Origin of the sequence: Sphingobium sp. IP1 (assembly GCF_002708645.1) — a bacterium.
GTDB lineage: Bacteria > Pseudomonadota > Alphaproteobacteria > Sphingomonadales > Sphingomonadaceae > Sphingobium > Sphingobium yanoikuyae.
In genome coordinates this window covers 1-56,176 of the sequence record NZ_NOIW01000005.1, presented here as the reverse complement: position 1 = coordinate 56,176, position 56,176 = coordinate 1, and the positions used below count along the sequence as shown (strand labels likewise).

At 66.0% G+C, this 56,176-nt stretch carries 53 protein-coding genes and 1 pseudogene (1 of these 54 cut by a window edge); 31 read left to right on the top strand and 23 right to left on the bottom strand.

The annotated features are described in order from the left end of the window. From CG471_RS02760 to CG471_RS02745, 4 genes are all read left to right on the top strand, one after another. On the top strand, positions 1–1,114 hold the 3' portion of the coding sequence (locus CG471_RS02760) for an RsmB/NOP family class I SAM-dependent RNA methyltransferase (protein ID WP_099230469.1). It extends 197 nt beyond the left edge of the window; 1,114 of the gene's 1,311 nt are visible here — the last part of the coding sequence; its start codon lies beyond the left edge, outside the window; it ends in the stop codon at positions 1,112–1,114. A 51-nt stretch (positions 1,115–1,165) separates the two neighbouring features. Beyond that, positions 1,166–1,651 (top strand): hypothetical protein, encoded by a 486-nt coding sequence (locus CG471_RS02755; protein ID WP_004208871.1) that lies wholly within the window; start codon positions 1,166–1,168, stop codon positions 1,649–1,651. Positions 1,652–1,723: 72 nt separating this feature from the next. Further along, the gene (gene rpe, locus CG471_RS02750; RefSeq protein WP_004208872.1) at positions 1,724–2,386 is read left to right on the top strand and encodes a ribulose-phosphate 3-epimerase; all 663 of its coding nucleotides are present in this window, start codon (positions 1,724–1,726) and stop codon (positions 2,384–2,386) included. Continuing rightward, complete coding sequence (locus CG471_RS02745; RefSeq protein WP_004208873.1) at positions 2,383–4,149, top strand: heparinase II/III family protein; 1,767 nt, start codon at positions 2,383–2,385, stop codon at positions 4,147–4,149. Before rpe ends, CG471_RS02745 begins: the two co-directional genes overlap by 4 nt. Positions 4,150–4,319: 170 nt before the next feature. Here the strand turns inward: CG471_RS02745 and CG471_RS02740 are convergent, their stop codons facing one another. Then, on the bottom strand, positions 4,320–6,266 hold the full coding sequence (locus CG471_RS02740) for a S9 family peptidase (protein WP_099230467.1): 1,947 nt from the start codon (positions 6,264–6,266) through the stop codon (positions 4,320–4,322). Between the two features lie 159 nt (positions 6,267–6,425). Here CG471_RS02740 and purH point away from each other — a divergent pair, with 159 nt between their 5' ends. The 5 genes from purH to CG471_RS02715 all read left to right on the top strand — a co-directional run bounded on the left by purH (position 6,426) and on the right by CG471_RS02715 (position 12,495). After that, positions 6,426–8,018, top strand: a complete 1,593-nt coding sequence (purH, locus tag CG471_RS02735; RefSeq protein WP_099230465.1) for a bifunctional phosphoribosylaminoimidazolecarboxamide formyltransferase/IMP cyclohydrolase — start codon at positions 6,426–6,428, stop codon at positions 8,016–8,018. Positions 8,019–8,245: 227 nt separating this feature from the next. Next, entirely contained in the window at positions 8,246–8,578 is a 333-nt protein-coding gene (locus CG471_RS02730; RefSeq protein WP_099230462.1) for a UrcA family protein, read from the top strand. Between the two features lie 180 nt (positions 8,579–8,758). After that, on the top strand, positions 8,759–10,282 hold the full coding sequence (locus CG471_RS02725; protein ID WP_099230460.1) for an NAD(P)/FAD-dependent oxidoreductase: 1,524 nt from the start codon (positions 8,759–8,761) through the stop codon (positions 10,280–10,282). A 4-nt stretch (positions 10,283–10,286) separates the two neighbouring features. After that, positions 10,287–10,709, top strand: a complete 423-nt coding sequence (locus tag CG471_RS02720; protein WP_257211401.1) for a GtrA family protein — start codon at positions 10,287–10,289, stop codon at positions 10,707–10,709. After that, the gene (locus tag CG471_RS02715; RefSeq protein ID WP_180275601.1) at positions 10,687–12,495 is read left to right on the top strand and encodes a hypothetical protein; all 1,809 of its coding nucleotides are present in this window, start codon (positions 10,687–10,689) and stop codon (positions 12,493–12,495) included. The genes CG471_RS02720 and CG471_RS02715 overlap by 23 nt, the downstream gene beginning before the upstream one ends. Here CG471_RS02715 and msrB read toward each other — a convergent pair. Genes msrB through CG471_RS02700 form a run of 3 tightly spaced genes read right to left on the bottom strand, consistent with a single transcriptional unit; the run spans position 12,482 to position 15,129 of the window. Further along, on the bottom strand, positions 12,482–12,958 hold the full coding sequence (msrB, locus tag CG471_RS02710) for a peptide-methionine (R)-S-oxide reductase MsrB (RefSeq protein WP_099230457.1): 477 nt from the start codon (positions 12,956–12,958) through the stop codon (positions 12,482–12,484). The two genes, CG471_RS02715 and msrB, sit on opposite strands and share 14 nt — an antisense overlap. A gap of 18 nt (positions 12,959–12,976) precedes the next feature. Further along, positions 12,977–14,167 carry an ABC transporter permease gene (locus tag CG471_RS02705; RefSeq protein ID WP_099230456.1) on the bottom strand — a complete coding sequence of 397 codons (1,191 nt, stop codon included), beginning with the start codon at positions 14,165–14,167 and terminating at the stop codon, positions 12,977–12,979. Then, the gene (locus tag CG471_RS02700) at positions 14,164–15,129 is read right to left on the bottom strand and encodes an ABC transporter ATP-binding protein (RefSeq protein ID WP_037510108.1); all 966 of its coding nucleotides are present in this window, start codon (positions 15,127–15,129) and stop codon (positions 14,164–14,166) included. The genes CG471_RS02705 and CG471_RS02700 overlap by 4 nt, the downstream gene beginning before the upstream one ends. Positions 15,130–15,151: 22 nt before the next feature. Between CG471_RS02700 and queG the strand changes: the two genes are divergently transcribed. Further along, complete coding sequence (queG, locus tag CG471_RS02695) at positions 15,152–16,210, top strand: tRNA epoxyqueuosine(34) reductase QueG (RefSeq protein ID WP_069336392.1); 1,059 nt, start codon at positions 15,152–15,154, stop codon at positions 16,208–16,210. Here the strand turns inward: queG and CG471_RS02690 are convergent. Both CG471_RS02690 and CG471_RS02685 read right to left on the bottom strand, forming a co-directional pair. Continuing rightward, entirely contained in the window at positions 16,191–16,559 is a 369-nt protein-coding gene (locus CG471_RS02690; protein WP_004208885.1) for a hypothetical protein, read from the bottom strand. The genes queG and CG471_RS02690 overlap by 20 nt on opposite strands. Next, entirely contained in the window at positions 16,559–17,233 is a 675-nt protein-coding gene (locus CG471_RS02685; protein WP_099230455.1) for an EI24 domain-containing protein, read from the bottom strand. The genes CG471_RS02690 and CG471_RS02685 overlap by 1 nt, the downstream gene beginning before the upstream one ends. Positions 17,234–17,352: 119 nt before the next feature. Between CG471_RS02685 and CG471_RS02680 the strand changes: the two genes are divergently transcribed. Then, positions 17,353–18,351 carry an adenosine kinase gene (locus CG471_RS02680; RefSeq protein WP_099230454.1) on the top strand — a complete coding sequence of 333 codons (999 nt, stop codon included), beginning with the start codon at positions 17,353–17,355 and terminating at the stop codon, positions 18,349–18,351. A 65-nt stretch (positions 18,352–18,416) separates the two neighbouring features. Here the strand turns inward: CG471_RS02680 and CG471_RS02675 are convergent, their stop codons facing one another. From CG471_RS02675 to tsaD, 3 genes are read right to left on the bottom strand one after another with little or no spacing between them, the layout of a single operon-like run. Further along, complete coding sequence (locus tag CG471_RS02675; protein ID WP_017502654.1) at positions 18,417–19,949, bottom strand: lipopolysaccharide biosynthesis protein; 1,533 nt, start codon at positions 19,947–19,949, stop codon at positions 18,417–18,419. Positions 19,950–19,982: 33 nt separating this feature from the next. Further along, on the bottom strand, positions 19,983–20,954 hold the full coding sequence (locus CG471_RS02670; RefSeq protein WP_099230453.1) for an NAD(P)H-dependent glycerol-3-phosphate dehydrogenase: 972 nt from the start codon (positions 20,952–20,954) through the stop codon (positions 19,983–19,985). Then, complete coding sequence (gene tsaD / locus CG471_RS02665; protein WP_099230452.1) at positions 20,951–21,985, bottom strand: tRNA (adenosine(37)-N6)-threonylcarbamoyltransferase complex transferase subunit TsaD; 1,035 nt, start codon at positions 21,983–21,985, stop codon at positions 20,951–20,953. The genes CG471_RS02670 and tsaD overlap by 4 nt, the downstream gene beginning before the upstream one ends. A 44-nt stretch (positions 21,986–22,029) precedes the next feature. Here tsaD and hemC point away from each other — a divergent pair, with 44 nt between their 5' ends. From hemC to CG471_RS02645, 4 genes are all read left to right on the top strand, one after another. Next, positions 22,030–22,956 carry a hydroxymethylbilane synthase gene (hemC, locus tag CG471_RS02660; protein ID WP_099230451.1) on the top strand — a complete coding sequence of 309 codons (927 nt, stop codon included), beginning with the start codon at positions 22,030–22,032 and terminating at the stop codon, positions 22,954–22,956. Further along, positions 22,953–23,612, top strand: a complete 660-nt coding sequence (locus CG471_RS02655; RefSeq protein ID WP_099230450.1) for a uroporphyrinogen-III synthase — start codon at positions 22,953–22,955, stop codon at positions 23,610–23,612. Before hemC ends, CG471_RS02655 begins: the two co-directional genes overlap by 4 nt. Before the next feature lie 28 nt (positions 23,613–23,640). Next, positions 23,641–24,513, top strand: coding sequence for a hypothetical protein (locus CG471_RS02650; protein WP_037522086.1), 873 nt, complete (start codon positions 23,641–23,643; stop codon positions 24,511–24,513). Positions 24,514–24,624: 111 nt separating this feature from the next. Beyond that, positions 24,625–25,374, top strand: a complete 750-nt coding sequence (locus CG471_RS02645; RefSeq protein ID WP_099230449.1) for a triacylglycerol lipase — start codon at positions 24,625–24,627, stop codon at positions 25,372–25,374. Between the two features lie 4 nt (positions 25,375–25,378). Here the strand turns inward: CG471_RS02645 and CG471_RS02640 are convergent, their stop codons facing one another. The 3 genes from CG471_RS02640 to CG471_RS02630 all read right to left on the bottom strand — a co-directional run bounded on the left by CG471_RS02640 (position 25,379) and on the right by CG471_RS02630 (position 28,991). Continuing rightward, on the bottom strand, positions 25,379–25,828 hold the full coding sequence (locus CG471_RS02640) for a hypothetical protein (RefSeq protein ID WP_097384747.1): 450 nt from the start codon (positions 25,826–25,828) through the stop codon (positions 25,379–25,381). Between the two features lie 44 nt (positions 25,829–25,872). Further along, the gene (gene gltX / locus CG471_RS02635) at positions 25,873–27,207 is read right to left on the bottom strand and encodes a glutamate--tRNA ligase (RefSeq protein ID WP_099230447.1); all 1,335 of its coding nucleotides are present in this window, start codon (positions 27,205–27,207) and stop codon (positions 25,873–25,875) included. A 122-nt stretch (positions 27,208–27,329) separates the two neighbouring features. Beyond that, positions 27,330–28,991, bottom strand: coding sequence for an NAD+ synthase (locus tag CG471_RS02630; protein WP_099230445.1), 1,662 nt, complete (start codon positions 28,989–28,991; stop codon positions 27,330–27,332). Between the two features lie 222 nt (positions 28,992–29,213). Here CG471_RS02630 and CG471_RS02625 point away from each other — a divergent pair, with 222 nt between their 5' ends. Then, the gene (locus CG471_RS02625; RefSeq protein ID WP_099230442.1) at positions 29,214–30,149 is read left to right on the top strand and encodes a ribose-phosphate pyrophosphokinase; all 936 of its coding nucleotides are present in this window, start codon (positions 29,214–29,216) and stop codon (positions 30,147–30,149) included. A gap of 91 nt (positions 30,150–30,240) precedes the next feature. Here CG471_RS02625 and CG471_RS02620 read toward each other — a convergent pair whose 3' ends face one another. Both CG471_RS02620 and CG471_RS02615 read right to left on the bottom strand, forming a co-directional pair. Next, complete coding sequence (locus CG471_RS02620; RefSeq protein WP_099230440.1) at positions 30,241–30,477, bottom strand: hypothetical protein; 237 nt, start codon at positions 30,475–30,477, stop codon at positions 30,241–30,243. Between the two features lie 49 nt (positions 30,478–30,526). Beyond that, positions 30,527–30,967: a VOC family protein gene (locus tag CG471_RS02615; RefSeq protein ID WP_004208902.1), complete on the bottom strand. Its 441-nt coding sequence runs from the start codon at positions 30,965–30,967 to the stop codon at positions 30,527–30,529. A gap of 74 nt (positions 30,968–31,041) precedes the next feature. On the opposite strand from CG471_RS02615, the gene CG471_RS02610 reads away from it, so the two are divergent. Beyond that, the gene (locus CG471_RS02610; RefSeq protein WP_099230438.1) at positions 31,042–31,869 is read left to right on the top strand and encodes an inositol monophosphatase family protein; all 828 of its coding nucleotides are present in this window, start codon (positions 31,042–31,044) and stop codon (positions 31,867–31,869) included. A gap of 851 nt (positions 31,870–32,720) precedes the next feature. Here the strand turns inward: CG471_RS02610 and infC are convergent. From infC to thrS, 3 genes are all read right to left on the bottom strand, one after another. Further along, positions 32,721–33,254 carry a translation initiation factor IF-3 gene (gene infC, locus CG471_RS02605; protein WP_029547879.1) on the bottom strand — a complete coding sequence of 178 codons (534 nt, stop codon included), beginning with the start codon at positions 33,252–33,254 and terminating at the stop codon, positions 32,721–32,723. A 322-nt stretch (positions 33,255–33,576) separates the two neighbouring features. Beyond that, the gene (locus tag CG471_RS02600) at positions 33,577–35,061 is read right to left on the bottom strand and encodes a peroxidase (protein ID WP_099230436.1); all 1,485 of its coding nucleotides are present in this window, start codon (positions 35,059–35,061) and stop codon (positions 33,577–33,579) included. A gap of 100 nt (positions 35,062–35,161) precedes the next feature. Continuing rightward, positions 35,162–37,144, bottom strand: a complete 1,983-nt coding sequence (thrS, locus tag CG471_RS02595; protein WP_099230434.1) for a threonine--tRNA ligase — start codon at positions 37,142–37,144, stop codon at positions 35,162–35,164. A 170-nt stretch (positions 37,145–37,314) separates the two neighbouring features. Between thrS and CG471_RS02590 the strand changes: the two genes are divergently transcribed. The 3 genes from CG471_RS02590 to CG471_RS02580 all read left to right on the top strand — a co-directional run bounded on the left by CG471_RS02590 (position 37,315) and on the right by CG471_RS02580 (position 38,622). Then, positions 37,315–37,752, top strand: coding sequence for a biopolymer transporter ExbD (locus CG471_RS02590; RefSeq protein ID WP_099230432.1), 438 nt, complete (start codon positions 37,315–37,317; stop codon positions 37,750–37,752). A gap of 94 nt (positions 37,753–37,846) precedes the next feature. Next, positions 37,847–38,434: a hypothetical protein gene (locus CG471_RS02585; protein WP_099230430.1), complete on the top strand. Its 588-nt coding sequence runs from the start codon at positions 37,847–37,849 to the stop codon at positions 38,432–38,434. Beyond that, positions 38,431–38,622, top strand: coding sequence for a helix-turn-helix transcriptional regulator (locus CG471_RS02580; RefSeq protein ID WP_004208912.1), 192 nt, complete (start codon positions 38,431–38,433; stop codon positions 38,620–38,622). Before CG471_RS02585 ends, CG471_RS02580 begins: the two co-directional genes overlap by 4 nt. 99 nt (positions 38,623–38,721) lie before the next feature. Here the strand turns inward: CG471_RS02580 and CG471_RS02575 are convergent, their stop codons facing one another. From CG471_RS02575 to CG471_RS02565, 3 genes are all read right to left on the bottom strand, one after another. Continuing rightward, positions 38,722–39,258 (bottom strand): O-acetyl-ADP-ribose deacetylase, encoded by a 537-nt coding sequence (locus CG471_RS02575; RefSeq protein WP_099230428.1) that lies wholly within the window; start codon positions 39,256–39,258, stop codon positions 38,722–38,724. 4 nt (positions 39,259–39,262) lie between these two features. Then, the gene (locus CG471_RS02570) at positions 39,263–39,676 is read right to left on the bottom strand and encodes a glyoxalase/bleomycin resistance/extradiol dioxygenase family protein (protein ID WP_099230426.1); all 414 of its coding nucleotides are present in this window, start codon (positions 39,674–39,676) and stop codon (positions 39,263–39,265) included. Between the two features lie 69 nt (positions 39,677–39,745). Beyond that, complete coding sequence (locus tag CG471_RS02565) at positions 39,746–41,908, bottom strand: AsmA family protein (protein WP_099230424.1); 2,163 nt, start codon at positions 41,906–41,908, stop codon at positions 39,746–39,748. A 159-nt stretch (positions 41,909–42,067) separates the two neighbouring features. On the opposite strand from CG471_RS02565, the gene rpmI reads away from it, so the two are divergent. The 7 genes from rpmI to CG471_RS02530 all read left to right on the top strand — a co-directional run bounded on the left by rpmI (position 42,068) and on the right by CG471_RS02530 (position 48,121). Then, entirely contained in the window at positions 42,068–42,271 is a 204-nt protein-coding gene (gene rpmI, locus CG471_RS02560; protein WP_004208916.1) for a 50S ribosomal protein L35, read from the top strand. Between the two features lie 13 nt (positions 42,272–42,284). Then, complete coding sequence (gene rplT / locus CG471_RS02555; protein WP_004208917.1) at positions 42,285–42,647, top strand: 50S ribosomal protein L20; 363 nt, start codon at positions 42,285–42,287, stop codon at positions 42,645–42,647. Positions 42,648–42,836: 189 nt separating this feature from the next. Beyond that, positions 42,837–43,457 (top strand): LysE family translocator, encoded by a 621-nt coding sequence (locus CG471_RS02550; protein WP_004208918.1) that lies wholly within the window; start codon positions 42,837–42,839, stop codon positions 43,455–43,457. Positions 43,458–43,509: 52 nt separating this feature from the next. Beyond that, on the top strand, positions 43,510–43,827 hold the full coding sequence (locus CG471_RS02545) for a GIY-YIG nuclease family protein (RefSeq protein ID WP_099230422.1): 318 nt from the start codon (positions 43,510–43,512) through the stop codon (positions 43,825–43,827). 66 nt (positions 43,828–43,893) lie between these two features. Continuing rightward, on the top strand, positions 43,894–44,985 hold the full coding sequence (gene pheS, locus CG471_RS02540; protein ID WP_004208920.1) for a phenylalanine--tRNA ligase subunit alpha: 1,092 nt from the start codon (positions 43,894–43,896) through the stop codon (positions 44,983–44,985). Further along, complete coding sequence (gene pheT / locus CG471_RS02535) at positions 44,982–47,399, top strand: phenylalanine--tRNA ligase subunit beta (protein WP_099230420.1); 2,418 nt, start codon at positions 44,982–44,984, stop codon at positions 47,397–47,399. The genes pheS and pheT overlap by 4 nt, the downstream gene beginning before the upstream one ends. Before the next feature lie 17 nt (positions 47,400–47,416). Further along, positions 47,417–48,121 (top strand): DUF4386 domain-containing protein, encoded by a 705-nt coding sequence (locus tag CG471_RS02530; protein ID WP_099230418.1) that lies wholly within the window; start codon positions 47,417–47,419, stop codon positions 48,119–48,121. On the opposite strand, the gene CG471_RS02525 is transcribed toward CG471_RS02530, so the two are convergent. Beyond that, positions 48,111–48,605 (bottom strand): hypothetical protein, encoded by a 495-nt coding sequence (locus tag CG471_RS02525; RefSeq protein ID WP_004208924.1) that lies wholly within the window; start codon positions 48,603–48,605, stop codon positions 48,111–48,113. The two genes, CG471_RS02530 and CG471_RS02525, sit on opposite strands and share 11 nt — an antisense overlap. A 197-nt stretch (positions 48,606–48,802) precedes the next feature. On the opposite strand from CG471_RS02525, the gene CG471_RS02520 reads away from it, so the two are divergent. Beyond that, positions 48,803–49,696: an aldose 1-epimerase family protein gene (locus CG471_RS02520; RefSeq protein ID WP_099230521.1), complete on the top strand. Its 894-nt coding sequence runs from the start codon at positions 48,803–48,805 to the stop codon at positions 49,694–49,696. Positions 49,697–49,740: 44 nt separating this feature from the next. Continuing rightward, positions 49,741–51,318 carry a peptide chain release factor 3 gene (locus CG471_RS02515; RefSeq protein WP_099230416.1) on the top strand — a complete coding sequence of 526 codons (1,578 nt, stop codon included), beginning with the start codon at positions 49,741–49,743 and terminating at the stop codon, positions 51,316–51,318. A 44-nt stretch (positions 51,319–51,362) separates the two neighbouring features. Here CG471_RS02515 and CG471_RS02510 read toward each other — a convergent pair whose 3' ends face one another. Continuing rightward, entirely contained in the window at positions 51,363–52,610 is a 1,248-nt protein-coding gene (locus CG471_RS02510) for an MFS transporter (RefSeq protein ID WP_099230414.1), read from the bottom strand. 103 nt (positions 52,611–52,713) lie between these two features. Beyond that, a complete protein-coding gene (locus tag CG471_RS02505) occupies positions 52,714–55,071 on the bottom strand; it encodes a TonB-dependent receptor (RefSeq protein ID WP_099230412.1) in 2,358 nt (785 codons plus the stop codon). A 174-nt stretch (positions 55,072–55,245) separates the two neighbouring features. On the opposite strand from CG471_RS02505, the gene CG471_RS02500 reads away from it, so the two are divergent. Continuing rightward, positions 55,246–55,872: a TetR/AcrR family transcriptional regulator gene (locus tag CG471_RS02500; protein ID WP_063976518.1), complete on the top strand. Its 627-nt coding sequence runs from the start codon at positions 55,246–55,248 to the stop codon at positions 55,870–55,872. A gap of 102 nt (positions 55,873–55,974) precedes the next feature. Continuing rightward, positions 55,975–56,176: pseudogene (locus CG471_RS02495) on the top strand (acid phosphatase); the annotation flags it as partial.

Genomic DNA, 56,176 nt, shown 5'->3' with positions numbered 1-56,176 from the left:
GACGCTGCGCCATTTGCCCGATCTCGACGCGCTGATCGACGGCGCAACCAAGCAGCCGCTGCCCGACGATGCCAAGGCCCGGATGGTGCTGCGCATCGCGCTGATCCAGGTGCTGGCGCTGGGCACCGCGCCCCATGCGGCGATCGCCACCGCACTGCCGCTGGTCGATGGCGGGCCGCGCAAGCTGGTCCATGGCGTGTTCGGCACCGTGACCCGCGCCGAGCCGAGCCTGCCCGTGCCGCCCACCCTGCCTGCCGACGTCGCCGAACGCTGGACCGGGCAATGGGGCGAGGCGATGCCGCTGGCCGCCGCCCATGCCTATGCCGTGCGCCCGCCGGTCGACATCAGCCTGCGCGATACGGCCGAGACCGGCAAATGGGTCGAGGCGCTGGGCGGCACCAGCTTTGCGCCCGGCCATGTCCGCCTGCCCGAGGGGGCGGTCGTGCCCGACCTGCCCGGTTTTGCCGAAGGCGCCTGGTGGGTGCAGGATCTGGCCGCCTCCTGCCCGGCCCGACTGCTCGGTGCGGGCGAAGGCCGGACCGTGCTGGACCTGTGCGCCGCGCCGGGCGGCAAGACGATGCAGTTGGCGGCCGCCGGCTGGACCGTGACCGCGGTCGACCAGTCGAAAAAGCGGCTGGAGCGGCTGAGCGAGAATCTGGTGCGTACCGGCCTGTCGGCCGATGTGGTGCAGGCGGATCTGCGGCAATGGGCGCCGGACGCGCCGGTCGATGCGCTGCTGCTCGACGCGCCCTGCACCGCCACCGGCATCTATCGCCGTCATCCCGACGTGCTGCACCGCATCGGCCCGCGCCAGATCGCGGAACTGGCCGAACTGCAGGGCGAACTGCTGGCCCGCGTCGCTGACTGGGTGAAGCCGGGCGGGACGCTGATCTACGCCACCTGCTCGCTGGAGCAAGCCGAGGGCGAGGCGCAGATGACCCATTTCCTGGCGGCGCGTCCCGATTTCCAGGTCCGGCCCGCGCAGGCTGGCGAACTGCCCACAGGCATGGCGCCCAGCGCCGACGGCTGGCTGCGCACCCTGCCCGACACGCTGGCGGAGCAGGGCGGCACGGACGGCTTTTTCGTTGCAAGGATCGTGCGCATCGGGAACTAAGGCTTAACCATGAGGGGCTTAAGGTGAGGCCCTTCGCTGGAAAGGCCCGCCTTGCGTCCGACCGAACCCCTGCCCCTGCATCATAGCTGGCCGCTCTACGACCTGCGCGAGCATCTCGCGCCGGTGGTGCTGGACCAGGATATTGCGGGGAATGAGGCGGCGCTGGCCGATCGGGGGCTGGGCCTGTGGCATTGCAATCTGGCCGACAACAGCATCAGCTGGACCCAGGGCGTCTATGACATATTCGGGCTGGAGCCGGGCAGCATCGTGCCCCGGCCATTGTCGGTGTCGCTCTATGCCCATGACAGCCGCGAGGCGATGGAGCGGTTGCGCGCCTATGCCATCCGCCACCAGCGCGGCTTCACCCTGGACGTCGATATCCGCCGCCCGGACGGCAGCGATTGCGCAATGCGGCTGATCGCCGCGCCGGTGCTGCTGGACGGCGAAACGGTGGCGCTGCACGGGGTCAAGCAATGGCTGCCCAAGGATGTCGGTGCGCCGGTCAGACTGGAACCCACGACCTTCTTCATCCCCTGATGCGACTCATCGCCGCGCCGCGCAAATCATGCGTTGCCCTCGCCCCAAGGGAGGGCTAATGCGAGCGGTCAAATGACCCATCCCATTCTCATCTCTCCGTCCATCCTGTCCGCCGATTTCGCACGGCTGGGCGAGGAAGTCCGCGCCATCGACGAAGCCGGTTGCGACTGGATCCATATCGACGTGATGGACGGCCATTTCGTGCCTAACATCACCATTGGTCCGGCCGTGGTGAAGGCGCTGCGCCCGCATACGAAGAAGCCGTTCGACGTGCATCTGATGATCTCGCCGGTGGACCAGTATCTCGACGCCTTTGCCCAGGCCGGCGCCGACATCATCACCGTCCATCCCGAGGCCGGCCCGCACATCCACCGCACCGTGCAGCATATCAAGTCGCTGGGCGTGCAGGCAGGCGTGGTGCTGAACCCCGGCACCCCGGCCAAGATGCTGGACTATCTGATCGACGATATCGACCTGATCCTGGTGATGAGCGTCAATCCCGGTTTCGGCGGCCAGAGCTTCATCGAGAATCAACTGCGCAAGATCGAGGCGTGCCGCAAGATGATCGAGAAGAGCGGCCGTGACATCCGCCTGCAGGTGGATGGCGGCATCGACATCAACACCGCGCCCAAGGCGATCGCGGCCGGCGCCGACGTGCTGGTCGCCGGCACCGCAACCTTCCGTGGCGGCCCGGCCGCCTATGCCGACAATATCAGGACGCTGCGGGGCGGGTGACGAACCAGCGGCGCCAGTCCTCCCCTGTCGCGGTCGACGCCGGTCATGAACCGGCCGACGACGGCATCGAACAGGGCAAGCGGCTCATCCGCGTCGCGGATGACAAGGGCCTGTCGCTGGCCGAGCGGATCGCCAATCATTTCTATCGGCTGAGCTGGAAGACGCCGCTGCACAGCCGGCGGCTGAAGGGCAAATATCCGCTCAAGCTGCTGGCGGTGCCGGACGATGTCGTGCCCGGCGACCCGCGCGCCGGCCAGGCGATCCGCGCCGGCTATTTCCTGTTCCGGGGCCAGAAGCTGGCGATCGACACGGTCGATTTCGGCAAATTGGCGGTCGGCCCGGCCTTCACCGACTATCTGCACAGTTTCCGCTGGCTGCGCGACCTGTCGACCGCCGCGACGCGCGAGCAGGGCGCGCCGGTGGCCGAGGCGCTGATGCGCAAATGGCTGGCGGCCCATGCCGAAACGCCGAGCGACCCGGCCTGGCGCGCCGACAATGCGGCCTGGCGCTTGCTGTTCTGGACCGCCCATGCGCCGCTGATCCTGTCGTCGAGCGACCTGGTCTATCGGTCGCTGGTGCTCAACTGCATCGCCCGCACCGCGCGCCATTTGGACCAGAGCGCGGACAAGGCCGCGCCAGGCCTGCCGCGCCTGGTCGCCTGGGGCGGGATCGTCGCGGCGTCGATGCTGATGCCCGGCGGCAATCCGCGCAAGCTGTTCGGCGAAGCCGGCCTGAAGCGCGCGATCGACAGCGCCTTCCATGCCGATGGCGGCATCATTTCCCGGTCGCCGCTGGCGCAGCTGGAAGGCGTGATGCTGCTGGCGATGGTGGTCGCGGTCTATGAGGTGCGACGCGAACAGGTGCCCGGCTTCCTGATCGACGGGCTGAGCCGCGCGGTGCCGGCCTTGCTGGGCCTGACCCATGGCGATGGGGGTCTGGGCAACTGGCAGGGCGCGGGCGCGGTCGACCCCGACATGGTCGAGGCGCTGGTGCAGGCCAGCCGGGTGCGGACCCGGCCGCTGCGCCAGGCGCGCGACTGGGGCTATCAGCGGATCAGCGCAGGCAATACGGTGGTGCAGATCGATGCGGCGCCGCCGCCGGTCGCGCGTCTGGCCGCCGCCGGCTGCGCCTCCACCGGCGCGATCGAGATCAGCGACGGGCGGCTGCGGCTGGTGATCAATTGCGGCGGCGCGGCGCTGGAAGGCGCCTATATCCCCCGCGACCTGGCCCAGGCGCTGCGCTCCACCGCGGCGCACAGCACGCTGGTGCTGGACGACAGCAATTCGACCGCGCTGATGCCCGACGGCACGCTGGGCAAGGGCGTGACCGAGGTCGAGCTGAACCGACAGGAGCTGGACAATGGCAGCCGGGTGGAGCTGAGCCATGACGGCTATGTCCGCCGCATGGGCTATGTCCACCGCCGCCTGCTGATGATGAGCGGCGACGGCAAGGAAGTGCGCGGCGAGGATATGCTGACCCCGGCGACGCGCGGCAAGAAGCCGGTCAAGCGGCCGGTGCAGCTGCGCTTTCATCTGGCGCCCGGCGTCGAACCGACCCTGACCGCCGACAGCCAGGGCGCGCTGCTGCGGATCGAGCTGGGCGCGCTGTGGCAGTTCCGGACCGGGGCCGGCGTGCTGAGCGTCGAGGACAGCCTGTGGGTCGATGGCGACGGCCGCCCCCACCCCACAAGACAGCTGGTGGTGACGAGCGAGGCGCTGCCGGGCGGCTCCAGTATCGGCTGGCTGTTCAAGCGGGTCGGCTGACCCGCATCGCACCGGCGCAATGTTGCACCATCGTGACAATGTCCGTTTTTTCCTATGAACAGCCCGGACAAGAGCGCATGCAAGAGGGGCGACCCGAGGCCCGTTTGCTACCAATCAACGACCTCGCTCTCAGGCCCGGCCACTTTCAGCGGCCGGGCCGCTAGAGCCTTTCACCGGACAGGCGACGGCTTGAGATAAGTGTCGAACCAGGCGACGGTGCGGGTCAGCGAGTCGAGCTGATTCTCCTTCTTCTGGAAGCCATGGCCCTCGGCCGGGTAGAAGATCGTTTCCACCACATTGCCCTTGGCCTTGAGGATGTCATGCACCTCCTGCGCCTGGCCGCGCGGCACGCGAATGTCGTTCTCGCCCTGGATGGTGAGCAGGGGCGCCTTCGCCGCGCGGATATAGGTGAGCGGCGAGGCCGCGTCATAGACCTGCGGATCGCTCTCCGGCGTGCCGAGCAGGCTGCGCTGATAAGCCTTCAGCTCCTCATCCTGGTCGCGATACATGGTGCGCCAGTTGATGATGCCGAACCACTGGACGGCGGCGGCGAACTCGTCCGGCGCCCGGCCGATCGCCATCAGGGTCATGAAACCGCCATAGCTGCCGCCGAAGATGCCGACCCGCTTGGCATCGACATAGCCGCTATCGACCAGGAAATGCTTGGCCGCGACCGTGTCCTTGAGGTCGGCACCGCCCAGATCCTTGACATTGCCGTCCTGGAACGCCTTGCCATAGCCGGTCGAGCCACGGAAATTGGGCTGGATCACGACATTGCCGCGGCTGGCAAAGGCGGTGGCGTAGCGGCTGTAGCCGTCCTGCGCCTGACCGGTGGGGCCGCCATGGGGCAGCACGATGGCGGGGTTGCTGCCGTTGCGCTTCAGATTGGCGGGCATGGTCACGATCGCGCTGATCAGCGTGCCGTCGAAGCTCTTGTAGGTGACGACATCCGACTTGGGCAGCGCGGCGGGCTGAAGGCTGGCGATGGCGAGTTGCGTCGCGGGACGCGCAGTGCCGGCCGCGAGGTCATAAAGATAGAGATTGGCCGGCGAGTCGGCGCCCGAATGATTGAGCATCAGCATGGTGCCATCGGGTGAGCGCGGCTCGCTGCCGACCAGATAATTGACGCCTGGCGGGATGGCGAGCGGGGTTTCGGCGCCACTCGCGAGGTCGAAGCGATAGAGGGTGCTGCGCGCGTCGGCGTTGATGCGGAAGATGAGCGCCCTGCCGTCGCGGGTGAAGCTGGCCGGCACCTGTTCCCAGGGCGTGGATTTGAGCCAGCGCCATTTGCCGGTGGCGGCTTCGAGCAGGCCGCCATGAATCTGGCCGCTGCCTTCATCGGTGGAGACGGCGATCCATTGGCCGTCCGCACTCGCATCGGTCGCGGCATAGACGGTGTCGGCCTTGCCGAGCAATTTCGCCGCCTTGCCGCTGGCGACGTCGATGCGCCAGATTTCGCTGACCTTGGAATCGATCCGCATGCGGTTGGCGATCAGCGCCTTGCCATCCGCGATCCAGGCGACCGGTGACCAGCTGAACTGCGGGTCGGCCTCCTGCGTCAGGTCGCGCACCCTGCCCGCCCCGTCCATCACCGCGACATTGGACTGGCCCTGGGTCTTGAGCTTGGTGACGAGCGCGACCAGCCCGCCGCTCGGCCCCACCAGCAGGTCGCTTTCGCGCCGGTCGGGGGTGTTGGTGAGATTCTCGACCACGCCGCCGTTCACCGGCACGCGATAGATGTCGCTATATTCATTGCCGCCGACATCCTGCTGGAACAGCAGGTAGCGGCCGTCGGCCGAAGCGGCGAGGCCGGTCTGGGCATCGTCTGACTGCGTCAGTTGCACCGGCCAGCTGCCGGCGGTGTCGGTGCGCCAGATATTGGTGCGGCCAGTAAGGTTGGTGGCGACGAAAATCTGTTTGCCGTCGGCGCTCCACGCCGCGCTCGACAGGCTGCGCGAGGCGCCGATGTCGGCGAGCGGCACGGCGCGGGCGTCGGGATTGATCGGCGAGGTCAGGCTCTTGGGATCGGTAACTGCCCGTTCCGGCGTCGGAATTTGCGCCAGCGCCGGGAAGGCGACGAGCAAGGGCAAGGCGGTGGCGGCGAGCAGATAGCGCATGTCAGATCCCCCAACTGTTATGCAATCACAATACAGTAGCGGCAAAAGCCCGCAAGATCGGGAAATTCCCTGCGCTTGAGGACTGTATTTTTGCGCCGCGCGCGACTAGAGGGCTGCGGCAAGCCTGAAGCGGCATCCCGAACAGCAGGAAGCATCCCCATGACCACCGACGTCACCATCAAGCGCGCCCTCCTTTCCGTATCGGACAAGACCGGCCTCATCGAACTGGGCCAGGCACTGGGCCAGCATGGCGTCGAACTGGTGTCGACCGGCGGCACCGCCAAGGCGCTGCGCGAGGCGGGCCTGGCCGTGAAGGATATTTCCGAGCTGACCGGCTTCCCCGAAATGATGGACGGCCGCGTCAAGACGCTGCACCCCAAGGTCCATGGCGGCCTGCTGGCGGTGCGGGGCAACCCCGAGCATGTCGCGTCGATGGACGAGCATGCAATCGGCGCGATCGACCTGGTGATCGTCAACCTCTATCCCTTTGCCGCGACCGTGGCCAAGGGCGCCGACCGCGAAGAGATCATCGAGAATATCGACATTGGTGGCCCGTCGATGGTCCGTTCCGCCGCGAAGAATCATGAGAGCGTGGCGATCGTCACCGATCCGGCCGACTATGCCCGCCTGATCGCCGAAATGGCGGAGAAGGGCGGCGCCACCAGCTATGATTTCCGCCGGATGCTGGCGGCCAAGGCCTATGCCGCCACCGCCGCCTATGATTCGATGATCGCCAGCTGGTTCGCCTTCGCCGACCAGGGCGTCGCCTTCCCCGAAAGCCTGTCGCTGTCGAGCAAGCTGAGCACCACGCTGCGCTATGGCGAGAATCCGCACCAGTCGGCCGCGCTCTATTTGCCCAACGGCCCGACCGCGAACGGCATCGCCCAGGCCAGGCAGATCCAGGGCAAGGAACTGAGCTACAACAACTATAACGACGCCGATGCGGCGCTGGAGCTGGTCAGCGAATTCCGCGACGGCCCGCCGACCGTCGTCATCGTGAAGCACGCCAATCCGTGTGGCGTCGCCACCGGCGAGACGCTGATCGAAGCCTATGAAGCCGCGCTCGCCTGCGACAGCGTATCGGCATTCGGCGGCATCATCGCCGTCAACCGCCCGCTCGACGGCCCGACCGCCGAGGCGATCAGCGGCATCTTCACCGAAGTCGTCGCCGCGCCCGACGCCGATGACGAAGCCAAGGCGATCTTTGCCAAGAAGAAGAATCTGCGCCTGCTGCTGACCGGCGAACTGCCCGATCCGGCCCGCCCCGGCCTGATGGTCAAGAGCATCGCCGGCGGCCTGCTGGTCCAGAGCCGCGACAATGGCAAGGTTGACCTGGACGCGCTGAAGGTCGTGACCAAGCGGGCGCCGACCGAGCAGGAGTTGAAGGATTGCCTGTTTGCCTGGACCGTGGCCAAGCATGTGAAGTCGAACGCGATCGTCTATGCCAAGGGCGGCAGCACCGCCGGCGTCGGCGCGGGTCAGATGAACCGTCTGGAATCGGCCCGCATCGCCGCCTGGAAGGCGAAGGACGCGGCCGAGAAGGCCGGCTGGAGCGAACCGCGCACCATCGGTTCGGCGGTCGCCTCCGACGCCTTCTTCCCCTTCGCCGACGGCCTGCTGGCGGCAGTGGAAGCCGGCGCGACGGCGGTGATCCAGCCGGGCGGCTCGATCCGTGACGAGGAAGTCATTGCCGCAGCAGATGAAGCGGGCCTGGCGATGGTCTTCACCGGCATGCGCCATTTCCGCCATTAAGGCTTGTTTCCCAACGCGCTAGATGGCGCGTCGGGACAATATCTCGATCAGGTTTATGCGGGTGCGAAACGATCCTGTTCGCACCCGCAAAATCGCAGAAAACTGCCATTTTTTGGCAATTGGCCTCTTTTCAATGTCACCGGGCAATCCTATTTAGGATGACGACCCCGCACCCATGTCAGGCGTTGGGCACGACATAAAAAAAGCATGTTCGACAGGAGAATAGGATGACCAAGAAGACGCTGGTGGCGATGGCCGCCACCCTGGCCCTTGCGCTGCCTGGCATGGCTATCGCCGGCAACAGCAGCAACGAAGTCGTCGTTGACGGCACCACCGGCCTCACCACCCGCACCATCGCCGTATCGGTCGCTGACCTGAACCTGGCCAGCAACAATGGCCTGCGCCGCGCCGATTATCGCATCAGCCGCGCGGCCAAGGAAGTGTGCGGCTGGGTCAATGGATCGATCCTGCCGGCGACCCCCGACTATCGCGACTGTGTCGGTAGCGCCCTGGACGGCGCACGCAGCGACCTCAACGTGCTGGCGCAGCGCCAGGGCTGATCTTCACCCATCCCGCAAGGGAAGCCTTCCCCGTCACGGGGACTGCAGGGGGCCGTTCCGCACATGCGGGGCGGCCCTTTCCTGTCGGCGGCTCATTCATGCTTACCGGCGATTAACCACTCCTTAGAGGATTTCCTTCACTCAGCGTGACACGAAGGACCATCCAGGGGACAAAATCGCATGTCGCGGATTGATCAGAACGTAGACGTTGCCATCATCGGTGCAGGACCCGCAGGCTTGACTGCCGCCTATCTACTGACAAAGCAGGGACTTAGCGTAACCGTGATCGAAAAGGATCCGGTCTATGTCGGCGGCATCAGCCGCACGGTCGAGCTGGATGGCTTCCGATTCGACATTGGCGGACATCGTTTCTTTTCCAAGTCTCAACAGGTTGTAGATCTGTGGAACGAAATCCTGCCGGACGACTTCATCCAGCGCCCGCGCATGAGCCGCATCTATTATGAGGGGAAATTCTACTCCTATCCCCTTCGCGCGTTCGAGGCGCTGTGGAATCTGGGTGTGTGGCGTTCGACTTTGTGCATGGCGAGTTTCGCCAAGGCCAGGCTGTTCCCGAACCGCAATGTCCGCTCCTTCCAGGACTGGACCGTCAACGCGTTCGGCCACAAGCTGTTCTCGATCTTCTTCAAGACCTATACCGAGAAGGTCTGGGGCATGCCGTGCGACGAGATGTCGGCCGACTGGGCGGCGCAGCGGATCAAGGGCCTGTCGCTCTGGGGCGCAGTGACGGACGGCCTCAAGCGCTCGCTCGGCCTCAACAAGAAGCCCAATGACGGCATGGCGACCAAGACGCTGCTCGAAACCTTCCGCTATCCGCGCCTTGGCCCCGGCATGATGTGGGAAGCCGCACGCGATCGGGTGATCGAGGGCGGCAACCGCGTGCTGATGGGCCACAGTTTCAAGCGTCTCGAAGAAGATCAGGCGACCGGACGCTGGCGTCTGGTGACCGAAGGACCGGACGGTGATGTGGTCATCAATGCCGCCCATGTCATCAGTTCCGCGCCGATGCGCGAACTGGCGGGCCGCATCCATCCGCTTCCCGCGACGCTGCCGGAGGCCATGGACCTCAAATATCGCGACTTCCTGACCGTCGCACTGATGGTGAAGGGCGAAGACATCTTCCCCGACAACTGGATCTACATCCATGATTCGAAGGTGCAGGTCGGCCGCATCCAGAATTTCCGCAGCTGGTCGCCGGAAATGGTTCCGGATCCCAGCCTGGCTTGCGTGGGCCTTGAATATTTCTGCTTCGAGGGGGATGGCCTGTGGGCATCCGCCGATGCCGACCTGATCGCGCTCGCCACCAAGGAAATGGCGACGCTGGGCCTGTGCGATCCCAAGGATGTGGTCGGCGGCGCGGTGGTGCGGCAGGAAAAGGCCTATCCGGTCTATGACGACGCCTACGCTGCCAATGTGCTGGCGATGCGCACCGAATTGGAAGAGCGCTATCCTACGCTCCACATGGTCGGCCGCAACGGCATGCACCGCTACAATAATCAGGACCACGCGATGATGACGGCGATGCTGACGGTGCGCAACATCATCGCCGGCGCGCGCGTTCATGACGTGTGGCAGGTCAATGAAGATGCCGAATATCATGAGGCGGGCGATGAAGGACAGGATGCCGATACCCAGGCCGCTCTGTCCAGCGTCCGCGCCGTGCCGGCACGGCTGAAGGCCGCCTGAGCCGATGCCAGGGCGAGCGGTCGCGATGGCGGGGCGGTTGGGACAACTGGCCGCCCGCCTGATGCTGGCGCGCTATCTGATCGTCAGCATCGTATCGCTTTGGGCTGACACCGCCTTGTTCCTGGCGCTGTCCCACTGGGTCATGCCGGCCAGCTGGGCCGCCTTTGTCGGCTATGCCGCGGGCATGGTGGTGCATTGGGTGTTGTCTGTGCGCTTCGTGTTCACAGACAGCGATCGACGCCCCAGCCATGTCCAGCGCGCCAGCTTCGTGCTCAGCGGGCTGATCGGCCTCGCCATCACCGTTGGCCTGGTTTCCGCGCTGGGAGCCATTGGCACGCCGCTTCTGCTGGCCAAGGGGGCCGTCGTCCTGGTGAGCTTCACCGCCGTCTATCTGGTGCGCAAATATGTCGTCTTCGCTCGCCGCTGACCCTGCCTTTCCCTTGCGCAAGCCCGGCCTGGCTACGCCGGGTTCCTGGCTGACACTGGCCGCCCTATGGGCGCTCTGCGCCGCAGTGATGCTGTTCCAGTTCCGCGCAGAAATCGCGCAGATGATGTTCATGGACACCGACGACGCGATGCGCCTGCAGCAGGTGCGCGACTGGATCGGCGGACAGAGCTGGTTCGACGTCAGCCAGCATCGCATCAATCCGCCAATCGGCGGGCCGATGCACTGGTCGCGACTGGTCGACCTGCCGATCGCGACGATCATCCTGCTGGCGCGGCCGTTGATCGGCCAGCATGCCGCCGAAATCCTGGCCTGCGCCACCGTCCCGCTGCTGACACTGGCGGCCCTGGTCGCTGCCCTGTTCCGCGCGGCCCGACTGATGACGACGGAGCGGCTGGCCCTATTGTCCGTGGCGCTGCTGCTGGTGACCCCGACCATCCTGATCCAGTTCACCCCGACCCGCATCGACCATCATGGCTGGCAGATTCTGATGGCGACGATCGCGCTGGGCGGCGCGCTCGATCCACGCCGGGTGCGAGGCGGCGCGCTGGCCGGACTGGCGCTCGCCATCTGGCTGCAGATTTCGACCGAAGGCCTGCCTTATGCCGCCCTGTTTGGTGGCTTGTTCGTCCTGCGTCATGCAATCGACATGACGGAAAGCCCACGCCTGACCTCTTTCGCTGCGATGCTGGGGATGGCCGCACTGGGCCTGCTGGTTGCCACCCATGGCGGTGGCGCGCTGGCACAGACCCAGTGCGATGCGCTGTCCGCTGTCTATGCGTGGCCGCTGGCGCTGTTCGCGCTCATCATCGTGGCTGGTTCCCGGCTATCGCAGGGCCGCACCTTCCTGCGCCGCCTGCTCATACCGGCGATCGGCGGGATGGCCGCGCTGGCTGCGTCATTGTGGATCGGTGCGGACTGCCTGACCGCCGGCCCATTTCACGAACTGACGCCGCTGGCCTATCAGCAATGGTATATGCGGGTGATGGAGGGCCGGCCGGTCTGGGAACAGACTCTGCCGCTGGCGGGCGTGAGTCTGTTGCCGGCGCTGGTGGGCCTTGCGGCCACCATTGCCGCTGCGTGGAATGCGCGCGACGGGCAGAGCCGGACCAACTGGTTGGTCATCGCGATCCTGCTATTTGGCGCAACCGGCGTCGCTGCGCTGGTATTACGCGCAATGAGCGTCGCCCATGTCTTCGCCCTGCCTGGCATTGCCTGGCTGCTTGCCACGCTGTTCCAGCGCATTCAAAAATTGGACGCGGCGGCGGCGCGTGTGCTGTTGTCGGTGCTGCTCGCGCTGCTGACGCCGGTCGGGACGGCATCAGCATGGGCCAGCCTGGCCGAAACAGCAGATCCGACGCTGCCGATCAAAAAGGAAAACTGCCGCACGCCGTCCGCGCTGGCACCGCTCGACGCGCTGCCACCATCCCTGCTGTTCGCTCCGCTCGACATCGGACCAGACATTCTGGTCCACACCCATCATTCGGTGATAGGCACCGGCCATCATCGCAACGTCATCGGCATCAATGCCGTAACCCACGCCTTCCTCGCATCCCCAGACGCCGCCCGCGCCGATGTGATGGCGGCGAAGGCGGGTCATGGCGCGGACTATCTGGTGATGTGCGCGCGGATGAACGAAATGCTGCTCTACGCCCAGAGCGCACCGAACGGGCTGGCAGCGCAGTTGTCGCGGGGAAGGATACCCGACTGGTTGCAGCCGCTGCCCACCAAGGGGCCGCTGCGCATCTACAAGGTCAAACGGGACTGAAGGCCAGGGCCACGCCGTTCATGCAGTAGCGCAGGCCCGTGGGCTTTGGCCCGTCGTCGAACACATGGCCCAGATGACCGCCGCAGCGGGCGCAATGGACTTCGGTCCGGGACACGCCGAGGCTGAAGTCGCGCGTCGTGCCGATGGCGCGGGGCAAGGGCGCATAGAAGCTGGGCCAGCCGGTGCCACTGTCGAACTTGGTCTTCGAACTGAACAGATTCTGCGCGCAGCCGGCACAGGTGAAGGTGCCGGCGCGATGTTCGCGGTTGAGCGGGCTGCTGTCGGGAAATTCGGTCGCGCCCTGGCGCAGCACCTTATAGGCCCAGGGGCTGAGCCTGCTGCGCCATTGGGCATCAGTCAGGCGATAGGGATAGGCGGCTTCCGCCGCGTCGGGGCGGAATTGCCACAGGGCCAGTGCAGAGGCGCCGGTCGCGACGCCATAGAGAAAATGCCGCCGGTTCATTATCCCTCCCTAGCCTGTTCAGCCTGTCGAGCTCCTGAACAACTGCTTCCACCAGCGGCCACCCGATTTGAGCACATGGCGGCGGAACAGCAGCACGCCGATGCGGATGATGAGGGCCACCCAGATGCCCTGCCACAGGATCGCCACCAGATGCGGCCAGAGCGCCGCATCCTGCGCCGCCCGCGCGATCATCGCGAAGGGGGACGAGAAGGGAAAGACCACCGACGCCACTTCCAGCGGCGATCCCATATGGTCGACCGTGTAGGAGACGAAGAAGAAGATCATCATCTGGCCCATGGTGATCGGCATGTTGAGCGTCTGCACCTCGCGCACGGTCGCCGCCTGCGCGCCGATGCCCAGGAACAGCGAGCCGAGCAAAGTATAGGCCATGGCGAAATAGAGGATGCCGAGCGCGATGAAGGCAGGCCAGCCCACCGCCGGATCGGGCAGGACCGTGCCGGGCGCCTTCAACGCCATGAAGATGGTGAAGGCGGTGGCGCCCCAGAAGGCGATGCCGACGAAGCTCATCCCCAGCATGGCGATCAGCTTGCCGAGGAAGATGGCGTCCACCGGTACGGCGGCGGCCAATATCTCAATGATCTTGTTCGTCTTTTCCTCGACCAGATTGGACAGAATCATGCCCGCCAGCAAAATGGTGAGGAAGAAGATGACGATCTGGCCGGTGCGGCCGATCAGCAGGCGAGCCTGCGACTGGGCACCGAGACTGGTCGCCACTTCCTGCCGCTCGACCTTGACCATGTGCAGCACCTTTTCAGCCTGCGCCGCGCTGGCGATCAGGCTGAGATCGCCCTGCAACCGGTCCAGATCCTCCGGCTTGCCGGTCAGGACCGGGCGGGAGACCGTGCCCGACAGGATGGCGACGACGTCGGAATCCGGCCGGGCCAGCTGGGTGCGCGGCGGGGTACCGAGCGGCACGGCGTGGAGGCGCGGCAGCGCCTGCGGCCCCATGCGTTCGGTCAGGCGCGCATGCGCCCGTTCGAGCGCGCCGACATCGGCCGGCGCCATGGCAATGCCCACGACCGGGCGCAGGTCGGTGCTGGAAATCTTCTGGGTGAAACCGGCGAAGACCATGCCGATGACGATCGGCACCAAAGGCCCGATCAGGAACAGGATGAAGGTGCGTGACAGGACGACGGCGGTGAAATCCCGCCGGGCGATCACGCTGGCTGCGCGCAGCAATTCCTTCATGCCCCGGCCTCCTGCGTGGCGTCATCGCGCATCTGGCGCGCAGCAGCCTCCCCCGCGATCGCGACGAAGGCATCATGCAGGCCCGGCCGTTCGATCGACAGGCTTTCGATGCCGGCCTGACCGTCGAGCAGGGCGCGCAGCAGCGGTTCGATGCCGTCATCGGGCAGCGCGAAATGCCAGGCGCCATCCTGTGCCAGCGTGTCGGTCGGCAAGGCGCGGCGCCAGGCACCGTCGCTCAGCCGCGTGCGCAATGTCACCTGGGGCGGCAGCCGATCGCGCGCGTCACTGACCGATCCTTCGAACCGGATGCGGCCGCCAGCGACGATGGCGATGCGTTCGCACAATCGCTCGGCATGGGCGATGACATGGGTGGAAAAGAGGATGGTGACACCCTTGCGCGCCTGATCGCGGATCAGCGCCTCCAGCTTTTCCTGATTCATCGCATCGAGGCCGGAGAAGGGCTCGTCGAGGACGATGAGACGCGGTTCATGGACAATGGTGCCGAACAATTGCACCGTCTGGGCCATGCCCTTGGAGAGCTGGCGGATCGGCTTTTCGACCGAGGCGCCCATGCCATAATCCTGGAGCATGGCCCGCGCCCGTTCGCGCCCGACATGGAGCGGCAGGCCGCGCAGCGCGCCCATGAAGGCGATCGCCTCATAGGCCTTCATCGACGGGTAGAGGCCGCGCTCCTCGGGCAGATAGCCGACCTGCTTGGCCATGCGCAGCGGCGCGCCATCGCCCAGCAGGGTGCGATGGCCCTCGTCAGGGTCGATGATGCCGAGCAGGGTGCGCAGCAAGGTGGTCTTGCCCGCGCCGTTCGGCCCCAAAATGCCATAGATGGTGCCGGCAGGCACGGCGATGTCGACGCCATCCACCGCGCGAAAATCGCCGAACGCCTTGACAAGAGCATGGCCTTCGACGGCATAGGGGGCGGCAGGAGCCGGAGTGTCACCGATCATCCGCCCCTGATAATCCCGGACCATGCCAGTGCAAAACGAAACATTGGAGCAGCGCCTGAAAGCGCAGGCCGCGCAGTTGGGCTTTGCCGCCTGTGCGATCGCGCGCGCCGACGCCGCGCCGCGCACGGCCGAGCGGCTGCGCCAATGGCTGGAGGCCGGCCATCATGGCGACATGCTGTGGATGGAGGAGCGGGCCGAGCAGCGCGGATCGCCCACGGGCCTGTGGCCGCAGGCGCGGAGCGTCATCATGCTGGGGATGAGCTATGCCCCCGGCCGTGATCCTCTGGCGCTGGCCGAGGTCGGCGATCGGGGCCGCATTTCCGTCTATGCGCAGGGCCGCGACTATCATGATGTGGTCAAGAAGGCGCTGAAGGCGCTGGCCCGCTGGCTGGTCGATCAGCAGCCGACCGCGCTCAAGGTGTTCGTCGATACCGCACCCGTGATGGAAAAGCCGCTGGCGCAGGGCGCAGGGCTGGGCTGGCAGGGCAAGCACAGCAATCTGGTGAGCCGCCAGCATGGCAGCTGGCTGTTCCTGGGCGCCATCTATACCGAGATCGCGCTGGAGCCCGATGCGCCGGAGGTGGACCATTGCGGCAGTTGCACCGCCTGCCTGTCATCCTGCCCGACCGACGCCTTTCCCGCGCCCTATATCGTCGATGCGCGGCGCTGCATCTCGTACCTGACGATCGAGCATAAGGGGCCGATCCCGGAGGAGTTCCGGGCACGGATGGGCAACCGCATCTATGGCTGCGACGATTGCCTGGCGGCCTGCCCCTGGAACAAGTTCGCGCAGGGGGCAGCGGCCAACCGGGCCTTTATCGGCCGGGCCGAGCTGGCGGCGCCGGCGCTGGGCGATCTGCTGGACCTCGACGATGCGGGGTTTCGCGAGATTTTCTCCGGATCGCCGATCAAGCGGATCGGGCGCGACCGGATGGTGCGCAATGCGGCGATCGCGGCAGGCAATAGCGGCGACCTGGGGCTGGTCGACCGGCTGCGGCCGCTGACCTCCGATCCCGATCCGGTGGTGGCGGAAGCGGCCGAATGGGCGCTAGGCCAGTTGCTCAGCGCTGCTGGAGCGTAGCCGCACAGGAGGCGTGATCGACATCGGTGCCGGCGGGCGTGCGGGCATCGACATGGGTCACCACCGGCTCCTTCCCCTTGCCGGGCGAATAGAGATAGGCGTCGAGCACGCAGCGACCGTTGGCAAATTGCAGCTTGCGCACGGTCGTTTCGCGAATGTCGAGGCGCGGCGTGCCGAACATCTGGGTCAGGCGCTTGGCGTCCATGCCCATCAGCGGTCCGGTCTTGGTGAAGGCGCTGGCCGGCGGGCCGGCGGGCGGCGGGGTGTAGCTGGTGGCAGGCGGCACAACGCCGCCACAGGCCGCGAGCGGCAGCGACAGGAGCGCGGCGAGCGCGAAACGGGGCGACATCAGACCGGCTTCCTCTTGGACCCTAGCAACATGTGGACCGCCATAGCCGCGCTCCAGATCGGCGCAAGCAGGTTGACCAGGGGAATGAGGAAGAGAAGCGCCGAAACGAGGCCCATGAGCCACCGGTTGCCACGGCCGATCGGCGGCAGGCCGGGATGGCGCGGCTCGACCATGTCGGCAAGGTCGCGGCCGAGCAGATAGGCGTTCACCGCCAGGAACAGCCCGATCGTGCCGATCCCCGTTACCAGCAGCAGCACATAGCCGGGCAGCGCCAGCAGGTTCCAGCCGAGCGTACGGCCGACCGATCGCAGCGCATAATGGAGGCTGCGCGCATAGCCGACCGGCCGGCCCACAGCCTGTGGATAAATATCGCGCTCCACCGCTTCGATCACATCATCGGCGAACAGGCCCATGACCAGCATGGCGATGGTGCGGAACAGCAGCCAACTGGCCGCGATCATGGCAAGGCCGGTCGCTGCCGCCTCCGCCATGCCGCCCCAGCCATCCCCCTCGCCCCAGCCGAAATGCAGGCGCATGGCGTGAAAGGCCGCCCATAGCCCGACGCCCAACAAAGCGAAGAGCAACAGGGTCAGCGCCAGCGTCTTGACCAGCAGCCGGCGCGCGGCGGCATGGAAGATCAGGGGGAAGGCGCGCAGCGCCGCGGTGATGATCATGGCCCGATATCCTGCGCCCCGGCGGCTCCGTCAATCAGCAGCGTTGCGTGGCGGGGCGCGGCCCGGTAGAGACGGCCCAATTTACCGCTATTTTCCCATCATCTTTCACAGGAGCCCGCGTGACTTCTTCCCCCACGCTTGACGTTGTCGCGATCGGCAATGCCATTGTCGACGTTCTGGCCCGCAGCGACGACGCCTTTCTGGCGCAGCATGCGCTGACCAAGGGCGGCATGCAGCTGATCGACGCCGAAATGGCCGAGACCCTTTATGCCGACATGCCCCAGGCCAAGGAAATCAGCGGCGGTTCGGCCGCCAACACGCTGGCCGGCCTCGCCGCGCTGGGCGCCAAGTGCGGCTTCATCGGCCAGGTCAATGACGACCAGCTGGGCGCGGTCTTCGCCCATGACGTGCGCGCGCTGGGCATCAAGTTCGACACGCCCGTGATGCAGGGCGACATCCCGACCGCCCGCTGCCTGATCCTGGTGACGCCGGATGCGCAGCGCACCATGAACACCTTCCTGGGCGCCTCGCAGTTCTTGCCCGAAGCGGCGCTGGACCTGGAACTGATCCAGTCGGCCCGCATCCTGTATCTGGAAGGCTATCTGTGGGATCCCGAGCAGCCGCGTGCCGCGATGCGCGCCGCGATCGACGCCGCCCGCAATGCCGGTCGCAAGGTCGCCTTCACCCTGTCCGACAATTTCGTGATCGACCGCCATCGCGCCGACTTCATCGACCTGATCGAACAGGGGCTGATCGACATCCTCTTCTCGAACGAGGGCGAGATCCAGTCGCTGGCGCAGGTCGATGATTTCGACAAGGCGCTGGCCCGCTTCGCCGACAAGGTGCCGGTGCTGGTGTCGACCCGCAGCGAAAAGGGCGCGGTCGCCATCGTCGATGGCGTGCGTCACGAGGCGCCGGCTGCGCCCGTCAGCCAGATCATCGACACCACCGGTGCGGGCGACCTGTTCGCCGCCGGCTATCTGGCCGCGCATCTGGAAGAGCGTAGCGTCGAGGATTGCCTGGCGCTGGGCGCTGCGGCGGCCGCCGAAGTCATTTCGCACTGGGGCGCGCGTCCCGAGGAAGATCTGACCCTGATCCGCGCCAAGCTGTTCGCCTGATCGCGACAGACACTGACAAAAAAGCCCGCCTCTCCGGTCGAGAGGCGGGCTTTTTATTGGGTGGATCAGGCCGGGGCCTTCTGCTTGCGGAACAGGGCGCGGTCGTCCGGGCCGAAGCCCCAGCGCCAGATGACGAAGCCATAGGCGCCCAGGATCGCCCAGACGCCGACCGCCAGCTCGACCCATTCAAAGCGCGCCGGCAGGGCGACAAACGCCGCACCAACGATGCAGGCGACGCCCGAGGCGCTGAGCAGGGGCCAGCGCCAGGCATTGACGCGGGCGTGAAGCAGGCTGGAGAGCAGGCGCGCCTTGACGAAGGCGCCGGCGCCGAGCGCGATGCACAGGCCCAGAGCGGGCGCGGCGGCCAGTTCCTGCGGCGTGAGGCCGAACCGCTTGCCGAGCAGGATCAGGCCGAAGCTGAGCGCCGCCTGCAGCGCGATCATGCTGAGCGAGATCATCAGGTTGCGATGGCGGGCGATATAGACCAGCGCGGATTCGCTGACCACGGCGGTCGCGGCGACCACTTCGGCCAGCAGCAGGAAGGCGAGCGCGCCGGTGCCGCCGACGAAATGCGGACCAACCAGGCCCATGACGGCCTCGCCCGGAATGCCGAGCGCCAGCGCGATGCCGGCCTGCGCCGCGATGATCCAGAAGCCGACCTGGCTGACCTGGCGCGCGATCGCCGCCAGATTGCCCTCGGCAAGGTTGCGGGTGATGACCGGGCCAAGGATCGGGTCGAAGCTGGTCTTCAATTTCTGCGGCAGCGAGGCGACCTGCTGCGCGACATAGTAGATGCCGACAATCGCCGGGCTGACGAACAGGCCCAGGATCGCCATGTCGAGCCGGCGCGAGCCCCATTCGACGCCGTCCGCGGCCGCGAGCGGCAGGTTGCGGCGGGCAAGCCGCCAGAGCCGTCCGGCATCGGGACGCCAGCCATGCGGCCGGCCATAATGGCGCCACATCGGGATGATCGAGGCGATCATCGCCGCCACCATCGACACGACATAGGAGAGGATCAGGCCGTCGCGCAGCGAATAATAAGCGAAACCGAAGGCGCCGATGCTGATCGCCCAGGGTTCGATGATCGAGCGCGCGCGGACCGTGGCGCCGATGTCGAAGCGATAGGCGCAGGCGGCAAGCGCAACGTCGGAGGTGGCAACCGCGATGACGATCAGCGCCAGCAACCGGTCGAGCCCGTTGATGCCGCTATTGGGGAACATCGCCTGGGGGAAGGCGATCAACAGGCCGGCCCCCAGCAGCGATGCGATCAGCGTCACCACCATCGCGTCGGTCACGACATGGCTGTGCGGCCGTTCGGTCTGGGCGAGCGCACCGGCAAGGCCCCGCTTCAACCCGAGCGTCGCGATCTGGGCGACGAACTCCACCACCAGCACGGCATAGGCGAAGCGTCCCAACGCGTCAGCGCCATACCAGCGGCCGGCGATGAACAGGAAAGGGAGGCGCGCAGCCAGGCGCAGCAGGAAGCCGAAGACATTGGTCCGTCCGCCCTTGGCCAGGGCGGCGATGTCATCCTTCTGTTCGGCAGGGGTCGCCTGCGCGGTCACAGGACCCTGGTCCCCCTCGATTGTCATGCTCATGTCTATAGGCGATCTATTGTGTCGCGGCGATGCTTATTCGGGTCGCAGCGGGCGCGCCAGCAGCGCGCCGATGACCTGTGCCAGCGGTGCGGCGTCGCCGAGCAGGGCACAGACGGCTTCCACCACTGGCATTTCGACGCCCGCCGCGCGGGCCGCAGCGCGCAGCACCGGCGCGGTGTGCGCCCCTTCGGCCACGGTGCGACGGTTGGAGAGGAGGTCGGCCGCGCTCTGCCCCTCGCCCAGCCCCTTGCCGAGCGAGAAGTTGCGCGAATTGGTGGAGGAACAGGTGAGGACAAGGTCACCCAAGCCCGACAGGCCGCCCAGCGTTTCGGCACGGGCGCCGCGCGCCAGGCCGAAGCGGGTCATTTCGGCAAAACCCCGGCTGATCAGCGATGCGCGCGCATTGAGGCCAAGGCCGGCACCTTCCGACACGCCGCAGGCGATGGCGAGCACATTCTTGACCGCGCCGCCGATTTCCGCGCCGACGACATCGTCCGACAAATAGGGGCGGAAGGTTGGGCGGGCGATGCGCGCCGCCAGCTTTTCGGCCAGCGCCGGATCGGCGCAGGCGAAGGTGACGGCAGTCGGCAGCCCCTTGGCGACTTCATGGGCGAAGGTGGGGCCAGAGAGGACGGCGATCGGCGAGCTTGGCTGCGCCTGCGCCGCAACTTCCGACATCAACAGGCCGGTGCCCGCCTCTATCCCCTTGGAACAGAGAACCAGCGGCACGCCGGCCGGCGCCTGCGCGACGACGCTGCGCAGATGCTGGGCCGGGCTGACCACCAGGATCAGGTCGCGATCAGCCAGGTCCGACAGGACGCCGGTCGCCCGGATCGAGGGCGAAAGCGGCAGGCCGGGCAGATAGAGCGGATTTTCATGGGCGCCGTTGATCGCATCGACCACATCGGCTTCCAGCGCCCAGAGGCGCACATCCTGCCCGTCGGCCGCCAGCAACTGCGCCAGCGCGGTGCCCCAGGCGCCTGCTCCGATGACTCCCGCCTTCATGCCTTCACTCCTGCTCCACGCGCCTTTTCCGCCGTCGGATCGAGCGGCCAGCGCGGCCGGGCGGGGATGGTGAGATCGTCGGTCATGCCGGCCGCATAGCGCTCCGCGCCGGCCCAGGCGATCATCGCCGCATTGTCGGTGCAGAGCCACAAGGGCGGCGCGACGAAGGGCAGGCCATGGTCCCCGGCCAGAGCAGTGAGCGCACCGCGCACCGACTGGTTGGCGGCGACGCCGCCAGCCACGACCAGCGCGGTCACGCCTTCACTGGCGGCGAGCGCGCGGCGAGTGCGATCGAGCAGGCAGTCGATCACCGCCTGCTGGAAGCTCGCGGCGATATCCTCGACCGCATATTGGCCCGACTGGGCGGCGCGCATCACCGCGCTCTTGAGGCCGGCGAAGGAGAAATGGGGTTCGTCAGTGCCGACCAGCGGGCGCGGCAGCGGCACGGCGCGGGGATTGCCCTGCGCCGCCGCCTTTTCCACCGCCGGGCCGCCGGGGAAGCCGAGGCCGAGCAGCTTGGCGGTCTTGTCGAAGGCTTCGCCTGCGGCATCGTCGATCGTGGTGGCAAGGCGGCGATACTGGCCGACGCCCTCCACCCTGAGCAGCTGGCAATGGCCGCCCGACACCAGCAGCAGCAGATAGGGGAATTGGAGATTCTGGTCGGCGAGGCGCGGCGAGAGCGCATGCCCCTCCAGATGGTTGACTGCGACCAGTGGCTTGCCGGCGGCATGGGCGAGCGCCTTGCCGGTGACGAGGCCGACCATCACGCCGCCGATCAGGCCGGGGCCGGCGGTGGCGGCGATGACATCGACATCGGCCAAAGTCATCTTTGCGTCGGCCAGGGCCGCTTCGACCAGCGGGGCCAAAGCCTCGACATGGGCGCGGGCCGCGATTTCGGGCACGACGCCGCCATAGGGGCGGTGCGCGTCTTCCTGCGTGGCGAGGCGATGGGCCAATATCTGCCCGTCGGCCGTCACCAGCGCCGCCGCGGTTTCGTCGCAGCTTGATTCCAGGCCGAGGATAATGGTCATTGCCGCTTCCATCTAGTGCCCGTGGCCATTAGAGCAAGCCGCTTATGAAAAGACCCGAACGACCGTTGCGCCTTGGCACCAGGGGATCGCCGCTTGCGCTGGCCCAGGCCCATATGACCGCGCAGGCGCTGCGCGACGCCCATGGCTGGGACCAGGACGCCATCACCACCGTCATCGTCCAGACCAGCGGCGACCGGATTCAGGACCGGGCGCTGGCTGAAATCGGCGGAAAAGCCTTGTGGACCAAGGAGCTGGACCGGGCGCTGGCGGAGGGCGAGATCGATTGCGCCGTCCATAGCATGAAGGATGTCGAGACCATCCGGCCCGATGCGATCCGGATCGCCGCGATGCTGCCGCGCGCCGATGTGCGCGACCGGCTGGTCGGCGTGGAAAATTTTGCCGCGCTGCCGCCGCAACCGATCGTCGGCACCAGTTCGCCGCGCCGTGCCGCGCAGGTGAAGCGGCTGCGCCCCGATGCGCAGATCATCCTGTTCCGCGGCAATGTCGCCACGCGGCTGGCCAAGCTGGAGGCGGGCGAGGCCCATGCGACGTTGCTCGCGGCTGCCGGGCTCGACCGGCTGGGGCAGGCAGACATTGGCGCCACGGTCGAGATCGACACCATGTTGCCGGCGCCGTCGCAGGGGGCGGTCGGCATCGAGACGCTGGCCGGCAATGACGCCATGCTGGGCTGGCTGGCGGCGATCAACCATCGCGACACATTCGATTGCGTGATGGCCGAGCGCGCGGTGCTGCGGGGTCTGGGCGGCACATGCCATTCGCCGATCGCCGCGCTGGCGCTGCTGGAAGGCGGTCAGATTCATCTGCGCGCCGAGATCATCAGCCCGGAAGGGGATGAGACGGTTCGGGACGAGGCGCGGCTGGCGCGCGGCGATTTCGACGCGGCCGAGGCGATCGGCCGGGGCCTGCTGGAACGGGCGAGCCCGGCGCTGCGCAGCCTGTTCGAGGGGTGAGACCACTCATCATCCTGCGGCCCGCGCCCGGCGCCGGCAGGACGGCGGACAAGGCGATGGCCATGGGGCTGGCGGTGCGGCTGTGCCCGCTGTTCGCGGCCGAGGCGCTGGCCTGGACACCGCCGCCCGCCGGGGATTTTGACGCGCTGCTGGTGACGAGCGCGCAGACGGTGCGATTCGGCGGGGCCGCGCTTCGGGCCTATCGCACCTTGCCGACCTATGCCGTGGGCGCGGCGACCGCCGGGGCGCTGCGGACGGCGGGATTTGCCGATCCGGTCGCCGGGGATGGCGATGCCAGCGCGATCGCGGCGCGGATCGCGGCCGACGGGCACCGAGCGCTGTTGCATCTGTCGGGCGAGGCGGTGGCGCCAATGGACGCCGGACCGCTGCGGGTGACGCGCGTCCCGGTCTATCGGATGATGCCCCTGGCCTGCGATCCGCTGGAGCTGAGCGGCGGCGTGCTGCTGGTTCATTCTGCGGCGGCCGGCGCCCGGCTGGCGGAGATATTAGCCGAAAATCAGCGCGCAACGAGCGACGTCGTGGCGATAAGTCCGGCCGCGCTTGCCGCCTGCGGCAGCGGATGGGGCAGCGCGCAGGCCGCCGACGCACCCAATGATGCGGCGGTACTGGCCCTCGCCCGTCGATTGTGCGAATGAAACCGCGGTCGCAAACGAGAGAGACTTGATGAACGAGCAGGAGAGTGTGGAAATTCAGCAGGAAACGCCGCCGCCCGCGCGCCGACGCACATCCTGGCTGACGCCCGTGCTGCTGCTGTTCGCGTTTCTGATCGGCATCGGCGTCACCATCTGGGCGATGCCGCAAATCGAACGGCGCTGGGGCCAGGACGAGGCGGCGGCGCCCGCCCTGCCTGCGCCGCTGCTGGGCAGCAACGCCATCCCGTCGGGCCGTCCGCTGACGGCGGATGCCGCGCAGATGCTCGACGCCCGCGTGATCCAGCTGGAGGAGCGGCTCAACCGCATCACTGTCGAGGCGCAGGCCGCGTCGGGCAATGCCGCGCGCGCCGAAGGGCTGCTGGTCGCCTTTGCCGCCCGCCGCGCGCTCGATACCGGCGCCCCGCTCGGCTATGTCGAGGGGCAGTTGCGGCTGCGCTTCGGCCAGGCCCAGCCCCGCGCCGTTGCCACCATCATCAACGCCGCGCGCGAGCCGGTAACGCTGGCCGACCTGCGCGCCGGCCTTGTCGATGTCGCCGATCGCGTCACGTCGCCGCCGGCCGATGCCAGCTGGTGGGACAGTTTCGAGCATGAGGCGCGCGAACTGATCATCATCCGCAAATCCTCCACCCCCTCGCCCCGCCCGCAAATGGCGATGCAGCGAGCGCTGCGCTATATCGACGCCAGCCGCGTCGGCGCCGCACTGGCCGAGGTGGAGCGCATGCCCGATCGCGCTGCGGCCGATCGCTGGATGCAATATGCCCGCCGCTATCTGGAGGCGCGCCGGGCGCTCGACCTGATCGAGACAGCCGCCATATTGGAGCCGCGCCAGCTGCGCACGACCGAGGGCGCCAGCGTCGCCCAAACATCGCCCCTCGCCCCCTGACCCGCTTTTCCTGAGACATACCGTTCATCGCTTGCGATGAAACCCATGGACTCACCCTGCGTTTGTCACGAGAATGTCACCTTTTCCGCCCGGTTCAGGACAGAGTCTCTCGTGCCACCCTATGCCGATGCCATTGCCAGCTTCTGGAAGGGCCGCCTTGCCAGCGGTCCGCGCGCATCCGCGCGCCCGTCGCTGTCGCATCTGCTGGGCAATGCGTCGGTGCCGTTCGACATCAACCGCACCAAGGCGCAGGCAGAGACGCTGAGCCGCGCGATTCGCGGTGACGGACGGCATATATTGCTGGTGCCGGGGCTGATGGCATCGGAACATCGGATGGAGCCGCTGCGCGCGATCCTGAACGCGGCGGGCTATCAGGCGCATGGCTGGGACATGGGCCGCAATTTCGGCCCGCGCGCCGATACGCTGGAGAAGATCGACGCCCGCGTCGATGCGATCCGCCGGACAAGCGGCAAGCCGGTGACTTTGGTCGGCTGGAGCCTGGGCGGCCTTTATGCCCGCGAATATGCCAAGTTCGCGCGGTCCAAGGTTGGCGGCGTGGTGACGATGGGCACGCCCTTTTCCGGCGACCCGCGCGCCAACCATGCCTGGCGCCTCTATCAACTGGTGTCGGGCTTCCCGGTCGACACCCCGCCCTTCCCCTGCACTCGCGAGGAGAAGCCGCCGGTGCCGACCGTGGCGCTCTGGTCGCCGCGCGACGGCGTGATCCTGCCCGAATGCGCCCGAGGCCGCGCCGGCGAGCGCGACCGCGCGATCGAGGTCGATTGCACCCATATGGGCTTCGCCGCCGCGCCGGAGGGGATTTTGGCTGTCGGCAAGGCGCTGGAGATGATGGCCGCCTGAGCGGTCAGTAACGGACTGGTTCGCCCTCCACCGTCAGCAGGCTGGGATCGGTCAGCCGCACATGGGTTTGGTAATAATATTTTTCGGTCGGCCGGCCATCCGCCAGAAAATGAATTTTCACCCGCTTCGCTTCGCCACGGACCGCGATGGTCTTGCCCGTCAGATATTGATCGAGTTCCGCGCCGAAACGCTGTGCCAGTGCGTCGGCCATGGCGCCGGGAATGGCGATCGTCAGGTTGCGGGGATCGCGATAATCCTGTTGAGAATTAAGATAGAACCAGCCACCCTGGCGCCCGGTGGCGCGGACGGGCAGCTCGAACACCCCCTTCACCCCATCGGGGGCGACAGCCGCGGCATTCATCACCGCCTGTTCGGGAAAGATATTATAGGAAGCAGACGGCGCTGCGGCTCCCATGAGCAGCAGGCCGGACGACAGGATGAGAGCATAACGCATCAGGCTGGCCTCCAGAATGATCCGGTCCGACCAGCCTAACCCGATCAACCGGCCACCGCCAGCCTCTTCAACGCCTCGTCCCGGCCGATCAGCGGTAGGAGCTGGCCCATGTCGGGGCCGTGGTCCAGGCCGGTGAGGGCGCGGCGCAGGGGGTGGAACAGGGTCTTGCCCTTGCGGCCGGTTTCTTCCTTGAGCGCGCCGGTCAGCGTGCGCCAGATGTCGGCATCGAAGGGGACGGCGGACAGGCAGCGATGGGCGGCGGCGAGGAAATCGCGGTCCTCTTCCGCCACTTCCGGCGCGGCGATCGGGCCGGTGACGATCTGCCACCAGTCGGCGGCGCCCGCCACCGTTTCCAGATTGGGGCGGATCGCGGCCCAGGCGGCGGCATCCATGCCGGCGGGCAGGCGGTCGGCGACCGCCTCATAGGGCAGTTGATGGACGATCTTCTGGTTGAGGCTGGCCAGTTCGGCTTCATCGAAGCGCGCGGGGGCGCGGCCGAAATGGGCGAAGTCGAACGTCTCGATCAGCGGCGCACGGTCCGCAAAGGGCTCGATCGGCTGCGAGCTGCCGAGGCGGGCGAGCAGCGACGCGATCGCAGCGGGCTCCAGCCCGATCTCGCGGAAATGGGCGACGCCGAGCGAGCCGAGGCGCTTGGACAGCTTGCCCTCGCTGCTGGTCAGCAGCGCCTCATGCGCGAACTGGGGCAGCGCCGCGCCGAGCGCGGTGAACATCTGGATCTGGGTCGCGGTGTTGGAGACATGATCCTCGCCGCGCAGCACATGGGTAACGCCCATGTCGACATCGTCGATGACCGAGGGGAGCATGTAGAGCCAGCTACCGTCGGCGCGGCGGATCACCGGGTCAGACAGCAATTTGGGGTCGAAGCGCTGCTCGCCACGAATGAGGTCGGTCCAGATGATCGGCTGCTCATGGTCGAGCTTGAAGCGCCAGTGTGGCGTGCGCCCTTCGGCTTCATAGGCGGCGATCTGGTCCGGGGTCAGCGACAGGGCGGCGCGGTCATAGACCGGCGGCAGGCCGCGGCCGAGCAGGATCTTGCGGCGCAGCTCCAGTTCCTGGCTGGTTTCATAGGCGGGATAGACATGGCCCGAAGCCTTCAATGCCGCGAACCGCGCCTCATAGAGGGCGAAGCGCTCCGACTGTTTTTCCTCGCCATCCCAGTCGAGGCCGAGCCACTTCAGATCAGCCTTGATCGATTCCGCATATTCGGGGCGCGAACGCTCCAGATCGGTGTCGTCGAGGCGCAGCAGGAAGCGGCCACCGGACTTGCGCGCCCACAGCCAGTTGTGGAGTGCGGCGCGGATATTGCCGACATGGAGATGGCCGGTCGGCGACGGGGCGAAGCGGGTGATGACGGTCATAAATCCAACCCGTTCGTGCTGAGTGGGGCTGAGCCTGCCGAAGCCCCGTATCGAAGCATCCTTCGATACGCCATTTCGACTTCGCTCAATGGCTACTCAGGACGAACGGCCTTTTCCATTGATTACACGCTGCGGAAGGCGTTGGTGATCGGGTAGCGGCGGTCGCGGCCGAAATTGCGGATGCCCAGCTTCACGCCGGGCGGCGACTGGCGGCGCTTATATTCGGCGATGTAGAGCAGATGCTCGATCCGGGTGACGACCGCCTTGTCGAAACCGCGCTCGACCAGCTGGGCCACCGACAATTCCTCTTCGACCAGGCCATAGAGGATCGGGTCCAGCACCTCATAGGGCGGCAGGCTGTCCTCATCCTTCTGATTGTCGCGCAGTTCGGCGCTGGGCGGCTTGGTGATGACGCGTTCGGGCATCACCGGGCCAGTCGGGCCGAAGCCTTCGCCGAGCGAGGGCATATGGTCGTTGCGCCAGCGGCAGAGGTCGAACACCGTCGTCTTGTAGGCGTCCTTCAGCACCGAATAGCCGCCCGCCATGTCACCATAGATGGTGGCATAGCCGACCGACATCTCGCTCTTGTTGCCGGTGGTCAGCAGCATATGGCCGAACTTGTTGGAGAGCGCCATCAGGGTGAGGCCGCGAATGCGCGACTGGATATTCTCTTCGGTCAGGTCGCGTGCCTTGCCCTCGAACACCGGGGCCAGCATCGTGTCGAAGGCGGCAACCGCCGGCTCGATCGGGATAGTGTCATAGCGAACGCCGAGCAGACGGGCGCATTCGACTGCGTCATCCAGGCTTTCCTGACTGGTGAAGCGCGAGGGCATCATCACGCACCAGACCCGGTCGGCGCCCAGCGCGTCGACCGCGACGGCGGCGGACAAAGCAGAGTCGATGCCGCCCGACAGGCCGAGGACGACACCGGGGAAGCGGTTACGGTTCACATAATCGCGCAGGCCCAGCACCATCGCATTATAGATGTCGGCCGGGCGCGGATCGAGTTCATGACGCTCGCCGGGCAGGCAGACCCACTGGCCATCCCATTTCTCCCACTGGGTCAGCACCAGCTTTTCCTCCCAGTCGGGCAGTTGCTGGGCGATGGAGAGGTCGCCGTTCATGACGAAGGAGGCGCCGTCGAACACCAGTTCGTCCTGGCCGCCGACGCGGTTCAGATAGACGAGCGGCAGGCCGGTTTCGCGCACGCGGGTGCCGGCGACGACGTTCAGGCGGCGATCATCCTTGTCGACCTCGAACGGGCTGCCATTGGGGCTGATCAAGATTTCCGCGCCCTCGGCCCGCAAATGGGCCGTGACGAAGGGGAACCAGATATCCTCGCAGATCGGCACGCCGATCTTCACGCCGCGAAACGTGATCGGCGCGGGCAGCGGGCCGGGGGCGAACAGGCGCTTTTCGTCGAAGGTGCCGTAATTGGGCAGTTCGCGCTTCTGGCGGATCGCGGTGACGGCGCCATTCTCGATCAGGGCGACGACGTTGAACAGCACGCCCTGCGACGCGACGACGGTGCCGACCAGCATCGCCGGGCCGCCATCGGCGCTTTCCTGCGCCAGCCGGTCGAGATGATAATTGGCCTGGTCGAGCAGCGCGGGCTTGAGCACCAGATCCTCGGGCGGATAGCCGATCAACTGCAGTTCGGGATAGACGATCAGGTCCGCGCCCTTGGCGCGTGCGCGCCATTCCAGCATGGCGTCGGCATTGGCCCGAGGGTCGCCCATGGTCTGGGTCATCTGGGCGAGCGCGATCACGAGTTTGTCGGTCATGTCACGCGCCCTAGAGCATTTTGCCTATTTGCGAAAATGCTCTGTTTTCCGATGCCGCATTTTCGAACCGAACACCCGCTTCGCGCATGTTCTGAAAATGCGGGGTCCATTTTGTCGCAGGGCGCAAAAGCGCCTTTCCACATGGGACATGCGCCGCTAAAGGGGCCGCGTTTCGCGCATCGTCATCAATTCGTCACGCCAATTAGCCTGGGGATTTTCGCCATGAAACTCATGACCGGCAATTCGAACAAGCCGCTCGCGGCCGCCATCGCCGACTATATCGAAATCCCCCTGACCGAGGCCAGCGTCCGCCGCTTTGCCGACGAAGAAGTTTTCGTGGAAATTCATGAGAATGTCCGCGGCGAAGACGTGTTCGTGATCCAGTCGACGGCCTATCCGACCAACGACAATCTGATGGAATTGCTGATCATGATCGATGCGCTCAAGCGCGCGTCGGCCAAGCGAATCACTGCCGTCGTCCCCTATTTCGGCTATGCCCGCCAGGACCGTAAGCCCGGGCCACGAACCCCGATCAGCGCCAAGCTGGTCGCCAACCTGATCACCACCGCCGGCGCCGACCGCGTCCTGTCGGTCGATCTCCACGCCGGCCAGATCCAGGGCTTCTTCGACATCCCGACCGACAATCTGTTCGGTGCGCCAGTGATGTCGGCCGATATCCAGGCCCGCTTCGGCGACAAGAATATCATGGTCGTGTCGCCCGACGTCGGCGGCGTGGTGCGGGCCCGTGCGCTCGCCAAGCGGCTCGACAACGCCCCGCTCGCCATCGTCGACAAGCGCCGTGAGCGCGCCGGCGAGTCGGAAGTGATGAACATCATCGGCGACGTGAAGGGCCGTTTCTGCATCCTGATCGACGATATCGTCGATTCGGCCGGCACGCTGTGCAACGCCGCCGCCGCGCTGAAGGCGCAGGGCGCCGAGGAAGTCGTCGCCTATGTCAGCCATGGCGTGCTGTCGGGCGGCGCGGTCGCCCGCGTCGAGGCGTCGGAACTGCTGGAGCTGGTCATCACCGACTCGATCCAGGGCACCGAAGCGGTGAACGAGGCCAAGCGCATCCGCCACCTGCCGATCGCCCCGCTGCTGGGCGAAGCGATCAAGCGCATCGCCGACGAAAGCTCCGTTTCCAGCCTGTTCGACTGAGCGCGCATGGGCTGACCGGTCGTCAGCCCGTTTGATGATGTCATGATATCGCCGGTCGAGCGTCGCTCGGCCGGCGTTGTCGTATCTGACGTCAGTGCGTCGGGAACAGGATGATCGGTAGGGCGAAGACCAGCGCCAGGCCGGAGACGATGCGCTGGCCGCGCGATACGCCCAGCGGCAGTTCGCGCCACACCATCGGGCAGGCGAGCAGGGCGAAGACGACGAGGATGTTGGAGATCGCCACCGATCCGCCGATCGGCACGTCCTGCCGCAGCGCGAGGCCCGCGAACAGGCAGATGAAGCTCAAGATCCAGCCAACCAGCGCCATGACGGCCCCCTTTCTTCCGGGAGGCTAGAACGGCACGGTTTCCAAAAGCTTAATCACCGTCTTCGGGGATAGGCTCCCAGGGATCATAGCTGCCGAAGCTCCACACATTCCCCTCAGGATCGAGCGCGGTATAGCCGCGCCCCGGATAGCCCGGATTGTCATGCGGTTCGTCCACCACGACCGCGCCTTCGTTGCGGGCATGGAGGCAATGCGCATCGACATCGGGCACGACCATATAGACGCAGGCGGTGATGCCGCCGAGGTCCCGCACCGTCGACCAGGTGTAGAGCGACTCGCCCTCCATATCCTTGACGCTGCCCAGCATCACCATGCCCTCGCCCAGGACAAGCTGGGCATGGTGGATGATGCTGTTGTCGAGATCGTCGGGATAGACGGCGTGTCGCTCGAAGCCGAAGGCGGCGCACAGGAAATCGATGGCGGCCGGCGCGTCGGCATAGCGCAGGCACGGGATGACGGGTGAACCGGGCATCTTTCCTCTCTCCTTCGGTGAATCGGGCAGCTCCTGTCTAGCCTATCGCGCCCCGACCGGCTAGGCGATGGGGCATGACGACCCGCGATGACCTGGCCCTTGCCAACCGCCTTGCCGACGCCGCCGGCGCCGCCATCCGCCCCTTTTTCCGCGCGCGCTACGATCTGGAGATCAAGGCCGACAAGTCGCCGGTGACGGAGGCCGACCGCGCCGCCGAAGCCGCGATCCGCGCGATCCTGGAAAAGGAACGGCCGAACGACGGCATCATCGGCGAGGAATATGGATCGATCCGCACCGATGCCGAACGGGTGTGGATTCTCGATCCGATCGACGGCACGCGCAGCTTCATCGCCGGGCGGCCGATCTTCGGCACGCTGATCGCGCTGACGCAGGCGGGCTGGCCGACGATCGGCATCATCGACCAGCCGATCGCGCAGGAACGCTGGGCCGGGATGAGCGGCCAGCCCACCACCTTCAACGGCAAGCCGGTGCGCACCCGCGCCTGCAAGGCGCTGGAGGGCGCCGGCATCGCCACCACCAGCCCGCATCTGTTCGCGGAAGGCGACGTGCCCCATTATATGGCGCTGGTCGGCGCCGTGTCGGGCGGATCGCCGCGCCAGGGGCCGGTCTATGGCGGCGACTGCTATAATTATGGCCTGCTGGCGTCGGGCTTCCTCGACATCGTCATCGAATCCGGGCTGCAAAGCTATGACTTCGCCGCGTTGGTGCCGGTGGTCGAGGGCGCGGGCGGCCTGATGTGCGACTGGAATGGCGAACCGCTGACCGCCGACAGCGAAGGCCATGTGCTGGCGCTGGGCGATCCGGCGCGGCTGGAGGATGTGCTGGAGGCGATCCATGGCGCGGGCGATGGGCATGACCATGGGCATCATCACGATCATTGAGGGTGGAGGTGGATGGTCTAAAACCCGCCATTTTTGTCGTTGTTTAGGAGGACGGCGCTTGCCGATCACGGACATTGCGCCCTTCTGGAACAAAGGCCGCTAACGAATTGGGGAAGCTACGAAGTGAAGTGGTCGGACCTGACCACGACGCCAGATAGCGATGCGATAACGACATTGCGGCCGAAGTGGCACTGGCTTCTTGGTACTAAATGGGCGGGGAGGTGCAGTGGCTTAACACGGGCACTGGTGAGATCATTCCCGTCGCTAACGATCGAAGCGAATTTCAACACAAGCTTGGCGGCGATGACGCAAATGACTGGTAATGCCAGAGTTGGTGGCAGCCCTTCACGATGCCGGCAATTAGCTGACCGAAGGCCAGTGCTTCACCTACGCAATACCCCCGTTTTTGCAGAAGGAAAATATGACGTCGGCAATTTTGCGGCGGTGCCGATGAAGGAGCATTTTGGATTATCTAGCGACCTGCACCGTCACATGGCCAGCCTGCCGGAAGGCGCAACCCCTTCGGTTGCAAATGGAGCCATGACGCCCGCTTTTTTTGTAGCGCTCGCCGCAAGCGGAATGTCGACAAACCACCCACCCCGGCCATTTGGCGGGCGCTGAATTTACCCGTGCGGTCTGGGACCAATAAACGGCCTATCAGTGGCAGCTTTATATAGGCTGCGTTGAAACGAGGTGCGTGACTCGTTTCGAGGGTTATGGACAGCCATCATGGTCGCCACATCGCCATTCGAATGGCGATCGCCTCCAAGCACATTGCCCCAAATGCGTTCGGGCAGAGCCTGTTGCCAGACCCCGCCCGATACGCATGTTCTTCGATGTCGCGGCCCCGCTTATTTCGGCGACAGCACCATCAGCATCTGGCGGCCTTCCATGCGCGGATAGGCTTCGACCTTGGCGATCTCGGCGACATTTTCCGCCACGCGCTGCAGCAGGTTCATGCCCAGCTGCTGGTGGCTGAGTTCGCGGCCGCGAAAGCGCAGGGTGATCTTCACCTTGTCGCCGTCGCCGATGAAATCATGGACCTTCTTCATCTTCGTATCATAATCATGATCGTCGATGTTCGGACGCATCTTGATCTCTTTGAGTTCCTGCGTCTTCTGGGTCTTGCGGGCGATATTCGCCTTCTTCTGGGCTTCGTACTTGAACTTGCCGATGTCCAGGAACTTGCAGACTGGCGGATCGGCGTTCGGCGACACTTCGACCAGGTCCAGGCCAACGTCGGCGGCCTGTTCGATCGCCTCCTGCGTAAACATCACGCCCAGATTCTCGCCTTCGTCGTCGATCACCCGCACCTTGGGTACGGTGATGAACTCATTATACCGGGGACCGGACTTCGGCGGCGGCGCCAGCGGGCGGCGCATCATTGGGGGACGTATAGCGGCTTCTCCTGTGACTGTGACAACAAACGGCTCTTCGCGGCCCTTTAGCGCAAAGCCGAAAAGGGCGGCAAGCCCGTCGTAACGGAATCACCAGCCCATGTGGCATTGCTGCCGCACCCACTATATCGGGTGAATGCGGTTTTTTGCAAGGGGCTGAGAGTCCGTTTGAGAAAGCCGGCTCCCGCCCGCGTGCGCGCCTAACCACCCGACAGGATGACATTGTATCGGGTGGTTGGACGGGGGGCGCGGGTCGGAACCATATTGGAAAACGCCCTTTCGCGATTTTCCCAACAGGCTCTGGGCGCCGTCACAACGCGCGCAGCATGCTCTTGGCCGGCGCGAAGAAATATTCGCCGCCCTTGTGGACGACAAATTCGGCCAGACCGGCCGGCGTCGTGCCGGCGGTTGCGTCGTTCCAGCCATTGGGCACGGCCAGCACTACATCCGCTTCGCCGCCGCGCTGGCCGATGATCGGGTCGCGGCCGACCGGATCGCCGGGCGATCCATTGATGCGGGCGACGAAGGGCGGCGAATTGGCCCAGCTTTTCTGGGTGAACTCGAACTGCGCCTCGATGCTGCTCTGGAACGCCATGAACATGAGGCCCACGCCCCCTTCCGGCTGGTCGCTGGGGTCGGTCACCTGATTGCGCGTGCCATAGGGCATGCCGCGCCGGGCCATGATGACGCGGCGTTCGCCGTCATCCAATTCGCGGATGCGATCGAAATCGGCTGCGCTCTGCGGGTTCGGCACCAATGTCCGGCCGACATCGCCGCGCGGATTGGTCTTGCGGATATGGGCGAAGAAGGGACAGCGGGCGCCGGCGCTGTCGGCGGCATAGCTGAAATTGTTCGGCACCGGATGGTCGAGCCCTTCCGTGCCCTGCAGCGTGACCGGCGTGCCATCCTCGAACCGGCCGACCAGGAAGGCGCCGGCCAGTTCGCCGATCCCCAGTTGCTCACCCAGTTCCTTTTCCCGCGCCTTGAAGGCCTTCACCTGTTGCTCCAGCTTGCGGAAGACGAAATAGCTGCCGAAGGCGGTGCCGGTGTCGGGCGATCCCGGATAGGGCACCAGCACCTGCGACAGGGGGAAGGCGGCATTCCACTGGTCGATGCCGCCACCGGCCGCCTCGCGATCGACCAGTTCCTGCAGCAGCAGCGGCTGGCTGCGCCCGTCGACATAGCCGAAATGCTCGATCCCCTCGGCCTCGCCCGCGCTGTTGCTGCGGAAGATCGCCCGGCCGCTCTCGGCGGTGATCAGGCTGACGGCACTGCCCAATCCGCTCATGATCATATCGGCCAGATCCTGCGCCGCCTGTGACGTCCACTGGTCCGGCCCGTCGGGATCGGCGCCGATCAGGATCATCGCGTCGATGCGGTCCTGATAGGCGGCTTCCAGCTCCGGGGCGGCGGGATCGTTGAGAATGGCGCTGCGGGCGAGCATGCCGCTGGCAAAGGCGCCGTCGACCGGGCCTTCGGGCATGCGGTCGGCGATGCCCAGTCGCGCATAGCCGGAGGAGGAGAGGAGCAGGCCGACAAAGGGGCCGCCCGACTGGCCAGTGTTGCGATAGGCACGGGCCGCTTCCAGCTGGGTGAGGGCGGATGTCACCTGCGGTTCCAGCGCGCGGAGTGCCGCGCGCGCGGCGGCGGCATCCGCGCCGAAGCGCAGCATCAGGTGCAAGGTCGCCTTGCGCCCATGACCATCGAGGATATTGCCCTGCAGATCTTCCAGCAGGGCGGTTTCATCGGCGTCGGCACTGGTCCAGCGCAGCGGTTCGGACAGGTTGATCGGCATTGCGGCTCTCCCCCCGGTCAGGTGATGCCGCCATGCTATCAGGGGCGGGTCAGGCCCGGTGGGGAGATGGCTCCATAACGGTGCCATCTCCCCATGTCGTTCAGGCCAGATCGGGCGCCAGTGCGTCCTTCGCCAGCCGGGCGATCAACTCGCTCACCGACAGCATGGTCTGGCCATCCTTGCCCAGTTCGCGCAGCGCCACCGTGCCTTCTTCCGCCTCGCGGCGGCCGACGACCAGCAGGTTGGGCACCTTGCCCAGCGAATGCTCGCGCACCTTGTAGTTGATCTTCTCGTTGCGCACGTCGGCCTCGGCGCGGATGCCGGCGGCGCGCAGCTTCTCGACCACGTCCAGCGCATAATTGTCCGCATCCGACACGATCGTCGCGACCACCGCCTGCACCGGCGCCAGCCACAGCGGGAACTTGCCGGCATAATGTTCGATCAGGATGCCGATGAACCGCTCATAGCTGCCGAAGATCGCGCGGTGCAGCATCACCGGCCGGTGGCGCTCGCCATCCTCGGCGATGTAGCTGGCGTCCAGTCGCTCGGGCAGCACCCGGTCCGACTGGATCGTGCCGACCTGCCAGGTGCGGCCGATCGCGTCAGTCAGGTGCCATTCCAGCTTGGGCGCATAGAAGGCGCCTTCGCCGGGCAGTTCTTCCCAGCCATATTCGGGCGTGTTGAGGCCAGCGGCGGCAACCGCGTTGCGCAGTTCCTCTTCCGCCTTGTCCCACATTTCCTCGGTGCCGAAGCGCTTTTCCGGGCGCAGCGCCAGCTTGATCGAGTAGGTGAAGCCGAAATCCCGGTAGATCCGGTCGGCCAGCGCGCAGAAGGCGCGCACTTCCTCGACGATCTGGTCCTCGCGGCAGAAAATATGGGCGTCGTCCTGGGTGAACTGGCGCACCCGCATCAGGCCGTGCAGCGCGCCATGCGGCTCGTTGCGGTGGCAGCAGCCATTTTCATAGAAACGCAGCGGCAGGTCGCGATAGCTCTTGATCCCCTGCTTGAAGATCAGGATGTGCGCCGGGCAGTTCATCGGCTTGAGCGCCATCCAGTCGACATCGTCCGACACCAGCGGGCCTTCGTCCGCCACATTCGGCACTTCGTCGGGGATGACGAACATATTCTCGCGATATTTGCCCCAATGGCCGGACTGCTCCCACTGGCGCGCGTCCATCACCTGCGGCGTCTTGACCTCGCGATAGCCGGCATCGTCGATCGCACGGCGCATATAGGCTTCCAGCTCGCGCCAGATCAGATAGCCCTTGGGGTGCCAGAAGACGCTGCCATGGGCTTCCTGCTGCAGGTGGAACAGGTCCATCTCCGCGCCCAGCTTGCGATGGTCGCGCTTGCCCGCTTCTTCCAGCCGCGTCAGATGCTCGTTGAGCTGCTTCTTGTTGAGCCAGCCGGTGCCATAGATGCGGCTCAGCATCGCATTCTTCTGGTCGCCGCGCCAGTAAGCGCCCGACACGCGGGTCAGCTTGAAGGCGGCCGGGTCCAGCTTGCCGGTCGAGGCCAGATGCGGGCCGCGGCACATGTCGTACCAGCCGTCGCCGCTATGATAGACGGTCAGTTCCTCGCCCTGCGGCAGTTCGGCGGCCCATTGCGCCTTGAACGTCTCGCCGGCGGCTTCCCACTGGGCGATCAGCGTGTCGCGGGCGATCACTTCGCGGCGCAGCGGCTTGTTGGCGGCGATGATCTTGCGCATCTCCGCCTCGATCGCGGGCAGGTCTTCCTCGGTAAAGGGGCGATCCTTGGGCGCGAAGTCATAATAGAAGCCGTCGTCGGTCGCCGGGCCGAAGGTGATCTGCGTGCCGGGGAACAGTGCCTGCACCGCTTCGGCCAGCACATGGGCGAAATCGTGGCGCGCCAGTTCCAGCGCGTCGGCCTCGTCCTTCGCCGTTACCAGCGCCAGCTGCGAATCCTGTTCCAGCGGGCGCATGATGTCGCGCAGCTCGCCGTCGACCTTCGCGGCGATCGCCGCCTTGGCCAGGCCCGGCCCGATCGCCGCTGCAATGTCCGCCGGAGTAGTGCCGGGCGCGACTTCACGCACGGAACCATCGGGCAGGGTGATCTTGAGCATGGCGGACACGGGAGGTCTTTCTGTGAAATGTTCAGGTTGCGCGGCCCAAAAAGCCGCGCCTTCCCCATAAATGGGCGGTCTGCCCTGTCAATAGAAGCCCTCTTGCCAAGAGTCACCCACGGGCGCATGTCTTATGTGCTGATATATCATTATCAGCACAGGAGGGACTTATGGCTTTGAGCTTTGCAAAATCCCGTGGCGCACAGGATGAAGCGCCGATGGGCGAGATGAACACGACGCCGCTGATCGACGTCATGCTCGTGCTGCTGATCATGTTCATCATCACCATCCCGATCCAGACCCACAGCGTGGGCATCAACCTGCCCCAGGCGCCGGTCGATACCAGCCTGCCCCAACCCGATCCGATCAAGAACAAGGTGACGATCGACGCATCGGGCGTGGTCCGCTGGAACGGCAATGCGGTCGATGCCCTGACACTGCGCCGCTATCTCGCCCAGACGCTCGCCATGCCGGTTGAACCGGAACTGCAATTCCAGCCGGATGCCGCCGCCCGCTATCTGGTGGTCGACCAGACGCTGGCCGACATCCGCCGTTCCGGCGTCACCAAGCTCGGCTTTGTCGGCAATGAGCGCTATGGCCAGTTCTGACAAGCATGCACGATAAAATGTAAAGGTTCATTGACTCATTGCTTCCTGCTTCTGTAAAGGACGCTTGACCCTTTCAGAGCAGGAGGCACGAGTCATGATCGCCCCGGAACCCATCCACCCCTTTCCCTGGCGCATCTGCGCGGCCGCCGCGCTGTTCACAGTGCTGATGGTGGCCGCGGCCGTCGCCGCCAATATCTTCACCATCAGCGGCAACGGCAAATTGCCGCTGATGGTGCCGGGCCTGCTGGCACTAGGCTGGCTGATCTGGGAAGCGATGCGGCTGGCGCGCGGCGCGCCGGGATCGGCGATTGCCCGCTATATCGGCCGGGTCGTGCCGCTGATGATCGCCAATATCGTCACCGTGGTCGCGGCCATCACCATCCAGCGCGAATGGCATCCGGCGGGCGTATGGGCCGTGCTCGTCGCCTTGCTGCCGGCACCGCCGCTGATCGGCTTCATCTGGGCGATGGGCCGGCTGCTGGTGGAGGAGGCCGACGAATATCTGCGCATGGTCCATGCCCGGCGCGCGCTGATCGCCGCCGGTTTCATGCTGGTGATCACCACCGTCTGGGGCCTGCTCGAAGGATCGGGCCTTGCCCCCCATGCGCCTGCCTATGCCGCCTTCATCCTGTGGAATCTGGGGCTGTTGCTGGCGCCGATCCTGCCCGGCGGCCGCGCATGAAGAACCGGCTCAAAATCTTGCGGGCGGAACGCGACTGGAACCAGAGCGATCTCGCCGCCCAGCTCGGCATTTCGCGCCAGAGCGTCAACGCGATCGAGACGGGCAAATATGACCCCTCGCTCCCGCTCGCCTTCCGCATCGCCGACCTGTTCGGCCTGAAGATCGAGGATATCTTCCTGCGCGACTGAGGCTGGGGCGCAGGCGTCATGCAGATGCCATGGCGCCCATCCCGCGCCTTATGGCCGGCAGCAATCAGAAGCGTAGAGAGGGAATGATAGCCAAACACTCTAATCCACCGCGACAGCATCCCTGACGGCCGCGTCGTAGAGCGCGCGATTCTCTTCGTCGAAGCAGACGAAGAGGATATGGTCGAAGGTGTCGGGATCGCGGCGCAGCGCTTCCGCCACGGCGCGGGCGGCGACCTTGGCGGCTTGCGCCCTGGGATAGCCATAGACGCCGGTCGAGATCGCCGGGAAGGCGACCGCGCGCAGGCCGTGGTGGCGGGCGAGCGACAGGCTGTGGCTGTAGCAGCTGGCGAGCAGGTCGCGCTCGCCCTGATTGCCGCCCTGCCAGACCGGGCCGACGGCGTGGATGACGTAGCGGGCCGGCAACCGGTAGCCGCGCGTGATCCGTGCCTCCCCGGTCGGGCAGCAGCCGATGCCCCGACATTCCTCCAGCAATTCCGGCCCGGCGGCGCGATGGATCGCGCCATCCACGCCGCCGCCGCCGAGCAGGCTGTTATTGGCGGCGTTGACGATCGCGTCGACCGCGCAACGGGTGATGTCGCCCGTCACCACGTCCCAGCGCGTCGTCCCGACCATCATCGCGTCAATTCCTGATCGGCCCGCCGATCGACCAGACATGGCCGAAGGGATCGGTGAGCTGGCCATAGCGGGCGCCCCAGAACTGGTTGTCGATCGGGAAGCGGATTGCCGCGCCGGCGGCCACCGCCCGGTCCCACCAGCGATCGGCATCGTCCACTTCCAGATGCAGCGTGACCGCCGCCGGCTTTTCCGCCGGGGCGCCGCCACACATTTCGGGAAAATGATCGTTCAGCATCAGCCCGCCATCATTGACCGTCAGATGGGCGTGCATGATGCGCGTGCCATCCTCTTCCAGATGGCGGCTCTGTTCGGTGGCGCCGAAGGCAGCGGTGTAGAAGGCGATGGCGTCGGCGGCCTTGCCGTTGGCGATGGTCAGATGGGGCGTGACCCCTGGCAGGACGAACGGCGTGTCGCTCATGATCCTCTCCTTCGCGTCGACTCATGGGTCGAGTCGGCCAGAGCGCAGGATAGGCCCGGCGCGTGTCGTTCAGAAGATGCCGAGGAACTTCTTGTCCTGCGCCTTCTTCTCGGCCTTGCTGCCCTTGCCCGCTTCATCCTTTGCGGTGGTGCCGCGGCCGACATCGTCGCGCGGCTTGCCGCCACGGGTGCGCTGGGCGGCAGCATCGGCGCCGGCCAGCACCGGACCACAGGCCGCTGCCTTGGCATCGCCGATATCGACAAAGGCCAGTGTCGCGGCGATCGGCGTGGCGACAATGCCCAGCGCCGCCGCCGCGCCGCCGCGCGCGATCAGGTCCGGGCTGATGACATTGATCGACGGCCGGGCGAAATAGCCGCCAATGCCGACCGGCGACTGGCCGGACAGAAGGCTGATCTTCTTGCCGTCGGCGCGGAAGGCGAGGTCGAGGCTTTCATTTTTGAACGAGAAGCCGCCCCGGCCGATCATCACATTCTTGCGCGTGTCGATCAGGATCGGGTCGGCCGCCGCCACGCCGTCGCGCACGGTGAAGGCAATGAGGCCGCAATTGATCTGCACAGGGTCCTTGAGCTTCTGCTCGAACATCTTGGTGACGAAGGTGCCGACATCGATTTCGGAGAGCTGGACGTTGCGCGCCCACATGCTGCCCGCCGGCAGGATGACGGCAATGCGACCATTGGCGGTGGCGAGCGAGTCATGGACGGTATCGCCCAGACCCGTCATCTGCATCCGCCCCTTGACCATGCCGGTCGTGCCCGATTGCTCGACGCCCCATCGGGCGAGCAGCGTGCCCATCGGCGTGGGCGCCAGGCGGACGTCATAGCTCGTGCGCACCGGCTGGTTGCGGGCGTTGATCTCTATGTCCGACGCAACATGGCCGCCCGCCATGTCGAAGGTCAAAGGCGAGAGCGTCAGCAGGCTATGGTCGAGCTTCAGCGTCATAGCGGCATTGGCGATCGGCACGTTGGGCGCGCGGATGGTCTTCACGCTGTAGCGGACATTGGCGTCGAAATTGCGGATCGCCTCGATCCGCAGCGGTGCGTCGGGCAGCAGGCGCGGCGTGCCCTGCACGGTCGTGATCGCGCCCGCCCCGCCCTGCGCATCCAGCCGTTGCGGATCATAGCCGATGAAGGGGCCGACATCGATGATGTCGAGCCGCTGCGTCGCCAGATCAGCGTCAAGCAGCAGGCGGTTGTTCGGCAACGACACGGTGAAGCGGCCGGCAAGGTCGGACTCGCCGAACCGGCCCTTCAAATGCGTGAAGCGCCACTCCTCGCCCGTCTTGGTCAGGGCCGCGGTGAAGCGATACTGGCGGGGGCGGGGAATGGCGACGCCCAGGAAATCGAACAAATGGCTGAGATTGGGGCCCAGCGCACCGCCGCGCGGATCCCGCCCCCCCAGCGCGGCCGCGCGGGCCGGCGGGCCGGCGACCTCCAGCATGGTCGCACCCGCCTGCGCCCGCAGCGCCAGCCTGTTCTTGCCGCCGGTGACGGTGGCATTGGGCGACAGCAGACCGCCCTTCAGGGTGAAGGGCTTGCCGCGCATCGTGCCGGTGCCGGACAGGCGGACGTCGCTGGCAAAGCGGGTATCCTGCGCCTTCACCGTCTCGAAGCCGATATCGGTCGACAGCATCAGCACCGGATCGCGATAGCGCATCGTCGTGCCGGCGAGCAGCGCGCGGCGGACAAGCGGCAGGGTCATCGGCTCGCCCTTCCGGTCGGGGTCGCCCAGCGTCCATGTATTATGCTGCCGGTCGCGCGACCATTCGAAGTCGACCGCGGCATTGCGCAATTCCAGCCAGCGCACACGATATTTGCTGCCGAAGAGAAGGCTGAGCGGGGAAATGCGCGTGTCGATCAGGTCGGCGCGAAACAGGTCGGGCCGACTGGCCCAGGGCAGGTTGGCGATCCGCATCCCCTCCGCCCGGAACTTGATACTGATCGGCGCGAAATAGAGCTGGAAGTCGCCGCCGACCTGCACCTGCCGTTCCAGCCGTGCGGACAGGATGCGCTCGAACGGCCCTTTCAAGAACCGCCCCTTGGTGATGAACAGAATCAGCCACAGGGCGAAGAGGATGCCGATGATCCATAGCAGGATGCGCGCCGGCAGCGGCAGGGCGCGCCAGCGGTCGCGCGCGCGGCGCAGATGGACGGCCGCGCCACCGGGCTGGGCGGGCTTGGACGCGCTGGGCGGCACAGGTTCGACATCGGCCATGGCGAGGTCAACGCAGGCATAGTGGCTTTGGGTCCGAATCGCTTGCTTTTGCGGGCGCGGCCGACTATGGGCCGCCCTTCGCGATATTCAGTGAGACCGCCCGGCTAACTAGGGCTGCCGTGGCTGTCTGTAATCGTCGCGCCAAACAAGGAGACGAAAATGCCCAAGCTCAAGACCAAGAGCGGTGTGAAGAAGCGCTTCAAGTTCACCGCTTCCGGCAAGGTCAAGCACGGCGTCGCTGGCAAGCGTCACCGCCTGATCTCGCACAACGCGAAGTATATTCGCCAGAACCGTGGCACTTCCGTGCTGTCCGATGCCGACGTGGCTCACGTCCGCCTCTGGGCACCCTACGGCCTGAAGTAAGGAGTAGAGGACAATGGCACGCGTAAAACGTGGTGTAACCACCAAGGCGAAGCATAAGAGGATTTTGGTTCAGGCGAAGGGCTATTATGGCCGTCGCAAGAACACGATCCGCGTCGCTCGCCAGGCTGTCGAAAAGGCCGGCCAGTACGCTTATCGCGACCGCAAGGTCAAGAAGCGCACCTTCCGTGGCCTGTGGATCCAGCGCATCAACGCGGGTGTCCGCGCTGAAGGCCTGACCTATTCGCAGTTCATGCACGGCCTGAAGCTGGCCGGCGTCGAGTTGGACCGCAAGGTCCTGGCCGACATCGCGATGCACGAAGGCGAGGCGTTCAGCGCCATCATCGCCCAGGCCAAGGCTGCGCTGCCCGCAGCCTGAAGCTGATCGATCGCAAGATCGTCAAAAGGGGCGCCGGGGCAGATGCCTTCGGCGCCCTTTTTGTTTTTCCGGTTTTACCCCGTTCGTCCTGAGCGAAGTCGAAGTGCCTTCGCTGCGCTCTGGCGGGGCTTCGACAGGCTCAGCCCGAACGGATTTCAGGGGGCAGCCTGACATTTGAGGAACCATCCCATGTCGCTGCATCTCTGGTGGTTGTATGTCACGGCGGTCTTCCTGATCTCGGCCACGCCCGGCCCCAACATGCTGCATGTGATGACGCAGAGCATCGCCCATGGGCCGCGCAAGGCGCTGGTGACGATGGCGGGGCTGATGAGCGCCGTACTGCTGTGCCTGATCGCCTCCGCGCTGGGCCTTGGCGCGCTGCTGAAAGCCTCGCCGCGCTTGTTCGACATATTGCGCTATGCCGGCGTCGCCTATCTCATCTGGCTGGGGATCAAGGCCTGGCGCGCGCCTGTCGGGTCCGCCGACGGCAGCGATGCCGGCCCGGTCCGCTCGGCCCGCGCACTTTATGCGACCGGGCTGCTGACCGGCCTGTCCAACCCCAAGCTCATCATCTTCGCCGCCGCGCTCTTCCCCCAGTTCATCGACCTGGCCCGCCCCTTCTGGCTGCAACTCGCGATCCTGATCGTCAGCTTCGTGGTGATCGAGAGCTTCTGGTATTCGGTCTATGCGCTGGGCGGCCTGCGCCTCGCCCGCTGGCTGGCGCCCGCCAATCGGCAGAAACTGTTCAACCGCGGCACCGGCCTGATGTTCATCGGCTTTGGCGGCGCACTGCTGGGCGCCAGGGCTTAACCCCCAACTCCGTCATTCCCGCGAAAGCGGGAACCCATCTCCGGAAGATGCGATGACGCGCGAGATCAACCCCACCGTTTACATTCTTGCCAGCCGCAAGAATGGCACGCTCTACACCGGCGTCACATCCGATCTCATAAAGCGCCTCTACGAGCATCGAAACGGCTTGATCGAAGGCTTCACGAAAGACTACGGCGTCAAGCGCCTGGTCTGGTTTGAACCACATGACAGCATGGACAGCGCCATCCTGCGGGAAAAGCGGATCAAGAAATGGAACAGGCAGTGGAAGATTGAGCTGATCGAGGCCGGCAATCCCGATTGGGACGATCTGGCGCTGGGCTTTGGCTTCGCGCCTTTACCCCGCGACTGATCGAGAGGTCGGGAGATGGGTTCCCGCTTTCGCGGGAATGACGATGAGATTGATGGATAGAGAGTCATGACCGAAATTAGCGCACTGAAAGCCGGCCTGATCGCCGACATCGAGGCCGCCGACACGCTGGACGCGCTGGAAGGGCTGCGCGTTGGCGCGCTGGGCAAGAATGGGGTCGTCACCGGCCTGTTGAAGACGCTGGGCGGCATGTCGCCCGAGGAGCGTCTGGAGAAGGGCCCGCCGATCCAGGATCTGCGCGAAAGCGTGACCGCCGCGATTGCCGACCGCAAGGCCGCGCTGGAGCAGGCCGCGCTCGACGCCCGCCTCGCCTCGGAAAAGGTCGACATGACCCTGCCCGCCGATCTGGGGCCGCAGGGCAGCGTCCATGCCGTCAGCCAGGTGATGGACGAACTGGCGGAAATCTTCGCGGACCTCGGCTTCTCGGTCGCGACCGGTCCGGAGATCGAGGACGACTGGCATAATTTCACCGCGCTCAATATCCCCGAGACGCACCCGGCGCGCGCGATGCACGACACCTTCTACTTCCCGGACGAGGAAGGGCAGAAGAAGATGCTGCTGCGCACCCATACGTCGCCGGTGCAGATCCGCACCATGATGACGCAGGAACCGCCGATCCGCATCATCGCGCCCGGACGCGTCTATCGCAGCGACTCCGACGCGACCCACACGCCGATGTTCCACCAGATCGAGGGGCTGGTGATCGACAAGGGCATCACGCTGGGTCACCTCAAATGGACGCTGGAGACCTTCCTCAAGGCCTTCTTCGAGCGCGAGGATATCGTCCTGCGCCTGCGCCCGAGCTATTTCCCCTTCACCGAACCCTCGGTCGAGGTCGATGTCGGCTATACGCTGACCAACGGCCAGCGGGTGATCGGCGGCGACGGCGATGCGCCGGGCGGCGGCTGGCTGGAAGTGCTGGGCAGCGGCATGGTCAATCGCCGCGTGATCGAGGCGTGCGGCCTTGACCCCGACGAATGGCAGGGCTTTGCCTTCGGCACCGGCGTCGATCGCCTCGCCATGCTGAAATATGGCATGAACGACCTGCGCGCCTTCTTCGACGGCGATCTGCGCTGGCTGAAACATTATGGATTCTCGGCACTCGACGTGCCCACGCTGTCGGGAGGAGTCGGCGCATGAAGTTCACCCTGAGCTGGCTCAAGACGCACCTCAAGACCGATGCCGATCTGGCCACCATCCTCAAGACGCTGAACGCCATCGGGCTGGAGGTCGAGGATGTGGAGAACCCGGCAGAGAAGCTGGGCGCGTTCAAGATCGCCAAGATCCTGACCGCCGAGCGCCACCCGCAGGCCGACAAGCTGCAGGTGCTGAGCGTCGACCATGGCGACGGCAACCCGCTGCAGGTCGTGTGCGGCGCGCCCAATGCCCGCGCCGGCCTGATCGGCGTGTTCGGCGTCGAAGGCGCGGTGGTGCCGGTCAACGGCATGGTGCTCAAGAAGACCGCCATTCGCGGCGTCGAATCCAACGGCATGATGTGCTCCACCCGCGAGCTGGAGCTGGGTGACGATCATGACGGCATCATCGAACTGGCCGCCGACGCGCCGGTGGGTGAAGTCTATGCGAACTGGGCCGGCCTCAACGACCCGGTCATCGACGTGTCGATCACGCCCAATCGCCAGGACTGCATGGGCGTGCGCGGCATCGCCCGCGACCTCGCCGCCGCTGGCCTGGGTACGCTCAACGCCATCATCGTGCCGGAAATTGCCGGCGTGGGTCCGGGTCCGGACGTGCGCACCGACGATGTCGACGGCTGCCCCGCCTTCTTCGCCCGATCGGTCAAGGGCGTGACGAATGGCGCCTCGCCCGAATGGATGGCGCGCCGACTGAAGGCAATCGGCCAGAAGCCGATCAGCGCGCTGGTGGACATCACCAACTACATTATGATCGACCTCGGCCGGCCGCTCCATGTCTATGACATGGCGACGCTCAAGGGCGGGCTGGTCGCGAGGCTGGGCAAGGCCGGCGAGGAAGTGCTGGCGCTCAATGGCAAGACCTATGCCATCGACGAGACGATGACCGTGATCGCCGACGACGAGGCCGTGCATGACATTGGCGGCATCATGGGCGGCGAACATTCGGGCGCGCAGGACGGCACCACCGACGTTCTGATCGAATGCGCCTATTTCACGCCCGAGCGGATCGCGGTGACCGGCCAGAAGCTGGCGCTGACCAGCGACGCCCGTGGCCGGTTCGAGCGCGGTGTCGATCCCGCCTTCCTGGACGATGGCCTGTCGATCGCCACCAGCCTGGTCATGACCCTGTGCGGCGGCACTGCATCGGAAGCGACCCGCGCCGGCACCCCGCCCGCGACGCCCAAGACGGTCGCCTATGCACCCGACCAGTGCCTGGCACTGGCCGGCGTCGATGTGCCGCATGACGTGCAGAAGCGCATTCTGGAAAGCCTGGGCTTCGGCGTCAGCGGCGAGGCCGGCGGCATCGAATATCAGGATGGTGTGCCGGTGAGCGTGCCGGGCCATTGGACGATCAGCGTGCCGACCTGGCGCCGCGACGTCGATGGCTGGCCTGACATTGTCGAGGAAGTGGTGCGCATCGTCGGCCTGGACCATGTGCCGTCCACCCCGCTGCCGCGCGTGCCGGGCGTCGCCCGTCCGACCGCCACGCCCGAGCAGCTGGTCGAGCGCCGCGTGCGCCGCACCGCCGCCGCCCGGGGCCTCGCCGAAGCGATCAACTGGTCCTTCATTTCCGAGAAGGAAGCCGCGAGCGTTGGCGGTGGCGACTGGACGCTGGCCAATCCGATCTCCGAAGATTTGAAGGTCATGCGGCCTTCGCTGCTGCCCGGCCTGCTGTCCGCGACCAAGCGCAATGTCGATCGCAGCGCCACGTCGATCCGGCTGTTTGAGCTGGGCCGGCGCTATTTCAAGCAGGGCGAGCGCGCCACGGTCGGCTTCGTGCTGGCTGGCGAGAAGGTCGCGCGCGGCTGGCAGAGCGGCAAGGCCCAGTCCTTCGACGCGTTCGACGCCAAGGGCGAAGTGATCGCATTGCTGGCGGCCGCCGGCGCGCCGGTCGGCAATCTGCAGAGCATGGGCGAGGCTTCGGCCGCCTATCATCCCGGCCAGTCGGGCACGCTGCGCCTTGGCCCCAAGGTGGTGCTGGCCGAATATGGCGTGCTGCACCCGAGCCTCGCCAAGCAGTTCGGCCTGTCGGGCACCGTGGTTGCGGGCGAGATCTTCCTTGATGCCATTCCAGCCAAGCGCAAGAGCGGCTTCATGCGCGCGCCTTACGCCCCGCCGGCGTTGCAGGCGGTGAAGCGCGACTTCGCCTTCCTGGTGCCGGAAGCGGTCGAGGCCGATGCGCTGGTGCGCGCGGTCAAGGGTGCGGACAAGAAGGCGATCATCGACGCGCGTCTGTTCGACGTCTTCACCGGCCCCGGCGTGGATGAAGGCCACAAGTCGCTGGCGGTAGAAATCACGCTGCAGCCGGGCGAGAAGAGCTTCGCCCAGGAAGAGCTGGACGCGATCAGCGCCGCCGTGGTCAAAGCCGCCCAGAAGCTGGGCGCGAGCCTGCGCGGCTAAGACAGGAAAGGCCGGCGATGGACGGGAAGGCTGAACGACTTCAGGCCCGCCTCGCCGGCCTCTTCTACCTAGGCACCATTGGCTGCGGCATGTTTGCCGAAGCGGTGGTGCGCGCGGCCCTGGTCGTGCCGGGCAACGGGCGCGAGACGATGCGCAACATCGCCGACTATCCCTGGCTCTATCGCGCCGGCGGGGCGAGCGATGTCGCCATGCTCTGCTGCTATCTGGCGGTCACCGCCCTGCTCTATGGCCTGTTCGCGCCGACCGGGCGGGTGCTGGCCCGCACCGCCGCCCTGTTCAGCCTGACCGGCATTGCCGTGCTGGCGGGCAACAGCCTGCTCCATCTGCTGCCGCTTGCGCTGATCGATGGCGCGCCGCATCCCGGCATTCCGATGGCGGAGGTGCAGTCGCTGGTGCGGATCAGCCTCAGCCTCCACAATGATCTCTACGGCATCAGCCTCATCTTCTTCGGCATCTATTGCCTGCTGACCGGCTGGCTGGCGATCCGATCGCGGCGGTTGCCCGTGGCGGTCGGTGCGCTGCTGATGGCGGGCGGCGCGGTCCATCTGGTCGCGCGCAGCCTGGCGCTGCTGTCGCCGGCAATCGGCGAGGCGATCCCCGGCCAGCTCGATTTCGTGCCGCTGCTGGGCGAAGGCGCCTTCGCCATCTGGCTGCTACTGTTCGGGGCGCCGCGCCCGGCGGCGCCGGAAATCAGCCCGTAATCTTGCAGCCCTTGGCCGATGCCATGCCGCGCAGATAGCCGCGCCGGGCGAGACCGGCGGCGATGGCGGCGCGCAGTCGACGTTCCGCCGGGGCGGCGCCGCTGATTTCCCGCACCACGCCGCGGAAGGGGATCAGCGAATTGACCAGCGACTTGCCCACACCCTCGGCGATCTTGCTGGTGCGATCCTCATTGGCTTCGCGGCCGATGGTGAAATCGGGACCAAGTACCTTGTTGAGCGCCGCCATGTCGCCATTCAGCGCCTTGCAGGTCTTGCCCGATGGCGCAGCATAGGGATTTTCCTCGGCCGCGACGAGGATCGGCGGCACCTGCGTCTTTTCGATGCCGACATCGCGAGCCGGCTGGGACGCGATTTCGCCCGCCTTGTCGAGTGTGTCGTCCCTCTTCTTGCCCTGTTCCTGGGCAAGCGCCGACGTGCCGAGCAGCAGCAGGATGGTGGCGGTCGATACGGCAATTTTCATCATTGGTCCTCCCGCTGGCTCAACCCGCCAGCCCCCATGTCGGTTCCGCAACGTAACGATTGCGCGGCGGGCGAGACAGTCGGGATTTGCCGCATCGGACCTTGGAATAAAGCCTGATTCACGTCATCTGTGGAAGCCCAAGGCGCTTCCACAGATGACGATCCGGCTCTATGCCGCTGGGCAAACAGGAGTGTTTCGCCATGAACGACCGCATCGCCATCGCCTCCGACAATCTGTCCGCCAGCATATCGCCGCTGGGCGCCGAACTCTGGTCGCTGACCGATGCGCAGGGCCGCGAACTGATGACCGATGCCGACCCGCAATGGTGGACCGGCCATGCCCCCCTGCTGTTCCCGTTCGTCGGCCGGTCGCGCGGCGACGTCTATCGGCTGAACGATGTCGACTATCCGATCGGCCAGCATGGCTTTGCCCGGACCAGCCCCTTCACCCTGGTCCATCGCAACGAGGAAGCCGCTTTGTTCCGGCTGGAGGCGGACCGGGAGACGCGCACCGTCTATCCGTTCGATTTCCGCCTCGACATGGGCTTCGTGCTGGAGGGGCCAAGCCTGCGCATGACCGCCACCGTCATGAACCGGGGCGAGACGGCAATGCCCTTCTGCTTTGGCTATCACCCCGCCTTCGCCTGGCCTTTGCCCTATGGCGGCAGCGTCGAGGACCATCGCATCCTGTTCGCGCAGGCCGAACCCGCGCCGATCCGCAAGGTCGGCAGCGAGCCGGGGCTGATTGCGCTGGAGAGCGTGCCCTCGCCGGTCGAGGGCCATGAGCTGGCGCCGACCCATGCCATGTTCGCCGGCGATGCCCTTATCTGGGACGATCTCGCCAGTCGATCGCTGACCTGGGGCGTGCCCGGCAAGCCGCACCTGAAGATCGATTTCCCCGACACGCCCTGGCTCGGCCTGTGGCAGAAGCCGGGTGCCCATTATCTGTGCGTCGAACCCTGGGCCGGCATGGCCGACCCGGTCGGCTTTACCGGCGATGTCTGGGACAAGCAGGGTGTCATGACCCTGCTGCCGGGCGATAGCCGATCCTTCCGCATGGACGTGACGCTGGTCGGGGCTGACGGCGACGCCTAACGCGCGACTCGCTTTGGGCGCAAAAATCCCTATATGGGCGCCCCATGAGCATCCCATCCCGCCGCACCTTCGCGATCATTTCCCACCCGGACGCCGGTAAGACCACGCTGACCGAAAAGCTGCTGCTGGAAGGCGGCGCGATTCACTTGGCCGGCGAGGTCAAGGCGCGCGGCGCGAACCGGCGCGCCCGGTCGGACTGGATGAAGATCGAGCAGCAGCGCGGCATTTCCGTCACATCCTCGGTGATGACGTTCGAGCGGACGCGCGATGGCGAGACCATCACCTTCAACCTGCTCGATACGCCCGGCCACGAGGATTTCAGCGAGGATACCTATCGCACCCTGACCGCCGTGGACTCGGCGGTGATGGTGATCGACGCGGCCAAGGGCATCGAGCCGCAGACGCGCAAGCTGTTCGAGGTCTGCCGCCTGCGCAACGTGCCGATCATCACCTTCGTCAACAAGGTCGACCGCGAGGGCCGTGAACTGTTCGGCCTGCTCGACGAGGTGGCGGACCAGTTGCAGCTCGATGTCTGCCCGATGAGCTGGTCGGTCGGCATGGGCGGCGAGTTCGAGGGTATCTACGACTTCGCCACCAACCTGCTGATGCAGCCCACCGGCCCGTCCAAGGAATTTGACGGCACCCGCCACCAGTTCAGCGGCCTGGATGATCCGAAGCTCGCCGATTATCTGTCCGAGCGCGGTCTGGAAAAGCTGCGCGAGGAGGCCGAGCTGGCCCAGGGCGGCTATGCCGAGTTCGACCTGGAACGCTATCGCCATGGCGACCTGACCCCGGTCTATTTCGGATCGGCGCTCAAGCTGTTCGGCGTGACCGAGCTGATCGACGCGCTGTCGGCCCATGCGCCGCCGCCGCGCGCGCAGCCGGCCGAGCCGGCCCCGGTCGAGCCCGAGGGCAGCGAAGTTACCGGCTTCATCTTCAAGGTGCAGGCGAACATGGACCCGATGCACCGCGACCGGATCGCCTTCATGCGGCTGGTGTCGGGCAAGTTCCGCCGCGGCATGAAGCTGACCCCGTCGGGCAGCGGCAAGGCGCTGGCCGTCCATTCGCCGATCCTGTTCTTCGCGCAGGACCGCGAACTGGCGGACGAGGCCTTCCCCGGCGACATCATCGGCATCCCCAACCATGGCGCGCTGCGCGTGGGCGACACGCTGAGCGAGAAGCCGGGCCTGCGCTTCACCGGCCTGCCCAATTTCGCGCCGGAAATCCTGCGCCGCGTCCAGCTGAAAGACCCGACCAAGACCAAGCAGTTGCGCAAGGCGTTGGATGACCTGTCCGAAGAGGGCGTGATCCAGGTCTTCTATCCCGAGATCGGCAGCAACTGGATCGTCGGCGTGGTCGGCCAGCTGCAGCTGGAAGTGCTGATCAGCCGGCTGGAGGCGGAATATAAGGTCGCGGCGGTGCTGGAGCCCTCACCCTTCGACACGGCCCGCTGGATCAGCGGCGACGATCAGGCGATCAAGGATCTGGTCGCCTATAATGGCGCCAACATGGCCAAGGACCGCGACGGCAATCTGGTGTTCATGGCGCGCAGCGCCTGGGACATCGGCTATCAGCAGGAGCGCCATCCCAAGGTGAAGTTCAGCGCCACCAAGGAGCGCTAAGCCGACAGCGAAAGTGACAGGGCCATGCCCTATCACTTCATGGGTCAGGCCGTCACCCAATCCTTGCGCAGCGCCTTGCCAGCGAGCGCCATGAACAGGCCGGCGAGCAGGTAGAAGCCGAGCGCCGCGACGATGGCGTAGCGCAGCGCTTCATTGCCATAGGTCGGGGTCAGCGCATCGGACAGGGCGCCGACGCTCCAGCTGCCAAGGCCAAGGCCCACCAGATTGTTGATCAGCAGGAAGGTCGCCGAGGCGCTGGCGCGCATATGCGGCGGGACCAGGTGCTGCACGGCGGTCAGCACCGGGCCGAGCCAGACATAGACCAAGGCCTGCGGGATCAGGAACAGGGCGAAGGCGAAGGATACGCTGGACGACAGCACGCCGACCACGAACAAGGGCATGCCGATCACATAGCTGATCGCCGGCACCCAGGCGAACCAGGCCTTGTCCCGATTGCCCATGGCGTCGCCCAGGAAGCCGCCGAGCAGCACGCCCGCAACCCCGCCCAGCAGCAGCAGCCCGCCAAGGAACTGGCCGGCGCCCAGCAGGTCGAGGCCGAAGCTGCGCATCAACAGGCTGGGCAGCCAGAAGGCGACGCCATAGCCGCACATCGAGCTGCTCGCCGCGCCCAATGCCAGGAACCAGAAGCTGCGCTTGGCCGCGAGGATGCCGAAAACGGCGCTGACCGGGACGGGCGTGCCCGACTGCACCGGGCGGGCCGGTTCGCGCACCACCAGGCGGAAGATCGGCGCGATGAGGATACCCATGATGCCGACCGCGATGAAGGCGGTGCGCCATTCGACGGTCTGGGCGATATAGCCGCCCAGCAGCACGCCGCCGGCCGAACCCAGCGGAATGCCGAGCGAATAGATGGAGAGGGCGCGGGCGCGCTGATGCTGCGGGAAATAGTCGGAGATGACGGCGTAGGAAGGCGCGACGCCGCCCGCCTCCCCCACGCCGACGCCGATGCGGAACAGGAACATCTGCATGAAATTGCCGGCCATGCCGCAGAGCGCGGTGAAGCCGCTCCAGATGGCAAGGCTGACGGTGATGACCCAGGTGCGGCTGGTCCGGTCGGCGAGCAGCGCCAGCGGGATCGCCAGCGTCGAATAGAGCAGCGCGAAGGCGATGCCGCCCAGCGCGCCAAGCTGGGTATCGGTCAGCCCCAGCTCCGCCTTGATCGGCCCGGCGAGGATGCCCAGAATCTGCCGGTCGAGGAAGTTGAAGGTATAGACCAGCAGCAGCATCGCCAGCACGACGCCGCGATAGGCGGGGGAGGTTTGGGGCTTCATCTGCGCTTCCTAGACCGATTTCATACGTCATTGCGATCGAAGCGAAGCAATCCACACAGCGCCCATGGATTGCTTCGCTCCGCTCGCAATGACGGCCTTTGGATCAGAACTTGACCGAACCGGTCACGAACACCTGGCGCGGGTTGCCGTAGAAGGCAGTCAGCGTGCCTTCCTTGCCCAGCGAGGGGGTGGGATAGCCGGCCGCATTGTTGATGATCGCGCCGGTCACCGGATTGGCCGCGACGAAGGTATAGCCCGAGGTCTTATATTCCTTGTCGAGCAGGTTCTTGCCATGGACGCCGATGCTCCAGCGATCGCTGGGCGCGGTATAGACCAGGCTCGCATCCCACAGCGCATAGCCCTTCTGATCGATATAGGGGTTGGGGATTTCGAACTGATAGGTCTTGGAGCGCCAGGAGACGGTGCTGCCGAAATAGAGGCTGCCATCCCCCACCGGGAGATTGTAGCTGAGCGTGCCGCTGGCGGTCCATTTCGGCGTGTTCTGGACCCGGCGATAGTCGGCGACGTCGGTCGGCACGCTGGCGATATTGGCGATATATTCGCGATAATCGGCATCGATGAAGCCGATCGCGGTCTGCAGGTTCAGACGGTCGCCGCCGCTGAAGATGTCGCGGCCAAGGCGGGCGTTGCTTTCGAACTCCAGCCCCTTGAAGCGCGCCTTGCCGGCGTTGGACACGACACCGCAGAAGGAGGGCGTCGCCACGCCGCCGACATTGACGGTGCAGGCGACCGAGCCGGGAATCTGCACATCCTTGTAATCGGCATAGAAGCCGGCGACCGCAACATAGAGGGCGCCGTCCATCAGATTGCCCTTATAGCCGACTTCATAGCTGTCGACCTGTTCGGGCGCGAAGCTGAGGAAGGAGGCGATTTCGCTGTCCTGGCGAATGCCGTCGCCATTGAGGTCGGGCGCGTTGGTGCCGACCCCGCGCGGGTCGAAGCCGCCGCCCTTGAAGCCCTTGGAATAGCTGGCATAGATATTGTGATCGGCGGTCGGCTTGTAGCTGACCGAGAAGCGCGGCGTGAATTTCTTGAACTCGCGCTCGCCCCGGAAATTGGTACTGGGCGCACCGAAGGGAATGCCCGCCCCGTCGAACACCGGCGAGCCGCCGCCCAGATAGCTTTGCCGCAGGATATTGGCCCGGCGCGTGTCCCAGGTGTAGCGGCCACCGGCCGACAGGCTGAGCTGATCGGTCAGGTCGAAGCTCATGTCGCCGAACACCGCATAGGTTTCGGTATCGACATTGGCCTGGGTGAAGGCGGTCAGCCCTGCCACGGTGGTGAAGATACGGGTGTCGAACTGGGTGTCGGCGCTGGCATCGAGATAATAGAAGCCGACCATGCCGTGTAGCCGGCCCTTGTCGTAGAGCAGCTGGAATTCCTGGCTGAGCTGTTCATTCTTGTAATAGGCCGGCACGTCGACATCGACGGCGGGGAGCGCGTCGAAATCGATTGGCGAGGCGCTGTCATCCTTGCGCCAGGCGCTGATCGAGCGCAGCGTCACCGCGTCATTGAGTTCCGCCGTCAGGTTCATCGAGAGGCCGTAGGACTTCACATATTGCTTGGGGTCGACCAGTCCACCGCGGGTGTCGAACACATCGTTCAGCACCGGCGCGCCCGATGCCTGGCCCGGAATCAGACGGTGGCCGCCACGCGGGTTGCTGTTATCCTTGGTATAGTCGCCGGTGATGCGCATCAGCACCGGGGCGCCATAGCCGCCCATTTCGAAGGTGGCGCGGCCGGCCCAGATATCCTTGTTATAATTGTCCTGCCCGGTGGTGAGATTCTTGCCGAAGCCGCCGCGCGACAGGCGGGCAAAGGCGCCACCGACGCGCATCAGGTCGCCGATCGGCGCCGACACGCTGATGATGCCATCGGCCTGATCATAGCTGCCATAGCTGCCCTTGAGCTTGAGCGAGAAGTCCTGCGGCAGCATCTTCGTGACATATTTGACCGCGCCGCCGATCGTATTGCGGCCATAGAGCGTGCCCTGCGGCCCGCGCAGCACCTCGATCCGTTCGACATCATAGATGTCGAGCAGCGCGCCCTGCGGCCGGTTGAGATAGACATCGTCGAGATAGATGCCGACGCCCTGTTCGAAGCCGGAAACCGGATCCTGCTGGCCGACGCCGCGGATGAAGGCGGTCAGCGTCGAATTGGTGCCGCGCGACGCCTCCAGCGTGGTGTTGGGGGTGACATTAGCGAGGTCGCTGATGTCGATCGCTCCGCCCCGTTCCAGATCGGCGCCAGAGAAGGCGCTGACCGCGATCGGCACCGACACCAGCGTTTCCTCGCGGCGACGGGCGGTGACGATGATCCCGGCCTCTTCGGTGTCGGCGGCGGGCGCCGACGCGTCCTGCGCGAAGGCGGGGAATGCCATCGCGCCGGTCCAGGCGGCGGATGCGAGGGCAAGGGCACGAATGCTGTGATGGGCCTTCATCGGCGTTTCCTCTCCTGAAGCGGCCCCCGGTCATCCGGGTAGCCAATCTGCTTGCCCTTTGAATAATGAAAGTTGAACCAGCTTTCAACTTCAAATATGAGGGACGGCGAACAAGGCCGCCAGACGTCCACAAAGCGTTGAAAAGACGCATATTGGCAGGCAGAGGGAGAGAGCATGACCGATCCGGCTTCCCCACGGGATGAGAGACGCGATGACAAGGCGCCGCGCACCGCGCGGGGCGAACGCACGCTGCGCGCGCTGCTGTCGGCGGCGGCCGAGGAGTTTGGCGAAAAGGGATTTCACGACGGGTCGATCAGCGGCATCACCCGCCGGGCCGGCTGCGCGCTGGGCAGTTTCTACACCTATTTCGACAGCAAGGACGACATTTTCCGCGCGCTGGTCAACGACATGTCGGGCCAGGTGCGCGACTATGTCTCGCCCCGCATCGCCGATGCCCGTGACGGGATCGAGGCGGAGCGGATCGGCCTGCTGAGCTTCCTGGAGTTCGCCCGCGCCCACAAGGAAATCTACCGCATCATCGACGAGGCCGAGTTCGTCGACCAGGCCGCCTATCGCGCCCATTATGAGAATACCGCCACCCGCATGGCCGCGCGCCTGAAGAAGGCCGCGCAGCAGGGCGACGTGCGCGCGGACGTGGAAGAGGTCCATGCCTGGGCGATCATGGGGATGAATGTGTTCCTGGGGCTGCGCTATGGCGTGTGGGACGACAGCCGCCCCGCGCAGGAGATTGCTGACATCGCCAACGCGTTGATCGAGAAGGGGATCGGCAAGCGCGCTTGAGGGTTGGACCGCTGCCGCCTATCGGGACAAGCACCGATGGTCGCGCCCTGCCCCTGCTGATAGGGCCGGGCGTCAGGCCCCAAAGCAAAAGGCGGACAGGCGATGCGCACACTCCATAAACAGACATTCCTTCTGGCATCGATCCTGCTGGTCAGCGGCTGTGCGACCACCGCCACGCCGCCGTCGGCCAGCGCCCCGGTGCCGCCGACCACGATCGAGGCGGTCGGGCAACTGACCAAGGCCATCCCCTTCCCGCGCGGCTATCTCGACCCCGCCGCCCTGCCCAACAGCCTGACCCTGCTGC

Coding starts and splice junctions, on each gene's coding strand:
- rpe (WP_004208872.1), top strand. CDS start 1,724: ATGACCCATCCCATTCTCATCTCTCCGTCCATCCTGTCCGCCGATTTC.
- CG471_RS02740 (WP_099230467.1), bottom strand. CDS start 6,266: ATGCGCTATCTGCTCGCCGCCACCGCCTTGCCCTTGCTCGTCGCCTTC.
- purH (WP_099230465.1), top strand. CDS start 6,426: ATGACCACCGACGTCACCATCAAGCGCGCCCTCCTTTCCGTATCGGAC.
- CG471_RS02730 (WP_099230462.1), top strand. CDS start 8,246: ATGACCAAGAAGACGCTGGTGGCGATGGCCGCCACCCTGGCCCTTGCG.
- CG471_RS02725 (WP_099230460.1), top strand. CDS start 8,759: ATGTCGCGGATTGATCAGAACGTAGACGTTGCCATCATCGGTGCAGGA.
- CG471_RS02720 (WP_257211401.1), top strand. CDS start 10,287: ATGCCAGGGCGAGCGGTCGCGATGGCGGGGCGGTTGGGACAACTGGCC.
- CG471_RS02715 (WP_180275601.1), top strand. CDS start 10,687: ATGTCGTCTTCGCTCGCCGCTGACCCTGCCTTTCCCTTGCGCAAGCCC.
- msrB (WP_099230457.1), bottom strand. CDS start 12,958: ATGAACCGGCGGCATTTTCTCTATGGCGTCGCGACCGGCGCCTCTGCA.
- CG471_RS02705 (WP_099230456.1), bottom strand. CDS start 14,167: ATGAAGGAATTGCTGCGCGCAGCCAGCGTGATCGCCCGGCGGGATTTC.
- CG471_RS02700 (WP_037510108.1), bottom strand. CDS start 15,129: ATGATCGGTGACACTCCGGCTCCTGCCGCCCCCTATGCCGTCGAAGGC.
- queG (WP_069336392.1), top strand. CDS start 15,152: ATGCCAGTGCAAAACGAAACATTGGAGCAGCGCCTGAAAGCGCAGGCC.
- CG471_RS02690 (WP_004208885.1), bottom strand. CDS start 16,559: ATGTCGCCCCGTTTCGCGCTCGCCGCGCTCCTGTCGCTGCCGCTCGCG.
- CG471_RS02685 (WP_099230455.1), bottom strand. CDS start 17,233: ATGATCATCACCGCGGCGCTGCGCGCCTTCCCCCTGATCTTCCATGCC.
- CG471_RS02675 (WP_017502654.1), bottom strand. CDS start 19,949: ATGAGCATGACAATCGAGGGGGACCAGGGTCCTGTGACCGCGCAGGCG.
- CG471_RS02670 (WP_099230453.1), bottom strand. CDS start 20,954: ATGAAGGCGGGAGTCATCGGAGCAGGCGCCTGGGGCACCGCGCTGGCG.
- tsaD (WP_099230452.1), bottom strand. CDS start 21,985: ATGACCATTATCCTCGGCCTGGAATCAAGCTGCGACGAAACCGCGGCG.
- hemC (WP_099230451.1), top strand. CDS start 22,030: ATGAAAAGACCCGAACGACCGTTGCGCCTTGGCACCAGGGGATCGCCG.
- CG471_RS02650 (WP_037522086.1), top strand. CDS start 23,641: ATGAACGAGCAGGAGAGTGTGGAAATTCAGCAGGAAACGCCGCCGCCC.
- CG471_RS02640 (WP_097384747.1), bottom strand. CDS start 25,828: ATGCGTTATGCTCTCATCCTGTCGTCCGGCCTGCTGCTCATGGGAGCC.
- gltX (WP_099230447.1), bottom strand. CDS start 27,207: ATGACCGTCATCACCCGCTTCGCCCCGTCGCCGACCGGCCATCTCCAT.
- CG471_RS02630 (WP_099230445.1), bottom strand. CDS start 28,991: ATGACCGACAAACTCGTGATCGCGCTCGCCCAGATGACCCAGACCATG.
- CG471_RS02625 (WP_099230442.1), top strand. CDS start 29,214: ATGAAACTCATGACCGGCAATTCGAACAAGCCGCTCGCGGCCGCCATC.
- CG471_RS02620 (WP_099230440.1), bottom strand. CDS start 30,477: ATGGCGCTGGTTGGCTGGATCTTGAGCTTCATCTGCCTGTTCGCGGGC.
- CG471_RS02615 (WP_004208902.1), bottom strand. CDS start 30,967: ATGCCCGGTTCACCCGTCATCCCGTGCCTGCGCTATGCCGACGCGCCG.
- CG471_RS02610 (WP_099230438.1), top strand. CDS start 31,042: ATGACGACCCGCGATGACCTGGCCCTTGCCAACCGCCTTGCCGACGCC.
- infC (WP_029547879.1), bottom strand. CDS start 33,254: ATGATGCGCCGCCCGCTGGCGCCGCCGCCGAAGTCCGGTCCCCGGTAT.
- CG471_RS02600 (WP_099230436.1), bottom strand. CDS start 35,061: ATGCCGATCAACCTGTCCGAACCGCTGCGCTGGACCAGTGCCGACGCC.
- thrS (WP_099230434.1), bottom strand. CDS start 37,144: ATGCTCAAGATCACCCTGCCCGATGGTTCCGTGCGTGAAGTCGCGCCC.
- CG471_RS02590 (WP_099230432.1), top strand. CDS start 37,315: ATGGCTTTGAGCTTTGCAAAATCCCGTGGCGCACAGGATGAAGCGCCG.
- CG471_RS02585 (WP_099230430.1), top strand. CDS start 37,847: ATGATCGCCCCGGAACCCATCCACCCCTTTCCCTGGCGCATCTGCGCG.
- CG471_RS02580 (WP_004208912.1), top strand. CDS start 38,431: ATGAAGAACCGGCTCAAAATCTTGCGGGCGGAACGCGACTGGAACCAG.
- CG471_RS02575 (WP_099230428.1), bottom strand. CDS start 39,258: ATGATGGTCGGGACGACGCGCTGGGACGTGGTGACGGGCGACATCACC.
- CG471_RS02570 (WP_099230426.1), bottom strand. CDS start 39,676: ATGAGCGACACGCCGTTCGTCCTGCCAGGGGTCACGCCCCATCTGACC.
- CG471_RS02565 (WP_099230424.1), bottom strand. CDS start 41,908: ATGGCCGATGTCGAACCTGTGCCGCCCAGCGCGTCCAAGCCCGCCCAG.
- rpmI (WP_004208916.1), top strand. CDS start 42,068: ATGCCCAAGCTCAAGACCAAGAGCGGTGTGAAGAAGCGCTTCAAGTTC.
- rplT (WP_004208917.1), top strand. CDS start 42,285: ATGGCACGCGTAAAACGTGGTGTAACCACCAAGGCGAAGCATAAGAGG.
- CG471_RS02550 (WP_004208918.1), top strand. CDS start 42,837: ATGTCGCTGCATCTCTGGTGGTTGTATGTCACGGCGGTCTTCCTGATC.
- CG471_RS02545 (WP_099230422.1), top strand. CDS start 43,510: ATGACGCGCGAGATCAACCCCACCGTTTACATTCTTGCCAGCCGCAAG.
- pheS (WP_004208920.1), top strand. CDS start 43,894: ATGACCGAAATTAGCGCACTGAAAGCCGGCCTGATCGCCGACATCGAG.
- pheT (WP_099230420.1), top strand. CDS start 44,982: ATGAAGTTCACCCTGAGCTGGCTCAAGACGCACCTCAAGACCGATGCC.
- CG471_RS02530 (WP_099230418.1), top strand. CDS start 47,417: ATGGACGGGAAGGCTGAACGACTTCAGGCCCGCCTCGCCGGCCTCTTC.
- CG471_RS02525 (WP_004208924.1), bottom strand. CDS start 48,605: ATGATGAAAATTGCCGTATCGACCGCCACCATCCTGCTGCTGCTCGGC.
- CG471_RS02520 (WP_099230521.1), top strand. CDS start 48,803: ATGAACGACCGCATCGCCATCGCCTCCGACAATCTGTCCGCCAGCATA.
- CG471_RS02515 (WP_099230416.1), top strand. CDS start 49,741: ATGAGCATCCCATCCCGCCGCACCTTCGCGATCATTTCCCACCCGGAC.
- CG471_RS02510 (WP_099230414.1), bottom strand. CDS start 52,610: ATGAAGCCCCAAACCTCCCCCGCCTATCGCGGCGTCGTGCTGGCGATG.
- CG471_RS02505 (WP_099230412.1), bottom strand. CDS start 55,071: ATGAAGGCCCATCACAGCATTCGTGCCCTTGCCCTCGCATCCGCCGCC.
- CG471_RS02500 (WP_063976518.1), top strand. CDS start 55,246: ATGACCGATCCGGCTTCCCCACGGGATGAGAGACGCGATGACAAGGCG.